Source organism: Providencia sp. 2023EL-00965 (genome assembly GCF_033550225.1).
In the GTDB taxonomy this organism is placed as follows: domain Bacteria; phylum Pseudomonadota; class Gammaproteobacteria; order Enterobacterales; family Enterobacteriaceae; genus Providencia; species Providencia manganoxydans.
This window is the reverse complement of the sequence record NZ_JAWUEH010000017.1, coordinates 1-57,671: the sequence shown is the minus strand read 5'-3', so window position 1 is coordinate 57,671 and position 57,671 is coordinate 1. Positions and strand designations below refer to the sequence as shown.

Here is a 57,671-nt window from a genome sequence, read left to right as displayed (position 1 = left end):
ATGGACATGCTGTAACTCAGTCAACGTGAAGACATCAGGCAAAGCGAAACCAGGAACAATGGAGTACAAGGATTTTTGTTTTAATCGTTCACGCGCTATCTGGTAAAGTTGGTGATGATCAAAAGCGAGTTGCATACTTTCGATTTCTTGAATAGACACCCATCTTACTGAGCTAACGCTATTAATATAGTGTTGGCATGCTTGATAAGCGATGAGAGCGGTATAACAAACGGTGACAGACCAGCCTCGTTTATCGCGATAATTATTGCCGATAGTATTCAATTGCTCGATATAGGGAGGGATCACGCCAGTTTTTTCTTTTAATTTACGTAGTATCGTTTGTTCAAGTGTATTGTCCTGCTGTTCATCAATAAATCCGCCCGGTAGCCCCCACATTCCTTTATCAGGATGGTTAGCTCTTTCTACTAATAACACTTTCAATGTTTCCTCATGATACGTAAACAGCACCGCATCTACGCTTATAAGAGGAGATGGATAGGCTTTTCGATCATATTCAGCCAAATACTGATGTTCATTCATGATGTTAGAACCACCACTTATTGATTAATTGATAAGTGAGATTATACGTTAAAAAATTATTTGTGTCATTAAGACACTTATCGCTTGACACATTGGTGTCTATAAGACAATAATCAGTTATTGTCAAAAAGACACTAATGAGGTTGGCTATGTTAAACATTAATTATTTTAAAGCAGATTCATCAACGTTTATTATCAAGTCCGTTAATGGAAAAGTGATTAAACAGGGGAAAGGGTTAAGCTTTTGGTACAATTCAGCGACCACATCTATTGCTGCATTACCATTGAATGCGTTAGAAGCCCCATTTATTTTTAATTTACAAACAGCAGACTTTCAAAGCCTACGTATTCAGGGGCAAATTTCGTTTCAGATTAGTGCGCCTGAGAAAACAGCTGAAGTGCTGAATTATAGCCTGACAAAAGATGGCAAATCTTATGCTTCTGAGGATCCATTAAAACTCAGTGATAGGGTCGTTCGCAGTGCACAAACACTGATCCAAGCTCAAATACAGTCTAGTTCAATGCGTAATGCACTATTAATGAGCCAAGCATTAGTGGCAAAAGTGACAGAGCAGTTAGCCATACATTCGGCATTACAAACATTAGGAATTGATATCCTTGATGTTTCAATCTCTGCGATTACACCTTCTCCAGAAACATTAAAAGCGCTTGAAGCCGAAGCCAGAGAATCAATATTAAAAGAAGCTGACGATGCCATCTATGCGAGACGAAAATTCTCTGTGGAACAAGAGCGTATGATTAAAGAAGCTGAATTAGAAACCGATTTATCAGTACAAAATAAGCAACAACAAATTGAAGAAGCTCGTTTGGAAAATGAACGCACCCTATTGCGCGAACAGGCTGAAATAGAACAGGAAAGGCTTACGGCTCAAGTTAATGCGGAAGCAAAACGTCATGAACTAGTAACATTAAGCGTTGAAAACCAAAAAACGCAATCAGATGCTGATGCATATGCCATTGAAGCAAAAATGAAAGCTTACCGTGAGTTACCTGTTGAAAACTTAAAAGCGATGGCTTTAGCTAAAATGTCACCGGAGCAGTTAATGGCTATGGCGTTTGAATCACTGTCACAGAATGCAGGCAAAATAGGTGAATTGAATATTTCTCCTGATCTTTTTAGCCAAATGTTCAAAAAAGGGACTAAAGCATGAAAGGGCTAGATGATATTCGCTTTGTATTAATTATGCGTAAAACTCGTTTACAAGAACTGATTGAACGCTTTAATACTTGGCCGCAAGCTAAATTTTATTTGGAACATAATAACGTAGAAGTGAATGATTATCTTCAGGAGCATGATCATTATCAAAAACAGTTAGTACAAGCGGAATCTATTCTTAAATCACTAGGAAGATTTCAATTATTAGAGCGTTTATTATTACCTAGTTATCAATTTTCACAGCGTGATATTGTGATCGTGATTGGACAAGATGGCTTGGTCGCAAATACGTTAAAGTATTTAAATGGGCAACCTGTGATTGCAATTAACCCAGATCCAGCTCGTTGGGACGGTAAGTTACTACCTTTTGAAATTGGGCAGTTACATGATGTCGTATTGAGTACACTTCAAGACAAAATGCCCAGTAAATCCGTGACTTTTGCTCAAGCAACAACGAATGATGGGCAATCATTGTTAGCGGTTAATGATTTATTTATTGGTCCTAAAAGTCATACATCAGCGCGTTATATTATGAAATGGAACGGTGAGCAAGAGTTTCAATCTTCTTCAGGGATCATTGTTTCAACTGGACTAGGCTCTACAGGGTGGTTTCAATCGATTCTAGCAGGGGCTAAAGCAATTATGGGAACGAATGATCATCCATTAACAAAAGGATTTGCGTGGGGAGATAGACTATTACAATTTACCGTTCGTGAACCATTTCCGAGTAACACAACTGGCGTTAAATTAGTTTTTGGGACTATTGATGAACAATTGCCGTTACAACTTGAATCTTTAATGCCTGAAAATGGTGTGATTTTTTCTGATGGTATTGAAGATGATTTTATTCGCTTTAATGCGGGATGTATTGCATCAATAGGAATTGCAAAAACACAAGGACAGCTTATTGGCTAACTTACTTATCAGCTAAATAGCTCCCTAATGTTATAGGGAGCTTAGAATTAGCTAATTTTTTTACGGCGGCCAAAGAATAGCGCTAATAGCCCAAATAGCACAACGGTTCCCCACATTGGCCAATGACTCCAACGTGCATAGGGGGTTAAACCAGTCGTCGGAGTGATAGAGGCTGATAAAGTTGCCGCAGTGAATTGAGGTAATTCAGCTTGAACGGTTCCATCAGCACGAATAATAGCAGTAACGCCATTATTGGTAGCGCGGAGTAGCGGACGTCCGAGCTCTAGCGCCCTCATCCTAGCCATTTGGAAATGCTGCCATGGACCAATAGATTTACCAAACCATGCATCATTAGAAATGGTTAATAAATAATCACTATCAGGTTTGAAATTATCGCGAACCTGAGTGCCTAGAATAATTTCATAGCAAATTGCAGCGGTTAAATGAAGATTGCCAACAGCTAATTGAGCCTGTTGATAGTCACCACGGCTAAATCCTGACATTGGTAAATTAAAGAATGGCGCGATAGGACGTAAGATATCTTCTAGTGGAACGAATTCCCCAAAAGGAACTAAATGGTGCTTGTTATAACGATTTTTTGATGGATAGAGGTACGGTTTATCATCACCTAATACAATGATTGTATTGTAATACGTATAATTGCCATCAATAGGCTTAGCATCGACAATACCTGTAATTAGCTTAGTATTGGATTCTGCTAAGACTGTATCTAACGATTTCAGCCAAGCTTGGTTATCGAGTTCAACAGAAGGTACCGCGGACTCAGGCCAAACAATTAAAGACGCTTTACCAATGTAGGGACTCGATAATTTAATATAGGTATCTTTAATTTGCTGTAAATGGCTAGCTTCCCACTTCATTGATTGAGGGATGTTTCCTTGAACTAAGGCAACTTCTGTGGTTTTAGATCCTAGTGGGGTATACCATTGAAGACTTTTGAGTAATAAAGGTGCAAACAAAAGAATAGCGGCAGTAATAAAGGGTATAACGCTGCGGCGTACAAGCGCTAAAACAATCAATCCACTAATACTGAATAAGATTAGTGTCATCATCTCGACGCCAAAAATTGGCGCTAGACCCTTTAATGGACCATCAATTTGGCTGTAGCCGAATTGCAGCCATGGGAATCCAGTGAGAACCCAACCACGTAAAAACTCAGTAATTTGCCATATCGCAGGTGCAGCAAATACTAAACGCCATATGGTGGCATTAGGGAAAAATTTGCTAAGTAAATAGCCAAATAAGCCTGTGTAAAGAGAGAGATAGGCTGCAAGTAATATGACTAATAACACATTAACGATTTCTGGCATGCCACCAAAATCAGCAATACTCACATAGACCCAATTGACACCACTACCAAACAGGCCAAAGCCCCATGCAAAAGCAATCGAGAAAGACTGCTTTGGTGGGCGCTGTAATGTGAGTAATTGTAGGAATAGAATGGAAAGAAGTGCGGCTGGCCAGAAGTCAAAAGGCGAAAAAGCCAGTGTACCACTGGCTCCAAAAATTAAAGCCAGTAGCAGCCTAAGCCACTGACTTTGATGAAATGACGTTAAGCTCATTAACTTTTTTCTTCGTCTAAGGTTGGTACCGGTGCGTCATCAGGGATTTTTACATGTAGTAAGATAATCCGACGACTATCAGCCATGGCAACTTTGAATTGATAGCCATCAATGGTGATAACCTCGCCCCGTGAAGGTAAGTGACCGAAGGCTTGCATAACAAGGCCGCCAACGGTATCAACTTCTTCATCACTGAAACTAGTGCCAAATGCATCATTGAAGTCTTCAATTTGGGTTAACGCTCTCACTGAGTATGAATGTTGACTAAGTTGACGAATATCAACATCGTCCTCATCGTCGTATTCATCTTCAATTTCACCAACAATAAGCTCTAAAATATCTTCAATGGTAACTAAACCTGAAACACCACCAAATTCATCAATGACGATTGCCATATGATAACGCAGAGAACGGAACTCTTTTAAGAGCCGATCAACGCGCTTACTTTCAGGAACAACAACCGCTTGGCGCAACACCTTATCAATGCTGAATGGTTCTGCATCAGTACGCATAAATGGCAATAAATCTTTTGCCATCAGCAAACCTTCAATATGATCTTTGTCTTCACTGATAACAGGAAAACGAGAGTGTGCAGAATCAATAATAACGTCAAGACACTCATCTAAGGTTTGGTTGCGTTTTAAGGTTACGATCTGAGAACGTGGGATCATGATGTCACGTACTCGCTGATCGGCAATATCCATAACACCTTCAAGCATATCGCGGGTGTCGGGATCGATCAGGTCGTTTTGTTGCGAATCACGGATCAGTTCGACCAAATCATCACGGTTTTTAGGTTCACCGTGAAAGAGGTGGTTTAAGAGTGCAAAGAACCCTTTCTTAGGACCAGGGTTGTCACTACTTGAAGAGTTATCGTCGCTCATGGCGTTTTATTAAAAATTCCTCAAATTATAGGTTAGTTAAGGTTGCGGCTATCGTATGGTGGATTACCAGTATTGGCTTTCATCACCATGCATATTCCAAAAATACACAACCCTTTTATTACTTAGATAATATTTAGCATAAAAATAGACTGTGGGTCATTATTTTTCTGCAAGGTAAGGATCAGCATAGCCCAATTCGGCTAAAATTTCTGTTTCTAATCCTTCCATTTCTTCGGCTTCATCATCTTCAATATGATCATAGCCAAGAAGATGTAGGCAACCATGTACAACCATGTGTGCCCAGTGCTCTTCTGCGGTTTTTTGCTGTTCCAGAGCTTCTTGCTCAACCACTTGACGACAGATTATTAAGTCACCCAGTAGTGGCAATTCAACTTCCGGAGGTGCTTCAAAGGGAAAAGATAACACATTTGTTGGTTTATCTTTTCCTCGATATGTCAGGTTTAAATGGTGGCTTTCTGCTTCATCAACCACACGGATAGTTACCTCGCTTTGTGGTTGAAATTTAGATAGCACCGCTTCTAACCAGCGTTGAAACAGCGCTTCGCTAGGCAAGCCCGCGGTTTCTTCACTCGCAATTTGTAAATCGAGGATCACTTCACTCATTTAATTATGTTCCTGCTTTTCTAACTCTTTTTGTTGCTCGCGTTCTTCCCTGAGTTGCTGACGGCGTTTGTTGTCTTGTTCTTCCCATTTTTCATAGGCAATAACTACTTTAGCCACCACAGGGTGACGGACAACGTCTTCGCTGTGGAAGAAATTAAAGCTGAGGTCATCAACGTCGGAAAGGACTTCAATAGCATGACGTAATCCCGATTTATTACCGCGAGGTAAATCGACCTGTGTAATGTCCCCTGTAACAACGGCTTTTGAGTTAAAGCCTATACGGGTTAGGAACATTTTCATCTGTTCTATAGTGGTGTTTTGGCTTTCATCTAAGATGATAAAAGCATCATTGAGTGTACGACCACGCATATAAGCTAATGGCGCGACTTCAATAACATTACGTTCAATCAGTTTTTCGACTTTTTCAAAACCCAGCATTTCAAACAGTGCGTCATATAATGGGCGCAGATAAGGGTCAACTTTCTGGCTGAGATCACCGGGTAAAAAACCGAGTTTTTCACCTGCTTCAACAGCTGGACGCGTTAACAGAATTCGGCGTACTTCTTGGCGCTCAAGTGCATCAACGGCAGCGGCAACCGCTAAGTAAGTTTTTCCTGTACCTGCTGGGCCGATACCAAACGTAATATCATGATCCAAGATATTCGCAATATATTGTGCCTGATTAGGTGTGCGAGGCTTGATGACACCACGTTTGGTTTTAATATTAACGGCTTTGCCATAATCAGGAATACTGTCCGCCGCTTGTTCCAGCACACGACTTTCTGATATCGCTAAATGAATATGTTCAGGGTCAACATCTGGGATAACGCCACGTATCGGTGCCGTTTCAACATACAGCTGACGTAAAATTTTACTGGCAGCTTGGATATTAAGAGGCTTACCTGAAAGCTTAAAGCGGTTATCACGGCGATTAATTTCAATCGCAAGGCGACGCTCAAGCTGCTTGATATTGTCATCGAATGGCCCGCAAAGGCTCATTAAGCGTTGGTTATCTGCGGGCTCTAGAAAGATCTCTTGTGTTGCGATTTGCAACGGTTTTTTATCGGTCACTGAGTATCCTATCGTTAAGGTTGGTAACGACCAACGCCAAGCTCATCTTCTTTACGTGTACGTGCAATGACGGAAGCTGGTGATTCGTTAACGCGTAAGCCCATTTGGTCTTCGGTGCGGATCACTTTACCGCGTAGAGAGTTGGCATAAACATCAACAATCTCAACGTCGACAAACTTACCAATCATATCTGGTGAACCTTCAAAGTTCACAACACGGTTATTTTCGGTACGTCCAGAAAGCTCCATAACGTTTTTACGTGAAGGGCCTTCAACTAAAATTCGTTGTACTGTACCTAACATAGCACGGCTAAAGCTCATTGCTTGTTGGTTAATGCGTTGCTGTAGCAGATAAAGGCGCTGTTTTTTCTCTTCTTCGCTAACATCATCAGGTAGATCAGCGGCTGGTGTACCTGGGCGAGCGGAATAGACAAAACTAAAGCTCATATCAAAATTAACATCGGCAATTAGCTTCATGGTATTTTCGAAATCTTCATTGGTTTCACCAGGGAAGCCAACGATGAAATCAGAGCTAATTAGAATTTCAGGGCGAGCCTTACGTAATTTACGAATAATCGCCTTGTATTCAAGTGCGGTATGAGCGCGTTTCATCAGTGTTAAAATACGGTCAGAGCCACTCTGTACAGGTAAATGTAAGTAGCTGACTAACTCAGGCGTATCTTCATACACTTCAATAATATCATCAGTAAACTCAATTGGATGACTTGTCGTGAAGCGCACTCTATCGATGCCATCGATAGCAGCGACGAGACGTATCAATTCTGCAAATGAGCAAATGTCGCCATCAAAGGTTGCACCACGGTAGGCATTTACGTTTTGCCCCAGTAGGTTAACTTCACGCACCCCTTGAGCTGCCAATTGGGCAATTTCAAAGAGGATGTCATCGCATGGACGGCTAACTTCTTCACCGCGAGTATAAGGAACAACGCAGAATGTACAGTATTTATTACAGCCTTCCATAATGGAAACGAAAGCGGTTGGGCCTTCAGCTCTTGGCTCTGGCAAGCGGTCAAACTTTTCAATTTCGGGAAAACTGATGTCAATGACTGGACTGCGTGTACCTTTTACCTGATTAATCATTTCAGGTAGACGATGCAAGGTTTGTGGGCCGAAGACAATATCGACACTTGGTGCGCGTTGGCGAATAAAATCGCCTTCTTGAGACGCCACACAGCCACCAACACCGATAATAATATCGGGATTGTTATCTTTGAAAAATTTCCAACGGCCAAGTTGATGGAAAACTTTTTCCTGAGCCTTTTCACGGATTGAACAAGTATTCAGGAGGAGCACGTCAGCTTCTTCTGGAATTTCAGTGATCTGATAGCCATGGGTGCTTTCTAACAATGATGCCATTTTAGATGAGTCATACTCATTCATCTGGCAGCCCCAAGTTTTAATGTATAACTTTTTATTCGTCGACATGTCTATATCCGGTGTTTTCGAAGTGGCTTAGTATAATGGACTTCGAAACGCGTTGTATACTCGTCATACTTCAAATTGCAGCGTCGTTGACTACGTTCATTCGCACCAGTCACATACTGATGTATGCTCCTAGCGACTCATTCACTTGTCGCCTAACTGTACATTGAATTATTTAAAGCATATACCCGCTATAATTCAAACTATTATATTGTGCGTAGCAGCTCGAAGTATGCTGTGCATAAATCCAAAGTCTTATCTTGTTTTGGGAAGGCGCACGCATTTTTGATCACAAACATCACTCTATGATATGAAAAATGTCAAAATAACCTAAATTAGAGATGAATAGGCTATGTGGTACGCGGCCTCAAAGACAGACTATCGCCCATTATTTTAAAGATTAACCTGTATTGTATTCAATTGAAGCATCAGTGACCAGAGTCTCAGGTTGAGATATTCCCTGCTAGCGTAACAATTTTTCGGTACACTACGTAAATCAAACAGTTAATAGTAGCTAATGTAATGAATAAACTAACAGAAAATTATGATGTTGTCGTGGTTGGGGCTGGAATGACTGGCGCAGCGGCAGCATTAGGGTTTGCTCAAGAAGGCATGCGAGTTGCATTGCTAGAAAAAGCAGAACCAACAGCATTTGATGCGAATAGTGCTCCCGATGTTCGTATTTCAGCCATTAGTCGTTCATCTGTAGACCTACTTAAACAATTAGGTGCTTGGCAGCATGTTGAAGCAATGCGCAGTGCGCCTTATCGGCAGCTTGAAACATGGGAAGAGCAGGGAAGTAACGTGCTGTTCGATGCAGATGATTTAGGTTTACCAGAACTCGGTTTTATGGTCGAAAACCGTGTCTTGCAGTTGGCATTATGGCAAGAGTGTCAAAAATACAAAAATCTAGAGCGTATTTGTCCTGCTCAGCTCACTCATCTTTATCAGTCAAATAGTCAAAAAGAGTGGATTGTTTCACTGGATGATGGTCGTGAACTACAAACTAAATTAGTGATAGGTGCCGATGGCGCAAATTCTCAAGTGCGTAAGTTAGCAGGCATTGGGAGCCGTGGTTGGCAATATCGGCAATCTTGTATGTTAATCACTATTCAAACAGATGAACCCCAACAAGATAAAACATGGCAGCAATTTTTTCCGTCAGGGCCTAGAGCATTTTTGCCTCTTTATGATAATTGGGCCTCATTGGTTTGGTATGACAGTCCAGCAAAAATTCGCCGTCTACAATCAATGTCAATGGAACAGTTGACTGAGGCGATTACAGAGGCTTTTCCTGAGCGTTTAGGGGCGGTCAACGCGGTCGCATGTGGTGCTTTTCCTCTGACTCGTCATCATGCTAATCGCTATGTGATTGACGGGCTAGCACTAGTAGGGGATGCGGCGCACACCATCAATCCTTTAGCGGGGCAGGGAGTGAATTTAGGTTATAGAGATGTAGACAGCTTACTTAAAGTCGTTACCCATGCAAAGGAGTATCTAGGAGCTTGGCATTCACTAGAGGTACTTAAACGTTATCAGCGCCGACGTTTGCCTGATAATTTAGTCATGCAGGCGGGTATGGATGTATTTTATATGGCATTTAGTGAACAGTTACCGGGGTTGAAGATGTTAAGAAACTTAGGGTTAATGGCTGCTCAACGTGCTGGTGAAGCGAAGAAATTGGCTCTGAAATATGCTTTAGGGCTTTGATATTGGGTGATGTGATATCAATCAATGTTACGAGCGAACTCAAAATAACAAAAAACCTGATTCCGATTTAGTATCGAAATCAGGCCTTACTAGCCGCTTAACCAAAAGTGTTCAACTATTGGAGCTCACTTTAGATGGTCAGCGGCCTTTTATTAATTATAGCTATTTATCTTTTGCTACATCAGTAATTTCTGCATGATGAGCGGGCAGATCAAAATTTTCTTCAGTGATAATTGCATCTATGCTTTCACCTTTTTCGGCGAATGCTGCTGCGAGTTTTTCGGTATCTAATTCTTTTTCCCAACGAGCAACAACAATACAAGCACATGCGTTACCAACTAAGTTGGTTAAGGCGCGGCATTCAGACATAAAGCGGTCAATACCCAAGATCAGGGCCATACCCGCAACAGGGATACTTGGAACAACCATCAGTGTTGCAGCTAAAGTAATAAAGCCTGCACCAGTAACACCAGCAGCGCCTTTAGAACTGATCATGGCAACTAATAACAGCGATATTTGTTCCCAAATGGTTAGCTCAATATTCGTTGCCTGTGCAATAAACAGCGCAGCCATGGTCATATAAATATTGGTGCCATCGAGGTTAAATGAGTAACCCGTTGGGATAACTAGCCCTACGACAGATTTTTCACATCCAGCATGCTCCATTTTTCTCATTAAGCTAGGTAATGCAGCTTCTGATGACGATGTTCCGAGCACTAACCACAGTTCATCTTTAATGTATTTGATAAGTTGAATAATTGAGAAGCCATTATATTTAGCTACGGCGCCTAACACGAGTAAAACGAAAAGAAGGGCTGTGATATAGAATGTCAGTATCAGCATCATCAAGTTGCCGATTGATGAGATACCGTATTTACCAATAGTAAATGCCATTGCTCCGAATGCACCGATAGGGGCAAGTTTCATTAGCATTGCAACCATTTTAAATACAGGTTCAGAGAAATTTTGCAGTAGTTTGACGATAGGCTCGCCATGTTTGCCTGTTGCAGCTAATGCAAGGCCAAAAATAACCGCTATAAATAGCACCTGAAGGATATTACCGTTAACAAGAGGGCTAATTACTGTGTCAGGGATAATGTTCATTAGGAAGCCAACGATGGATGATTCGTGAGCTTTTGCGACATAACCTGCAACCTTACTGCTATCTAGAGTTGCAGGATCAATATTTAAACCATCTCCTGGACGAATCACATTGGCGACGATAAGACCAATAATCAGTGCAACCGTTGAGAACGTAATAAAGTAGAGCATTGCTTTTCCTGCAACACTGCCTACTGCCTTCATATTGCTCATACCTGAGATACCCGTTACAACAGTTAAGAAAATAACGGGGGCAATAATCATTTTGACGATTTTGATGAATGCATCACCTAGTGGTTTTAATGATTCACCTATATCAGGAAAAAAGTGGCCAAGTGCGATACCAAGCACGATAGCAACGATAACCTGTACGTATAGGATCTTATAAAGTGGTTGTTTAATTATGTTTTGCATAAGTTTTCTCTGTAAGAACATTGCATCACTGCAATTTATAATTATTAGGTTTGAGAACTTTTTTATTAGAGATGATGGGTTGGATAATGTTTGATTCATGGCGGAAGGCAGATGATCCCTGAAAGCCATGATCGGATATAACCAAAATCTAGGCGAAGATTACCACTATTGATCGTTATTAAAAAATGACTAAAGTCACATAATTGATACAGAAAATACTTAAAAGTAAAAATATTGTTCGACTTGTTTGTTTTTAACACTTAAGTGTTTGTAAAATCCTGTTTAGTCAAGGTATTAGCTATCACAATGATAGGTAAAAATGATCCTAATCTAGGCATTATTTGATAGTTAGCTGATGAAAATTACAGAGGAACTTAATTATTAAAGTGAAATAAAGAAAAGTGCTGTTTTGGCTTGATTTTTCATTGAATCATAAACAAAAAAACCACCCTTTTTGAAGGATGGTTTTTTTGTTTATGGCTGTTATTGAAACAGGCATATAAGAAGATGGCTGGGGTACCAGGATTCGAACCTGGGAATGCCAGGATCAAAACCTGGTGCCTTACCGCTTGGCGATACCCCAATTGACAAATTTTTCTACCCAGAAGGATAAATGGTGCGGGAGACAAGACTTGAACTTGCACACCTTGCGGCGCCAGAACCTAAATCTGGTGCGTCTACCAATTTCGCCACTCCCGCAAATACTATGGTGGCTATGACGGGATTCGAACCTGTGACCCCAACATTATGAGTGTTGTGCTCTAACCAGCTGAGCTACATAGCCTTATACAGTAAAACTGCTTTCTTGAAAATCACTGTATGGGATTTTTTTCGACAACCCTAGGAGAGGAAAGATGGCTGGGGTACCAGGATTCGAACCTGGGAATGCCAGGATCAAAACCTGGTGCCTTACCGCTTGGCGATACCCCATCCGAGGGTGTCTCTAAATTTGTTTAATTTAAGATGGCTGGGGTACCAGGATTCGAACCTGGGAATGCCAGGATCAAAACCTGGTGCCTTACCGCTTGGCGATACCCCAATCTTAAATTCTTAACCGAGAAGGAAAATGGTGCGGGAGACAAGACTTGAACTTGCACACCTTGCGGCGCCAGAACCTAAATCTGGTGCGTCTACCAATTTCGCCACTCCCGCAAATATGGTGGCTATGACGGGATTCGAACCTGTGACCCCAACATTATGAGTGTTGTGCTCTAACCAGCTGAGCTACATAGCCATCTTTTTGCATTACCTTCGTCGGCGTTGCGGGGCGCATTATGCTAATTACCGCTGAGACAGTCAACAGCTTTTTTCACTATTTTTGTGAAAATGCGTCCGTTTGTTTGATGAATAATCATTTTGTCGATAAAGTCAGCAAAAAACAAGTCGCTAATCCAAAAAACTGTGAGCTATTACCGCAGATTGATTGTTTTTATTGCTTGAAATGGTGATTTAGATTCGCGAAATAACAGCAAAAAACCGAGCTGAATAACTCGGTTTTTAAGCTCAAATTGGATTAATTATCGAACAATTTTTGTAATAACTCACCGTTAAGCATCGCTCGTTTTGTGAGCGCAAAAGCACCAATTGCTGAATTATGTACCAGCTGAGATGTCACTACGGGGAGATTTTCACGAAAGCCTTTCAATGCTTGGGTATCAATGCAGCTTTGAATGGCAGGGAGAAGTATTTGCGCTGCTTCTGTAATATCCCCTGCAATCACGACTTTTTCTGGATTAAATAAGTTGATGGAAATAGCGATTGCTTTACCAATTTGGCGACCCACATGCTGGATCACTTCAGTCGCGAGCGGGTCATTTTTATTGGCCGCTTGGCAAATATGTTGGATAGAACATTGTTCAAGGGTCAGTGAGCTACTAAAGCCTTGCTCTAAGCGTTGTTTAACGCGGTTTTCAATAGCTTGATTTGATGCAATGGTTTCTAGGCAACCGAAGTTACCACAATGGCATAAATCCCCAAGAGGATCGACTTGAATATGGCCAATTTCACCAAGATTACCTCGATGGTTTAATAGGATTTCATTATTGATAACTAATCCAGCCCCTGTCCCTCTGTGAATTCGCACTAGTAGTGAGTCTTCGCAATCCTTTGTCGCGCCAAAGTAGCTCTCTGCGAGTGCTAAACTGCGAATATCATGCCCTACATAACAGGTAATTTTAAAATGGGCTTGTAGATTATCGATAAGGTGCCAATTATCCACTTTAATATGTGGCATATAGTGAACGATACCATTATGTGGATTGACTAGACCCGGTAAAATCACAGAAATGGCGATAAGTTCTTTTATGCGGCGCTGATTAAGGGCGATAAAATCTTCAATGGCTTCGATCAGCTTTTGTTCGACAGCTTGCTGGGATGGTTCTGAGATAGGATAGTGGGCATCAATGAGTTGTTTGCCACTGAGGTCATACAGTGCAACGGTGGCATCATAACGTCCTAAACGAACACCTATGGTATGAAAGTTTTTATGTTCTGAAACAATCGATATTGCACGCCGGCCTCCAGTGGAGGCCTGCTGATCAACTTCTTTGATTAAGCCACGTTCGAGTAGCTGACGAGTTATTTTAGTCACACTTGCAGGCGCAAGTTGGCTCTGTTCTGCTATCTGAATACGAGATATTGGGCCTTGTTGGTCAATTAGGCTATATACCACCGCACTGTTGAGTTGTTTTACCAGATCAATATTACCAATTTGCTTTAATGAATGACTATGGTTCATCAGCTATATACTCATTTTTTGTAGACTTCCTCGCCGTTGACGTAAGTTGAGAGGATTTGGAAGTCGTGGTTAAACGCAGTCAAGTTTGCAACTTTACCCGGTGCGATCGAACCCAACTGAGATTCAACGCCGATTGCCCTTGCCGGATATAACGTCGCCATCCTTAATGTTTCATCTAGAGCGATACCGACATGCTCTACCGTATTTTTAACTGCTTCAATCATTGTTAGTGATGATCCGCTGAGCGTTCCGTTCTCATCAACACACAATCCATCACGGTAGTATATGGTTTTGCCTGCAAAGATAAAATGATCCATTTCACCAGTTTGAGGATCAATTCCAGCAGGCGCTGTAGCGTCCGTAACTAAAACTAATTTATCACCTTTCAAGTGTTTACTGTTACGAATATTTGCCCATTGCACATGAAGTCCGTCTGCGATGATACCGGCATACACTTCTGGAGTATCGTAAATAGCACCAACCAACCCAGGACCTCTGCCAGAGATATAAGGCATGGCATTAAATAAATGGGTAGAGAAGCGAATGCCTGCTTTAAAGCCAAGGCGTGCTTCTTCATAAGTGGAATTCGAGTGGCCAGCTGAAACCACAATACCTGCATTTGTTAACTGGCGGATATAGGATTCATCGACCATTTCTGGTGCTAATGTCACTTTAGTGATGGCATCCGCATGGGCAGCTAAATAATCGATCATTTCAGCTGAAGGTTTACGGATAAATTCAGGGTTATGAGTCCCTTTTTTAATGATGTTGATATAAGGGCCTTCTAAATGTAGGCCAAGTGCTTGGTTACGATGAGTTTTTAGATATTCACTCATCACTTCAACACCATGCTTCATTAATTCATCTGAGCAGGTAATCAGTGTTGGTAGATAGCTAGTACAGCCAGTACGTTCGTTGGCTTTTTGCATTATCTCCAGATGTTCCAATGTCACGTTTTCTTTGTTGTCATTGAATTGGACGCCACCACAGCCATTGACTTGCAGATCAATAAAGCCGGGAGAAAGGATAGCCCCTTGTAAATCGTGCTGTTCGATATCAGCAGGAAGGTCTGCTAAAGGGCAGATATCTTTAATTAGTGTACCGTCAATAATGATTGCATGGTTATCTAATCTTTCATGGCCTGTATAAATAATACAATGAGTTAATGCATACATAGTCTTTGGCTCCTGACTTCTGGAGAGGTAAAACATTGGGTCACCGACTTGCTCTCACAAGTCGGGTGATCGAATGATTACTGGTTAAATTTTTCGATAATGTCAGATTCTAACTGAGTGAAATATTTAAGTGTTTTTACTTTTAATTCAAGTGTTGCAGGCTCATCACAGACAATCAGTGCTTTTTGGTGCATCTGTACACAACTTATCGTCCATAAATGGTTAACAGAGCCTTCAACTGCGGCTTGAACTGCATTTGATTTATTTGCGCCAGTGGCTAATACCATTAACTCTTCAGCGTCCATCAAGGTGGCAACGCCAACCGTCAGTGCAAACTTAGGCACTTGATTAACATCGTTATTGAAAAAGCGTGAGTTAGCGATACGAGTTTCTGGTGTTAGGGTTTTAATTCGAGTACGTGAACTTAATGATGAACCCGGTTCGTTAAACGCAATGTGTCCATCGTTGCCTACGCCACCCATGAACAGATTGATCTTGCCGTAAGACTTGATTTTGTCTTCATAGCGCTGGCATTCTGCATCAACATCTGGCGCGTTACCATTTAGTAGGTTGATGTTTTCTTTTTGAATATCCACATGATTGAAGAAATTATCATGCATAAAAGTGTGGTAGCTTTGCGGATGGTCTTCTGGGATGCCTACATATTCATCCATATTAAAAGTGACAACGTGTTTAAAGCTGACTTTACCTGCTTGATACAATGCAATCAGTGCTTTATAGGTTGCCAGCGGTGTGCCGCCTGTTGGTAAGCCTAAAACGAAAGGGCGTTCTGCTGTAGGGTTGAACGCATTGATTTTGTCTGCAATGTATTGAGCAGACCAGATCCCAACGTCTTGAGCATTTTTTAGCGGGAGGAGCCTCATGATACTTTACCTCTAGTGAAAGTCTGTTAATTCTGTGAAATATAAAATTTTTCTTCACTCAGCTAGCAAAGGTGACATGGCTTTATTACAAACAAGTGATCTTAGCCTGTGACTTTACTATTTCGAGAATGGCCCATGTTTCCTAATATTTTTCATTAACTATAGGTTATTTTAGGGCGTACCGATTCTCCATTAGTGGTACATCGAAATCCAGTAGATAAGTTATTTTTAATCATAAAATAAGTTTTCAATAATAGCCACTAATTTAGCCTCCTTACTAAAGTTATCATTGACATTTATCACAAATCACACCTATTTATTTTGTATCGCGAAAAAATTAATCTAGACTATGAAATTGCTATGCTCAATCACCTAAATTATTATTATGGTGTATGAACTATAAGATCCCGTAAATGGGGCAATAACTGGGCTATAAAGGGGGAGTTTGTGAATATTCTTAGCTACTTACAGCGGATCGGTAGGGCACTGATGGTGCCTGTGGCAGTACTGCCTGCCGCCGCAATCCTTATGGGGATTGGTTATTGGATAGATCCAGATGGTTGGGGCGCCAATAGTGCAATCGCGGCTTTACTGATCAAATCAGGTGCAGCAATTATTGATAATATGTCTGTGCTGTTTGCTATCGGTGTTGCCTATGGAATGTCAAAAGATAAAGATGGTGCTGCTGCGCTGACCGGTTTTGTCGGTTTTCTTGTTGTCACAACACTGTGTTCACCAGCGTCTTATTCGATGATCATGAATGTCCCGCTAGAAAGTGTTCCTGCGGCATTTAACAAAATTAATAACCAGTTTGTGGGTATCCTTGTTGGTGTACTCTCTGCTGAACTGTATAACCGTTATAGTGGTGTTGAACTACCTAAAGCACTGTCCTTTTTCAGTGGTCGTCGACTTGTGCCGATCCTAACCTCTTTCCTAATGATTTTCCTTGCATTCATCCTGATGTATGTATGGCCATTAGTTTATAATGGATTAGTTTCATTTGGTGAAAGTATTAAAGATTTAGGTTCAGTAGGGGCAGGTATTTATGCCTTCTTTAACCGTTTATTAATTCCTGTTGGTCTGCACCACGCTCTGAACTCTGTGTTCTGGTTTGACGTTGCAGGTATTAACGATATTCCTAACTTCCTTGGTGGTGCTAAATCAATTGAAGAAGGTTTGGCAATTCCTGGTATTACAGGTCGTTACCAAGCAGGCTTCTTCCCAATTATGATGTTTGGTTTACCGGGCGCGGCGTTAGCTATTTACCACTGTGCACGTCCTGAAAATAAAGCAAAAGTTGCAGGTATTATGCTTGCTGGTGCTTTCGCTGCATTCTTTACAGGTATTACTGAACCGCTCGAATTCTCATTCATGTTTGTGGCTCCTGTACTGTATGTTATGCATGCTCTGTTAACGGGTATTTCAGTATTTATTGCAGCGTCAATGGAATGGATTTCGGGCTTCGGCTTCAGTGCTGGTTTAGTCGATATGCTGTTGCAATCACGTAACCCACTGGCATTAAATTGGTGGATGCTGATTGTTCAAGGTTTAGTCTTCTTCTGTATTTACTACGTCATCTTCCGTTTCATGATCCGTAAATTCAACCTGTTAACCCCAGGCCGTGAAGTGAGTGCGGGCGATGAAACCATCGATGGCTATGATGAAAACTTGAGCCCTGTAGATAGCACAGACAGCGAAATTCAAAAAGAGGCTCGCCAATATGTTGCTGCGGTAGGTGGTAGCGATAATATTACTGGTATCGACGCATGTATCACTCGTTTACGCTTAGGTGTAAAAGATGCGGCGATTGTCAACGATGCGATGGCAAAACGCCTTGGTGCGTCAGGAGTGATTCGCCTGAACAAGCAAAGTGTCCAAGTTATTGTGGGGACACGTGCTGAACTAGTTGCAGCGGCAATGAAAGATGTTATTGCTAAAGGCCCTATTGCAGGCTCAGCACCAACAGCTGCACCTGAAACAGCGAAAGCGAGTGAATCTGCGAAAGCAAAAGGTGAAACGGTTCTATCGTTAGTTGCACCAGTTAGTGGTGAAGTTTTCTCGCTTGATGATGTGCCTGATGAAGCATTCTCCAGCCGTATTGTTGGTGATGGTATTGCTATCAAGCCAACCAGTGATGAGGTATTAGCACCTGCATCAGGTACGGTAGTGAAAATTTTCGAAACTAACCATGCATTTTGTTTAGAAACAGACAATGGCATTGAGCTAATTGTGCACATGGGTATTGACACTGTTGCATTGAAAGGTGAAGGCTGCGCACGTTTAGTGGAAGAAGGTAGCGAAGTGAAAGCGGGTACACCTATTCTGAAACTGGATCTGGCTTTCTTAGAAGCCAATGCAAAATCTATGATCAGCCCAGTTATTATCAGTAATATTGATGATTTTGCAGGGGTTGAAATTTTAGCTGAAGGTAATGTGACTGGCGGTGAAACGGTCATTTACAATGTGCTGAAATAGTCAATAGACTTATTATATTATTGACAGAGCGAAGGGAGGCGATTTATGCCTCCCTTTTTTTGATCTTAAGAAAAGTTGGCGAAATTTCAAAGTAACTTGTCAGGAATGCGTAAGTCAGCCGTTATTCTCCTCGGTAAGATAACATTACAATAACAAATGGAGATATACCTGTGACTGTATTACTGTGCCTTTTTGGTTTTCTATCTGGGATCACAACGGCTTTATTTGGTTTTGGTGGCGGTTTTATTACGGTTCCCTTGTTGTATGCCTTAATTAGCTTGGTGTGGGGGCCGCAAAGTGAGGCTAATGATGTTGCAATGCAAATCGCTGTTGCGACATCAACTTGTGTGATGATTTTTTCGGCATCGGTATCTAGCCAAGCTCACTACCGCAAAGGAAACTTAAATTGGTCAATCATTCGTCCTTTTATTATTCCAATTTCATTAGGTGGGATTGTTGGTGCATTTGTTGCACTGTCAGTGGAAAGTGAATGGATCCGCTGGGTGTTTATTGTTTACTTGATTATCACTATCTTGGATTGTTTCATTCGCCCAGGTTTTATGAAAACCGATTCGAATGGCATCCAACCTTCTAAAGGTGGCATTTTTGCGGATACACCTATTGGAGTAGTGATTGGCGCGGTTGCTGCGTTTCTTGGTGTGGGGGGAAGTGTGATGACAGTTCCTTTAATGCGTCGACGTGGTGCGAGTATGATCCAAGCGGCGGCGTTTGCGAATCCGTTAACATTACCGATGGCGATTACGGGGACGCTAACTTACCTCTACTTTGCATTGACGAAAGATATTGAATTGGGTAGTGGTTTTATTGGCATGATTTATATTAAAGGCGCATTAATTTTAATTGCGACCTCATGGTTAGGGATCCGTTTTGCTGGTTTATTGATGCCTTATTTAAGTGATAAACGTCATGCACAAAGCTATCCAATTTTATTGTTTGTCGTGTTATGTGTGATATTAGCTGCGTAATATAACGATTGTATACTCTAAATAATTCGTGTTACAGCTAGGCGGCCAGTGAAGATAGTCGAGGAGCATAGATAACTATGTGACTCGGCTAGCTAAACGCAGCCAACAACGCTGTGGCGCGAAGAATGAAGAGTATATGAGATCAAACGGTTGTTTCCTGACAGATTATGGTAGACTATAGCTTGCTATTACGCGCTTTTGGCATTGAGGAATGATGACAATGAATGAGGCAGAAACTCGCCCAACAAATTTTATCCGTCAGATCATTGATGAAGATCTGGCGAGTGGGAAACACACTTCGGTACAAACTCGTTTTCCACCTGAACCAAATGGCTATTTGCACATTGGCCATGCAAAATCAATTTGCTTGAATTTTGGGATCGCACAGGACTATCAAGGCAAGTGTAACTTACGTTTTGATGATACTAACCCTGTTAAAGAAGACGTTGAGTACGTTAATTCGATTCAAGAAGATGTGCAGTGGCTCGGGTTCCAATGGAGCGGTAAAGTTCATTACTCTTCTGATTATTTCGATACTTTGTATCAATATGCCATTGAGTTGATCAATAAAGGATTGGCTTATGTTGATGAGCTGAGCGCAGAACAGATCCGTGAATACCGCGGTACCTTGAAAGAGCCAGGTAAAAACAGCCCATATCGCGACCGTAGTATTGAAGAAAACTTAGCACTGTTTGAAAAAATGCGTGCTGGTGGCTTTGAAGAAGGTAAAGCTTGTTTACGTGCAAAAATTGATATGGCGTCACCTTTTATTGTGATGCGTGATCCGGTTTTATATCGTATTAAATTTGCCGAGCACCATCAGTCTGGTAATAAATGGTGTATTTACCCAATGTATGATTTCACGCATTGTATTTCTGATGCGTTAGAAGGTATTACACATTCATTGTGTACATTGGAGTTCCAAGATAACCGTCGTTTATATGACTGGGTTCTTGATAATATCACCATTGATTGCCACCCTCGCCAGTACGAATTTTCACGCTTAAACCTTGAATATACCGTGATGTCTAAGCGTAAGCTGAACCAATTGGTTACTGATAAATTGGTTGAAGGTTGGGATGATCCGCGTATGCCTACTATTTCAGGTTTACGTCGTCGTGGTTATACCGCGGCATCTATCCGTGAATTCTGCCTACGTATTGGCGTGACTAAGCAAGATAACAACGTTGAAATGGCATCGTTAGAGTCTTGCATCCGTGACGACTTAAACGAAAATGCCCCTCGTGCAATGGCGGTTATTGATCCTGTTCGTTTAGTGATTGAAAACATGCCTGCTGGCGAAGAGATTTTAACTGCGCCAAATCACCCGAACAAGCCAGAGATGGGCACACGCAAAGTCCCATTCAGCAATGAATTATATATTGATCGTGCTGATTTCCGTGAAGAAGCTAACCGTCAATATAAGCGCTTGGTATTAGGTAAAGAAGTTCGCTTGCGTAATGCATACATTATTAAAGCAGAACGTGTGGAAAAAGATGCAGAAGGTAACATTACAACGATTTACTGCACCTATGACCCACAAACACTGAATAAAGACCCAGCAGACGGACGTAAAGTCAAAGGGGTTATTCATTGGGTTAGTGCTGCACATGCTCTACCTGCTGAAATCCGTCTTTACGATCGCTTGTTTACGGTAGCAAACCCAGCTGCGGAAGAGGATTTTGTCTCCGTTATCAACCCTGAGTCATTAGTTATTCGCCATGGTTTTGTTGAGCCAAGCTTACGTGAAGCTGCAACAGATAAACCCTATCAGTTTGAGCGTGAAGGCTATTTCTGTGCCGATAATCGTTTAAGCCGTGCTGATAAGTTGGTGTTTAACCGTACCGTAGGGTTGCGCGATACATGGGCTAAGATCGAAGCGCAATAATTTCCTCGTCATACTTCGCACCACATCGTTGTTGGCTGCGCTCAGCTAGTCGGGTCACATAGTTATCTATGCTCCCCGACTATCTTTGCTGGCCGCCTAGATGTGGTACGAATTATTTAGAGGAAATACTGTGATGGCTAATGGCTTCAAGGCGACAGATAAAATCTTAGGATCTTAGTGATGCTAAGATTTTTTTATGTCTGCTAATTTAATCGCGTTATCTATGCTCCTCGACTATCTTCACTGGCCGCCTAAATGTGGTACGAATTATTCAGAGGAAATGCTGTGATGGCTAATGGCTTCAAGGAGTCAGCTAAAATCTTAGTGTCTTAGTTGATGCTAATATTTTTTTATGTCTGCTAATTTAATCGCGTTATCTATGCTTCTCGACTATCTTTGCTGGCCGCCTAAATGTGGTACGAGTTATTTAGAGGAAATACTGTGATGGCTAATAGCTTCAAGGCGACAGATAAAATCTTAGTGTCTTAGTTGATGCTAAGATTTTTTTATGTCTGCTAATTTAATCGCGTTATCTATGCTTCTCGACTATCTTTGCTGGCCGCCTAGATGTGGTACGAATTATTTAGAGGAAATGCTGTGATAGCTAATAGCTTCAAGGCGACAGATAAAATCTTAGTGTCTTAGTTGATGCTAAGATTTTTTTATGTCTGCTAATTTAATCGCGTTATCTATGCTTCTCGACTATCTTTGCTGGCCGCCTAAATGTGGTACGAGTTATTTAGAGGAAATACTGTGATGGCTAATGGCTTCAAGGCGACAGATAAAATCTTAGTGTCTTAGTTGATGCTAAGATTTTTTTATGTCTGCTAATTTAATCGCGTTATCTATGCTTCTCGACTATCTTTGCTGGTCGCCTAGATGTGGTACGAATTATTTAGAGGAAATGCTGTGATGGCTAATGGCTTCAAGGCGACAGATAAAATCTTAGTGCCTTAGTTGATGCTAAGATTTTTTTATGGCTATAAGATAATTGAGCTGCTTATGAAATAGCTTTTAAGCATTGTGTAAATATTCACTAGGGCATAAAGCGATAGCCAATCCCAGTTTCGGTGAGTAAATGGATAGGGCGGGCAGGATCATTTTCCAGCTTTTGCCGTAAATGGCCCATATAGATGCGTAGGTAATGATTATGCTCAACATAACTGGGCCCCCAAACTTGTAGTAGCAGGTGGCGTTGAGTGAGCACTTTGCCACTGTTGGCGACTAGCTCACTGAGTAAGCGAAACTCGATTGGTGTTAGGTGCAGTTCTTCATTTTGTTTGCTGACGATCCGATTAATAAAATCAATACTGATATCACCAAATTGAAATACTGAGCTTTCTTGAGTGACTTTACCAAAGCGCCGTAAGGCTACACGGACTCTAGCCAGTAATTCACTAATGCCAAAAGGTTTGGTCAGGTAGTCATCAGCTCCCGCATCTAATGCTGCAACTTTTTGTGATTCTTCTTCACGTGCGGATAATACGATAATTGGAATGCTGCTCCATTGGCGTAAATCACGGATCAGATCTAACCCATCACCGTCAGGTAAACCCAGATCCAGTATTAATAGATCAGGCTGACGAGTCCCTGCTTCAATGAGGCCTCGATGACAAGTTTCAGCCTCAAAAACTTTCAAGCCTTCCCCCTCCAATGCTAATCGGACAAAACGACGAATTTCTTTTTCATCTTCAATGATCAGTATTTGATGGGGGTTCACAATAGTTAGTTATCTCTTCAATATCAGGTAATGATTTAAAAGGTAAAACAAAGTGGAAGCTGGCTCCACCTTTTTTATTATTTTCAGCCCAAATTTGCCCATCATGTAATTGAATAATAGCTCGACAGATGGCTAAGCCAAGGCCAACACCGGGGATGGCGGACTCTTTTTGTGCCCGTGAAAATTTATCAAAAATAATGTTTTCTTGTCCATCGGGGATCGCATTACTCGCATCCCAAACCTCAATATGTACTTGATTATCTTCTATTTTAGCACTAATTCCCATTGGCGTGTCAGTATCACTGTATTTGACTGCGTTCTCAAGTAGATTAATCAGTACTCTCTCAATTAAATTGCCATCACAGTAAAGTAATAGATCCGCAGGGATCTCAATAGACAAAGGGTGGCTATATAATGTGTAATCAAGTGTCCTTACTGCACTACCGGTAATTTCTTGTAATGACTGCCATTCAAAATTAGGTTGAATACTTCCTGATTGTAAGCGTGCCATATCCAATAAGTTATTCACTAAACGTGAAGTACTGAGTATTTGCTGACGCATTTGGTTAACTTGTTCAGTATAAGGCGAATTTTCAGCGCTAAGGTTTAAAGTTAAAATTTCAGCTTGGCCAAATAGTACAGTAAGTGGCGTTTTTAAATCATGGGATAGTGCAGCGAGTAATGAATTACGTAATTGCTCGCGTTCGATATCGAGTTTTGCCAATTCCGCCTGTTTTGCCAATTTTAAACGTACAAGTGCATTCGCGATTAACCCAGTGAAGGTTTGTAACATTCGTTGCTGCTCAGGGATCAGCAACTGACGTAAATTACTAGGTTCAATAGCCAGTACAGCAAGTGTCTGATCAGCTGTAGTAATTGGCTGTAATTGATAAGGAACACTTGGCAGTGTATCTGTACCTGCGCCAGCAGGTTGGCGTTTCTCGAAGCTCCATTTAGCTATGGCTTGGTCAATTTGCATGGGGCTGTAGCCTTCACAAGATAATGGTGCTAAATGGTTATCTTCATCTGGCAATAATAAGCAGGTTTTTGCTTGAAAGGCATTATTAATGAAATGATACCCTGTTTTGCCAATATCTTGTTCAGTAAGCGCTTGACCTAATTCTTTTGTCATTTCATATAAATGGCGTGTACGTTGTTCTCGATAGCGTGCTATCCGAGCCTGATAGCGCATGCCCGCAGTTAAATTACCCACGACAACACCGACAATTAGCATCACAGTAAATGTCACTAAGTACTGCATATCCATGATGGCTAGAGAAAAGTGAGGTTGAACAAAAAATAAGTCAAAACTAATCACGTTAACTAGGGCTGCAAAAACAGATGGGCGGCGGCCATAAAAGAGTGCGATTAAAACGACGCCAAGTAAATAAAGCGTAACTAGGTTGGCTTTATCGAAAGCGAGTAAAAAAGTTCGTGAGAAAAGGGTAATTGCGGCGCACATCGCAATCGCCATTAAAAAGCCGTTAACATCAGTGCGCCATTTTTCCGTAAAAGGTTTACGCTCAGGATCTTTTAGCCAATCATGTTTTTCTTCGAGTGCCACAATCACTAAATCAATATCAGGTCCTAATGCACCTAACCGTTCGGCAAAACTTCTACGAGTCGTGAAATCAAACCACTTACGGCGCTTAATACGCCGACCGATTAAAATTTTACCCAGATTATGCTCTCGGGCGTAACGTAACACGGCTTTTTCTTCGGATGGATCAGATAGGGTTGCTGTTTCAGCACCGAGATCTTGTGCTAAGCGCAATGCTTTAAGAATGGCTCTACGATGACCTTCAGGTAACTGATGTAAGGTGGGTGTTTCAACATAAACAGCATGCCAAACAGAGCCTAATTTGGCGGCCAGTCTTGCTGCTGCACGAACGAGTTTTTCATTACCACTGTTGTGACCGATGCAAAGCAGTAAGCCATCGCGAGTATGCCAAACAGGCGCTTGCCCTTTACCATCACGAAACTCACGCATTTGCCCATCAACGCGATCAGCGGTACGTCGTAAAGCAAGCTCGCGTAGTGCAATTAAATTACCTTTACGAAAAAAATGCTCAATAGCGCGTTCAGCTTGCCCTGGGATATAGACTTTGCCTTCTTTTAAGCGCTGACGCAGATCATCAGGCGGTAGATCCACTAAGACAATTTCATCAGCAGCATCGAAAATATGATCAGGGACGGTTTCACGAACGCGGATCCCCGTAATACTTCCCACTACATCATTCAAACTCTCAATATGTTGCACATTAATGGTGGTTAGAACATCAATACCCGCATCGAGTAACTCTTCGACATCTTGCCATCGCTTAGGGTGACGGCTTCCCATTGGATTACTGAAGGCGAGTTCATCCATTAAAATAATCGCAGGGTGCCTTGCTATTGCAGCATCAATATCGAAGCTGTTCATACGGCGTCCGCGATGATTTAAGCGGCGCGGTGGCAGCAGAGATAGCCCTTCGAGTAGTGCGGCAGTTTCTTCTCTTTCATGTGTTTCCACGACCCCAACCAGTACATCTAACCCTTGTGCGCGTAATCGTTGCGCTTCTTGTAGCATGGCGTAGGTTTTTCCGACGCCTGCACAGGCGCCGAAAAATATTTTAAGTTTGCCACGCCCACTTTCATTCGCTTTTATCAGTAGTTCGTCTGGGTTTGGGCGAATTGGGTCTTGATTATCCATAGCTAGCCTCAGTGAGCCGGTAGGTTAAGCTGTTGTTTTAGCTCATCCAGAGCCATATTGAGTTGCAATACATTGACGACAGGTTCGCCGATAAAACCAAATAATGGTTTTTGGGTTTGTATGGCAATCAATGATTCTACGTCTTTTAGTGGCAGCTGTCTGTTTTTCGCAATACGTGGTGCTTGGTAGAGCGCTGCGGAGACTGAAATATCAGGATCTAAACCACTCGCTGAGCTAGTTAATAGATCCACAGGTAATATCGATGTTGCATCTGGGTTTTGCGCTCTTAATTGTTGACTACGTTGAGAAAAAGCTTCATTTAGTTCAGGGTTACTGACCGCAAGGTTACTCGCACCGGATGCGAGAGCATTATAAGGGTGATCAGCGGTCGCGGAGGGGCGCCCTAAAAAGTAATTCTCAGATTGGTAGTTTTGACCAATTAAAACCGAGCCAACTACACGGTTATCTTGTTCGATTAAAGAGCCTTTAGCCTGCCAAGGGAATAGGACATTGGCGATCCCCGTGACAAATAAAGGATAGGCAACCCCAGTAATTATCGCCAGTAACGCTAATACTACGATAGATGAACGGAGCATATTCATAATTGATCCCTTATAAACCAAATAGACTGATGATCATGTCAATCAGTTTGATACCAACAAATGGCACGATCAGACCACCTAAACCGTAAATACCTAAGTTTCTTTGTAACAATGACTGTGAGCTCATTGGGCGATAGTTAACCCCTTTTAAGGCTAATGGGATCAAAAATACAATGATCAACGCATTAAAAATCACAGCAGATAACAAAGCGGACGCTGGTGAGTGTAGATGCATAATGTTTAGCGCATTCAGTTGCGGCCAAGTGACAGCAAAAGCAGCTGGAATGATGGCAAAATATTTAGCGATATCATTAGCGATACTAAAAGTGGTCAGTGAACCACGTGTCATTAGCATCTGCTTACCGATATGAACGACTTCAATCAGTTTGGTTGGATTCGAATCTAAATCAACCATGTTACCTGCTTCTTTTGCTGCTTGGGTGCCTGAGTTCATCGCAACAGCAACATCTGCTTGAGCAAGGGCTGGGGCATCGTTTGTTCCATCACCGGTCATAGCAACGAGACGTCCTTCGGATTGATATTGGCGGATCAGCGCTAACTTGGCTTCTGGGGTTGCTTCAGCTAAAAAATCATCAACACCTGCCTCGGCAGCAATCGCCGCAGCTGTAAGATGGTTATCACCTGTGATCATTACGGTTTTGATCCCCATACTGCGCATTTGTGCAAAACGTTCTTTGATACCACCTTTCACAATATCTTTTAGCGCAACGACACCAAGTACGGTTTGGTTATCAACCACTACCAATGGTGTTCCACCTTGATGGGCAACTTGTTCCACTAATTTGTCCGCTTCGAGAGGGAATTTACTATGATTTGCTTCAACATACCGGCGTATCGCATCCGCTGAGCCTTTACGGATCATGCGTTCGCCGACGTTGACACCACTCATTCGTGTCATTGCTGAAAATGGTACAAAAGTGGCATTTAGAGCATGTATATCTCTTTCACGTAAATTAAATTTTTGCTTAGCCAGTACAACGATGCTACGACCTTCAGGAGTTTCATCGGCTAAAGAAGAAAGTTGTGCAGCATCCGCAAGTTGTTGCTCTGTTACCCCTGCAAGCGGTAAGAAGGCGGAGGCTTGGCGATTACCTAAGGTAATGGTGCCTGTTTTATCCAGCAATAACACATCAACGTCACCGGCAGCTTCGACTGCTCGACCGCTAGTCGCGATGACATTGGCGCCTAACATGCGGCTCATCCCAGCAACACCGATAGAGGAAAGTAGGCCGCCAATGGTGGTTGGAATTAAACAAATCAGTAAAGCAATTAGCACTAAAATCGAAACAGCGCTGCCTGCGCCCGCATATTCTGCGGAGAAGAGGGTGAATGGGTACAAGGTTGCACAAGCTAATAAAAAAATAATGGTCAGTGCAGTTAATAAAATAGTGAGTGCAATTTCATTGGGTGTTTTACGACGTTGTGCACCCTCGACCATTGAAATCATACGATCAAGGAATGTTTCACCTGGATTTACAGTACATTCAACAATTAACCAGTCTGAAAGTACGCGTGTTCCGCCTGTAACAGATGAAAAGTCGCCCCCTGATTCACGAATGACTGGGGCAGATTCGCCAGTAATCGAACTTTCATCAACGGATGCGCCACCTTCAATGACTTCGCCATCACAAGGGATAGTTTCACCAGCGCGGATCAGCACAATATCCCCTTTGCGCAGTTGATCTGAATTGACGGTTTCCTGTGCAGCATCTAAAGAAGCAGCGGCAAGACGTATTGCACTACTGAGCTTTTTAACGCCTTTAAGGCTAGCGGCTTGCGCTTTACTGCGCCCTTCAGCAAGGGCTTCAGCAAAATTGGCAAATAGCACAGTAAACCATAACCAGAGGGTGATCATGCCACTAAACCAAGCGTTACCTTCACTATGACCCGTTAACATTGCCAGCCAAAGTAGCGTCGTGATGATGCTGCCAATATACACGACAAACATCACTGGGTTACGCCATTGCGCTTGTGGGGTGCATTTTTTTATGGCATCGATTATAGATTGACGAACTAAAGCACTATCAAACAGTTGAGTTTTTTTCATTTTATTTCCCTCACTATGCCGCTAACCAAATTTGCACATGTTCTGCGATCGGACCTAGCGCAAGCGCAGGAACGAAAGTTAGAGCACCGATGAGTAAAACGGTTAAGATTAATAAACCAATAAACACAGGGCCATGTGTTGGTAAGCTTGCCATCGTGGCGACTTGAGGTTTTTTCATTGCCAGTGAGCCTGCAATTGCCAGCACCGGAAGGATCACACCAAAGCGACCTAGCAACATAGCAATAGCCAGCGCGATATTATAGAAAGGTGTATTGGTACTTAATCCAGCAAAAGCACTACCATTATTATTGGCAGCAGAAGAGAAGGCATAGAGGACTTCACTAAAACCATGTGCGCCTGGGTTAAAAATAGCAGCGCGTCCAGCTTCAGTCATCAATGCGAGAGTGGTACCACAAAGTACTAAGGTTGGGGTAACTAAAATGGCAATGGCGACCATTTTCATTTCACGAACCTCAATTTTTTTACCTAAATATTCAGGTGTACGGCCAATCATTAAACCTGCGATAAATACGGCTAGTAAAACAAATAACAACATGCCATATAAACCTGAGCCAACCCCACCAAAGACCACTTCACCAATTTGCATCAACCACATTGGTACCATGCCACCTAAAGCAGTAAAGGAATCATGCATCGCATTGACTGCGCCACAAGAGGCTGCGGTTGTGACGACCGCATACAGTGCTGAACTGAGAATACCAAAGCGGCTCTCTTTTCCTTCCATGTTGGCTGTACTATTGGCAGAAAAATCATTTAAGAATGGATTACCAATATATTCAGCATAGATAACGGTTGCTGCGGCAATGACAAAAATGATTGCCATAGTCCACAGCAGCGCATTGCCTTGTTTGTTATCGCCAACAGTACGTCCAAAAGCAAAGCACAGTGCTGTTGGGATTAAGAAAATAGCTAACATCTGCACAAAATTGCTTAAGGCAGTTGGGTTTTCAAAAGGGTGAGACGAGTTAGCGCCAAAGAATCCACCGCCGTTGGTACCTAATAACTTAATGGCTTCTTGGGAAGCAACTGGACCCATTGGGAGTAGTTGAGCTGAGCTATTTAAGTTATCACTTAAGATATAAGCGGAAAAATTTTGGATAACGCCTTGGCTAACGAAAAATAACGCAAATACGATCGCTAAGGGCAGTAATAGGTAAAGCGTAATGCGAGTTAGGTCTATCCATGCATTACCCAGTGTTTTGCTACTGTGGCGAGAAAAAGCACGGATTAAGGCAAAAACGACGGCAATACCTGTGGCAGCAGATAAAAAATTTTGTACCGTTAAACCGGTCATTTGGCTTAAATAGCTGAGGTTGCTTTCACCACTATAGGACTGCCAGTTAGTATTGGTAACAAAGCTGATGGCAGTATTAAACGCCAGATCCCAATTCATTCCTGAAAACTTTTGTGGGTTGAGCGGTAAGCTATCTTGAAAAACTAATAAGACAAATAACAGAATAAAACCTAAAAAATTGAATAATAAGATAGCTAATGCATAGCGTAACCAGTTCATTTCAGCCATTTCGCGGCCTGGCTGTTTTAAGCCACTACAACGCCAAATTACCGCTTCAGCTCTTAGCATAAAACGTGGCATATCACCTTCAATTAAGCTGGCAATGAATAGGCCTAATGGTTTAGCCAGTACCAGCAGAACTAATAGGAAGCTGGCAATAAGTAAAAATGCATTTGTGGTCATCTTAAAAATCCTCCGCGTTTAGCAAGGCGTAGATCAGATAAACCAGCAGTAAAACAACAAACACTGCCCCAACAATGGAAAGTAGCGACACAGTAGTTTCTCCTTAATATTTCCATGGAGGTAGGATAGGGATTGCGTTGTAAAGAAGCTGATAAAAATAGAGATGGGCGCGTAAAAAAAGTATAAAAATGGTGATAAAACAGTCAGCCACTGTCACTGTAGGGTTATAATCAAATGTTACTTTAATGTGTTAATTTTGTTTCTTTTATTCATTTGGATGTTAATTATTGTAGGAAAACTACAAATTGTGCGATTTTTTGGCTCTTTTTTAAGGAGTAAGTGGTCAGATCAGTAGTAAAGTTACCAATAAGGGCGTATCATTAAGTCAGTTAATTATCTTCATACTATCTGTGCGATTTTGGTCTCTCTTAAATGGGTGTTATGTGTGAGTTGAAGGGGCAAACTAAAATCGGCAAATAATGTGGCTACTGACAGGAGGATATCGATGTCCACATATCGCGAATATTCCCGTAATCAGGTTATTTTACGCCGCGCTGCTGCGATGTCTGCTGGCATACTTGCGTTTCCGGTTATGGTTTTTCATCCACAACGAGCAAAATTTTATAGTTACCTTTATAAGGTCTGGGCTAAAACAAGCGATAAACCTGTTTGGCTTGAGCGCTCAGAAATGACAATGGATACACATCATTAATCACGATTGTATTCATTAATAGATCCCCATAATAACCGTGTTATGGGGGTTGATTCCCTTCTTAAATATTTATCATTTCCATTCGAACTCATTTCTTCGTCCAATTATTATTGGTAGCAATAAATAAGCCAAAATTAGCCATTTCTTTTTATGCTCTGGGCTTATAAGCTAGAGAGATAATATCGATCATTATTACCTCTATGCGTCGATAAGTGATGCAGTAAAAAGGATAGATTATGCGTAATTTAGCGTTGGAAGAACTTATCAATAATGAGTTGAAAATCAGTGAATACCAAGACTATGCGCCTAACGGCTTACAAGTTGAAGGCCGTTCTCATGTACAAAAAATTGTCACTGGTGTAACCGCTTGCCAAGCGCTTTTAGATAAAGCGGTAGAGATGGAAGCTGATGCTATTATTGTTCACCATGGCTATTTTTGGAAAAATGAGCCATCAGTGATTAAGGGGATGAAAAGAAAGCGTCTAAAAACCTTACTGGAAAATGACATCAACCTTTATGGTTATCATTTACCGTTAGATGCACATCATCAGCTGGGTAACAATACTCAGTTAGCCCATTTGATGGGGGTTAAAATTGATGGTCATATCGACCCATTGATGCCATTTGGGTATTTTGATCAGCCGATAACACCAGCTGAATTAAATGAGCGTTTAGAAAGCCGCCTTGGCCGCAAGCCATTACATTGTGGTGATACAGGTAAACAAGAGATACGCCAAATTGCATGGTGTACTGGGGGTGGGCAGGGCTTTATATTACAAGCCGCTGAATTTGGTGTGGATGCGTTTGTTACTGGTGAAGTGTCTGAGCAAACTATTCATATTGCAAGGGAAATGGGGATCCATTTTTATTCAGCAGGCCATCATGCAACAGAACGCTATGGCATTAAAGCTCTGACAAAATGGCTAGTGGATCATCATAATTTAGACGCAACATTCGTTGATATTGATAATCCAGCTTAATACCGTTAGTTAAAAAATAGAAAGGAGCAGCGTGTGCGACTACACTGCTCCTTATCATTATTGAGTGCGATAACGGAGGGCGAACAGAAATAATACAGCTCCTGACACCACTAAAACACCACCTAAGTGCTGGCTCCAACCCGCAATCATTAGGCCGACTGCCAATCCAATATAGTAAAGTAATCCTAAAATCGCGCCTGCGGTTCCTTTTCTATCTGCATAACGGTTTAGAGCGTGAGCAAGGACATTTGGAATGGCAATTCCGTAGCCGATCACAATCCCCATAACGGGCAAAATAAACCAAGCAGAGTGGATCAGTATATAAACCATACAGCCACTAACTAGAGAAATGACACTTGATAGTTTTACGAGCCTCTCTGGTGTCCATTTTTTAGCCAGTAAATAACGATTTAAGATTGAACCCACACCAACACCAATGGCTAATAAAACTCCAGTTAGGCCAAATTGTTGCTGAGAGAGCATTAATTGCTCAAAATGAAAGGGTGCCAGTTGGTAATAACTGAATAAATTAATGTTAAAAAATGCTATTAAGATCACATTTTTGAGAATTTCTTTATCCCTAATCATGGCCAATAAAGTGCTCAAAAATGGGTGATGTATCACATTTTCGGGTCGAGTTTCGGGTAACCGGTAACATGACCATAACAATAATACGATAGCTAAAATCGCTAAGCCCATGAACACGGCTTGATATCCACCATAACCGACTAATATTGCACCAGCTACCATCCCTAAAGCAGGGCTAATGGCGAGAGCGATCCCCATAATGGAGAAAACTTTTGCTAATTCATGGCCTTGGTAACTATCACGCATAGCAGTTTGAGTGCCAATAGAGCCTACTGCGGCACCAAAAGCAGATAGCATGCGTATTAATAACAGCAGATAAAAATGCGTAATAAATAATGCGCCAACAGAAGCAGCTGCATAGATCAGCAAGCCTGCAAGTATTGTTGGGCGTCGACCGATGATGTCACACATTCTTCCCCAAAATACGACACCTAATGCAAATGCAAAGAAATAGAGCGAAAGCGTTTGAGAAGCTTGTTCTGCATTGACGCTGAATGCACTCGCAATATCGGTTAATGCTGGGCTGTATATGGTTTCAACAATTTGTGGAAACATCATTAGGGCTACAGCCAACCATAATGAAAGTGAATGTTTCATTGTGTATTTTCCTACTCTGGTAATGAATGGCGAGTAGTTTAGTTGCAATTTTGCTGTCTTATTACAATAATAAAGACAATAAATATCAAAAAACGGACATGATATGGCATGGCTTAATCAGCAAGATAAGTTTGAAACCCATTGGTATAGTGCCCCTATACTGGGTATTGCCGCTGAAATGGGTCAACACGATTCCGGTTTACATGCGCATGATATGGGGCAGTTATTGTTTACCCAGCAAGGCTGCATTCTCATTTCACTGGAAAATCGTTTGTCGCTATTGCCCCCAGGGCGTGTAGCATGGATCCCGCCGCATGTGATCCATAGAGCGCAAATGCGCTCTTCGGTTGGTTATCGGTCAGTGTATCTTAGCGCTCAATATGCCAATCAAATTGGCCATGAGGTGATGATTTTATCAGTGACGCCTTTACTCAGAGAGGTGCTGGAGCGTATTGCCATCGCACCTTTTGATAGTCAATGGCAACATGGACGATTGGCTAATTTATTACCTGTGTTTATTGATGAATTAAAATCAGCCAGTAAAGAACCTACATTATTAGCCATTCCACAAGATCGTCGCATGAAAGGTCTCAATATGGAGCAATTACCTCCAACCTTGATAGAACTGGCAAAAACAATAGGTGCTAGTGAAAAGACGATCACGCGTATTTTCTTACGTGAAACAGGAGTTAGTTATCAAACTTGGCGCCAACAATGGCGATTTATCAAGGCAATAGAGTTGTTAGCGCAAGGGAAACCCTACCATTTTATTACTCAAGAATTGGGGCTGACGAGTGATAGCGCATTGATTAGTTTCTTTCGAAAAATGAGTGGGGTTACACCAAGGGAATATCAACATTCTTATGAGACATAATGCAGAAAAGCCCCATTTTAGGGGCTTTGATAGTGTAGGGGATAGATTTAGTTAGAATATTATTTTTTTGATAAATTAGTATTAAATTCACGTTTGCCATAGCCAGTATAGAGCTGGCGAGGACGAGCAATTTTTAAACCATCATCATGCATTTCGTTCCAATGTGCGATCCAACCGATAGTACGGGCAATTGCAAAGATCACAGTGAACATAGATGAAGGAATACCCATAGCTTTCAGAATGATACCTGAGTAGAAGTCAACGTTCGGGTACAGTTTCTTCTCAATGAAGTACGGGTCGTTTAGGGCAATACGTTCTAGCTCCATTGCCACTTCTAATAGGCTGTCATTCAGGCCGAGTTCATTGAGAACTTCATGGCAGGTTTCACGCATTACAGTTGCACGTGGGTCATGGTTTTTATAAACGCGGTGACCGAAGCCCATCAGGCGGAAAGAGTCATTTTTGTCTTTCGCACGTTCGATAAAGGCTGGGATGTGTTCAACGGTTTGGATCTCTTCCAACATACGTAGGCAAGCTTCGTTAGCACCACCATGAGCAGGTCCCCATAGCGATGCAATACCCGCTGCAATACAAGCAAATGGGTTAGCACCGGAAGAACCAGCAGTACGTACGGTTGAGGTTGATGCGTTTTGTTCGTGATCAGCATGGAGGATTAAGATGCGATCCATAGCGCGTTCAAGTACCGGGTTAACTTTGTACTCTTCACAAGGTGTTGAGAACATCATGTACAAGAAGTTGCCTGCATAGGACAGATCATTACGTGGATAAACAAACGGTTGGCCGATTGAATATTTATAACACATTGCAGCGACTGTTGGCATTTTAGACAGCAGACGATAAGCGGTAATTTCGCGATGGCGTGGGTTATTAACATCCAGTGCATCGTGATAGAAAGCCGCTAGTGCACCTGTTACACCACATAGAACAGCCATTGGGTGTGAGTCACGGCGGAAACCATTAAGCATGCGAGTGATCTGCTCATGGATCATGGTATGGCGAGTTACTGTATTTTTGAATGTTTCATATTGTTCTTGAGTAGGTGCTTCGCCGTACAGCAGGATATAGCAGACTTCAAGGTAAGAGGCTTCGGTTGCCAACTGGTCAATTGGATAGCCGCGGTGTAGCAAAATGCCTTTATCGCCATCAATATATGTGATTTTTGATTCACATGAGGCAGTAGAGGTAAATCCAGGATCGTATGTATAAAACCCTTTTGAACCTAAAGTTCGGACATCGATAACGTCTTGACCGAGTGTAGGGGATAGAATGTCTAGTTCAATTGTACTTGCACTCTCAGTCGTTAGCTTAGCTTTGTTATCAGCCATTTACGGTCTCCTTAGCGCTTGATAATCAACACCCAACAACCAGTGCACAGCGTTATACTCGTTATCCTTCAAGTTGCAGCGTTGTTGATTACGCTCGCTGGCGCGAGTCACATAATTTCTTATGTTTCTCGTACCTTATTCACTTTTCGCCTAACCGCAACTCGAGTGATTTAGAGTATATACTGTGTCTTTATGCATTGTTCTACCGGTGTGTTGTGGAAATCAGCTAGCAATCACATTAAATTCTGAAACCGGACGACCAATGACAATGTTTTTTAGGTTGTTTACAAGTGTGTAGATGTTATGTTCTTTTTGTCGTTTTCCCTACAATATCATTATTTTTAGTAAGGGAAACAACTTTCATAACTTTTGTTTTTTCTTTCACGCCGTTTGAGATATTGGCGACGTTCAGATAATTCTACCAGCCATATATGTAAGATAAATGTTGAATCATTGTCAAATAAGATAAGCACATTTATGCAAAATGTTTAAATCGTGATCCCTCTCACTGTTCGGGCTAAATGTCTCCAAACATTTTGTGTGGGAATTGTAATAGCTATGTGAAGACTTTATACTTGGCGGCAGGTCTCCGGATTACCCTGATGTAGGAGTTCCAGCGTAATCAGTATGCAACTCTATTTGAACATGATGGATTAACGTTTAGCTTAAGTTGCATTTTCTACCCCTGTCGCTGTCTGTTTCCGCCCCAGGTCCGGAGGAAGGAAAATAATAAAGAGCTGTGTGGGCAAAATTGTGAAAAAACAAAGACCTGTCAACCTTGATTTGCAGACGATCCACTTCCCGATCACTGCGATCTCTTCGATCTTGCACCGTGTCTCTGGCGTCATTACTTTCATCGCAGTCGGTATCCTGCTTTGGTTGTTAGGGACATCTCTCTCCTCTCCAGAAGGCTTTCAATACGCATCTGAAATAATGACTGGCTTTTTTGCTAAGTTCATTCTTTGGGGGATCCTCACTGCATTGGCATATCACATCTGTGGTGGTATTCGTCATATGCTAATGGATTTCGGCTGTATTGATGAAACGCTAGCAGCGGGTAATTCATCTGCAAAAATCACGTTTGTTATTACAATCGTTCTGGCGATCCTGGCGGGGGTATTAGTATGGTAAGTAATGCATCAGCTTTAGGCCGTACTGGTATTCAGGACTGGCTGTTAATCCGTGGCTCTGCGATCGTTATCGTACTCTACGTGTTGTACCTTGTTGGTTTTGTTGCCATCAATGATATTACCTATGAAACATGGCGTGGTTTCTTCGCATCCTCCGTGACCAAAGTCTTCACCATCCTGACGTTGTTCTCGATTTTAGTACATGCTTGGATTGGTTTATGGCAAGTACTAACAGACTATGTTAAGCCACTCGCACTACGTTTAGTGCTGCAACTGGTGATTGTTGTTGCACTGCTGGCTTACTTAATTTACGGAACAATTGTGGTGTGGGGTGCATAAATGAATCTGCCAATAAGAGAATTTGACGCTATTGTTATCGGTGCGGGTGGCGCAGGTATGCGTGCTGCACTGCAAATTTCACAACTTGGTTTATCTTGTGCCTTGTTGTCAAAAGTTTTCCCAACGCGTTCTCATACAGTATCAGCGCAAGGTGGTATCACTGTTGCACTTGGTAACACACACCCAGATAACTGGGAGTGGCACATGTATGACACCGTAAAAGGATCTGACTATATCGGTGACCAAGACGCTATCGAGTACATGTGTAAAACGGGTCCAGAAGCTATCCTTGAATTAGAACACATGGGACTGCCATTCTCTCGTTTGGATAATGGCACGATCTATCAGCGTCCATTTGGTGGCCAATCGAAAAATTTTGGTGGTGAGCAAGCTGCACGTACAGCGGCGGCGGCTGACCGTACGGGTCATGCACTGTTACATACCTTGTATCAGCAAAACCTAAAAAACCATACTACCATTTTCTCTGAGTGGTATGCCCTTGATTTAGTGAAGAACCAAGATGGCGATATCGTAGGTTGTACTGCGATTTGCATGGAAACTGGCGAGCTCGTTTACTTCAAAGCTAAAGCAACTATTTTAGCGACAGGTGGTGCAGGCCGTATTTATCAATCAACCACAAACGCACACATCAACACCGGTGATGGTGTTGGTATGGCAGTACGTGCTGGTGTTCCATTGCAAGATATGGAAATGTGGCAATTCCACCCAACGGGTATTGCAGGCGCAGGTGTTCTGGTTACAGAAGGCTGTCGTGGTGAAGGTGGTTATTTATTGAACAAAGATGGCGAGCGTTTCATGGAACGTTATGCGCCTAACGCGAAAGACCTTGCTGGTCGTGACGTGGTGGCTCGTTCAATTATGATCGAAATTCGTGAAGGTCGTGGTTGTGATGGTCCATGGGGCCCACATGCTAAGCTGAAACTGGATCACTTAGGTAAAGAAGTTCTTGAGTCTCGTTTACCGGGTATTCTTGAATTATCTCGTACCTTCGCACACGTTGACCCAGTTAAAGAGCCGATCCCAGTCATCCCAACTTGTCACTACATGATGGGCGGGATCCCGACTAAGGTAACAGGCCAAGCGATTCGCTATAACGAAAAAGGCGAAGACGAGGTGATCCCAGGTCTATTTGCTGTTGGTGAGATTGCTTGTGTATCTGTGCATGGTGCTAACCGCCTTGGTGGTAACTCACTGCTTGACCTTGTGGTATTCGGCCGTTCTGCTGGTCTCCATCTGAAAGAATCTCTAATGGAACAAGGTTCAATGCGCGATGCTTCTGAATCTGACATCGATGCTGCTATGACTCGCTTTAATCGCTGGGAAAATGCACGCACTGGTGAAGATCCTGTTGAAATTCGTAAAGCGCTGCAAAGCTGTATGCAACACAACTTCTCTGTATTCCGTGAAGGTGATGCGATGGCGAAAGGCTTGGAAGAGTTGAAAGTGATCCGTGAGCGTTTGAAAAATGCTCGTCTTGATGACACTTCTACTGAGTTCAACACACAACGTATTGAATGTTTAGAACTGGATAACTTGATGGAAACCGCTTATGCGACAGCACAAGCAGCGAACTTCCGTACAGAAAGCCGCGGTGCGCATAGCCGTTTCGACTATCCAGATCGTGACGATGCTAACTGGCTGTGTCACTCATTATATTTACCGCAATCTGAAACGATGACTCGTCGTGAAGTTAACATGCAGCCTAAGTTGCGTGAGCCCTTCCCGCCGAAAGTACGTACTTATTAATGCGTGGTGTTAATCCAGTTGCGGAGAAATAAACTATGAAACTTGAATTTTCGATTTATCGCTATAATCCGGATGTTGATAACGCACCGCGTATGCAGGATTACACGCTTGAAGTGCCTGAAGGGCGCGACATGATGCTGCTTGATGCGTTAATTCAATTGAAAGAGAAAGATCCTACGTTGTCATTCCGCCGTTCATGCCGTGAAGGTGTGTGTGGTTCTGATGGCGTTAATATGAATGGTAAAAACGGATTGGCGTGTATCACGCCACTGTCGGCTTTAACTCGTAGTGGGAAGAAAATTGTTATTCGTCCATTACCTGGTTTGCCGGTTGTGCGTGACCTGATCATTGATATGACTCAGTTCTACACCCAGTACGAAAAAATTCGTCCGTATCTTATTAATGATAATAAGAATCCACCTGCGCGTGAGAATTTACAGTCGCCGGCACAACGTGAAAAACTTGATGGTCTATATGAGTGTATTCTGTGTGCTTGTTGCTCAACGTCTTGCCCATCTTTCTGGTGGAATCCGGATAAATTTATTGGTCCGGCAGGTCTGTTAGCTGCATACCGATTCTTAATTGATAGTAGAGATACTGAAACAGACGCTCGATTAGATGATCTGAACGACGCTTTTAGTGTTTTCCGCTGTCATAGCATCATGAATTGTGTCAATGTATGCCCTAAAGGACTAAATCCAACGAAAGCTATCGGTCATATTAAATCTATGTTGCTAAAACATAGCGCGTAGAACCGGTTTTTACCTGCGGTACTTATGTGCCGCAGGCTGTTGAAAAGTAATAAATCCAAAAGTAAAAAAGTGAAAGTAAAAGCCAAACTGCAAAAAAAGATGAAGACGCGAGCTGACTCAAGGGACCTTTAAAAACCGCAGCCAGTTTTTAAAGGTTCCTTAGAAGGGGAGCCCGGAGTGATAAAGGGAAACCCAAAGTGAGAACATGCATAAAGCACGTCCAGAAGAACCTTTATCGAGGCCGCTTAAACGCGGCAATTAGTTAACCACGGCGAAAACTAAAGCTGTAAAAGCTTAAGGGATCACAATGCAGAACGGCGTAATGAAGGACTGGCTGGATTCGAGCTTTCTGGCAGGCGCGAACCAGACTTACATAGAACAGCTCTATGAAGATTATCTAACTGACCCCAATTCTGTTGATGCTGGCTGGAGAGAAATCTTTCAGCAACTGCCTGGTGCAGGCACCAACTCTGAGCAATTTCACTCGCAAGCACGCGATTATTTCCGTCGCTTAGCGAAAGACTCTACTCGTTATCATACCTCTGTTAGCGACCCAGCTATCGATGCAAAACAAGTGAAAGTTTTGCAATTGATTAACGCATTCCGCTTCCGCGGACATCAAAACGCAAATCTTGATCCATTAGGTTTATGGAAACGTGAATCTGTTCCAGATTTAGATCCAGCGTTCCATAACTTAACGAAAGAAGATTTCGACGAGACATTCAACGTGGGTTCTTTTGCTATCGGCAAAGAAACCATGAAACTTAGCGACCTATACGATGCCCTGAAGCGCATTTATTGCGGTTCAATTGGTGCTGAATATATGCATATCACGAATACAGAGGAAAAACGTTGGATCCAACAACGCCTTGAATCAGTGAATGTTGCTGAGCAATTTTCGAAAGAAGAAAAACGTCGCTTCTTAGCTGAATTAACCGCAGCAGAAGGGCTTGAGCGTTATTTAGGCGCAAAATTCCCGGGGGCAAAACGTTTCTCATTGGAAGGTGGTGACTCACTTATTCCAATGCTGAAAGATCTGATCCACCATGCGGGCAAACAAGATACACGTGAAGTCGTACTGGGTATGGCTCACCGTGGTCGTCTTAACGTTTTAATTAACATCTTAGGTAAAAAACCTGCTGAATTATTTGATGAGTTCGCAGGCAAACACAAAGACCACTCAAGTGCAGGTGACGTTAAATATCACCAAGGTTTCTCTTCGGATTTCGAAACCGCAGGTTCGCGTGTTCACTTAGCATTAGCATTTAACCCATCTCACCTTGAGATTGTCAGCCCAGTAGTTATTGGTTCAGTACGTGCTCGCCGCGATCGCCTTGATGAAGGTCGCAGCAACATGGTTCTACCAATCACTATTCACGGTGACTCAGCAGTAACGGGTCAAGGTGTTGTTCAAGAAACATTGAACATGTCTCAAGCTCGTGGTTATGAAGTTGGCGGCACCATGCGTATCGTCATTAACAACCAAATTGGTTTTACGACTTCAAACCCGAAAGATACACGTTCAACTGAGTACTGCACCGACATCGTGAAAATGGTTCAAGCACCTATTTTCCACGTCAATGCAGATGATCCAGAAGCCGTTGCTTTTGTAACTCGCTTAGCACTTGATTTCCGTAATACGTTTAAACGCGATGTGATGATTGACCTCGTGTGCTACCGTCGTCATGGTCATAACGAAGCTGATGAGCCAAATGCAACTCAGCCAATTATGTATCAAAAAATCAAAAAACATCCGACACCACGTAAAATCTATGCGGATCGTTTAATTGAAGCAGGCGTTGTTACAGCGGATGAAGTGACTGAAATGGTTAACTTGTACCGTGACGCGTTAGACCGAGGTGATTGCGTCGTTGAAGAATGGCGTGAAATGGGTCTGCATTCCTATACATGGGAACCGTACCTAAATCATGATTGGAACGAAGAGTATAAATCCACCTTCGATCCAAAGCGTCTGCAAGAGCTAGCAGTTAAAACCAGTACTATCCCTGCTGAAGTCGTCACTCAGTCTCGTGTTGAGAAAATTTACTCAGACCGTGCTGAAATGGCGAAAGGTGAAAAACTACTGGATTGGGGCGCAGCAGAAACATTGGCGTACGCAACACTAGTTGATGAAGGTATTCCTGTTCGTCTATCTGGTGAAGATGCTGGCCGTGGTACTTTCTTCCATCGCCATGCGGTTGTACATAACCAAACCAATGGTTCCGTTTATGTTCCTCTGCAAAATATCCATAACGGTCAAGGCGTATTTAATGTTTGGGACTCTGTTCTGACTGAAAACGCGGTATTGGCATTTGAATATGGCTATGCAACCACAGAGCCACGTGCACTGACGATTTGGGAAGCTCAATTCGGTGACTTCGCAAACTGTGCACAAGTCGTTATCGACCAATTCATTAGCTCTGGTGAGCAAAAATGGGGTCGTATGTGTGGTCTAGTGATGCTGTTGCCACACGGTTATGAAGGACAAGGTCCAGAGCACTCCTCTGCACGTTTAGAGCGTTACCTACAACTGTGCGCAGATCAAAACATGCAAGTGTGTGTGCCATCCACGCCAGCTCAGGTTTACCATATGCTGCGCCGTCAGGCTCTGCGTGGTATGCGTCGTCCTCTGATTGTAATGTCACCTAAATCATTACTGCGTCATCCATTAGCGGTCTCAAGTATGGATGAACTGGCAAATGGTAAGTTCCAGACAGTAATCAGTGAAATAGATGAAATCAATCCGAAAGATGTGAAACGCGTCATTATGTGTTCCGGTAAAGTTTATTACGATCTGTTAGAACAACGTCGTAAGAACGGACAAACTGATGTCGCTATCGTACGTATTGAGCAGCTATATCCGTTCCCACATGAAGATATTCAGCAAGCGTTCTTACCATATGCGCACGTTAAAGATTTCGTATGGTGTCAAGAAGAGCCATTGAATCAAGGCGCTTGGTATTGCAGCCAACACAACTTCCGTGAAGCGATCCCTACAGGAGCAACTTTACGTTATGCAGGTCGTGCTGCTTCTTCATCTCCAGCAGTTGGATACACGTCCGTTCACCAAGAGCAACAACAAGCTCTGGTAAATGACGCTTTGAACATTGAATAATTAAAGGATAGAAAATGAGTAGCGTAGAAATTCTTGTTCCCGATCTTCCTGAATCCGTTGCAGATGCTACGGTTGCCACATGGCATAAAAAACCAGGTGATAGCGTTGAACGTGACGAAGTGCTGGTTGAAATTGAAACAGATAAAGTCGTTTTAGAAGTGCCTGCAAGTGAAGCGGGTGTGTTAGAAGCTATCGTTGAAGATGAAGGTGCAACTGTGCTTTCTAAACAACTGCTTGGCCGCATTCGTTTAGGTGATAGCACGGGTATTCCTGTGGAAGTTAAAGCTTCACAAGAAGCAACTCCAGCGCAGCGCCAAACAGCCAGCTTGGAAGAAGAGAGCAATGATGCTCTGTCTCCAGCAATCCGCCGTTTAGTTGCTGAGCACGACTTGAACCCAGCTGACATCAAAGGAACGGGTGTTGGTGGTCGTTTGACTCGCGAAGATGTTGAAAAACATTTAGCTGCTGGCAAAGCCGCTCCTGCGGCGAAAGCTGCAACACCTGCTGCTGAGCCACAAGCACCATTGGCACACCGCAGTGAAAAACGCGTACCAATGACGCGCTTACGTAAACGTATTGCTGAGCGTCTGCTGGAAGCGAAAAACAGCACTGCGATGTTAACCACATTTAATGAAGTTAACATGCAGCCAATTAAAGATCTGCGTAAGCAATACGGCGAAGTGTTTGAAAAACGCCATGGTGTACGTTTAGGCTTTATGTCTTTCTATGTAAAAGCTGCGGTTGAAGCGCTAAAACGTTACCCAGAAGTTAACGCATCAATTGATGGTACTGATGTTGTTTACCATAACTATTTCGACATCAGCATTGCAGTATCGACACCTCGTGGTCTGGTAACGCCAGTTCTGCGTGATGTTGATGCAATGAGCATGGCTGATATTGAGAAGAAAATTAAAGAACTGGCAGTCAAAGGTCGTGACGGTAAATTAACCGTTGAAGACTTAAGTGGCGGTAACTTCACTATCACTAACGGTGGTGTGTTCGGTTCTCTAATGTCTACCCCTATCATTAACCCACCACAAAGCGCAATCTTAGGTATGCATGCTATCAAAGATCGCCCAATGGCGGTTAACGGTAAGGTTGAAATTCTTCCAATGATGTACCTTGCATTATCTTATGACCACCGCCTGATCGATGGTAGTGAGTCAGTTGGCTTCTTAGTTGCCATTAAAGATATGCTGGAAGATCCAACTCGTTTACTGCTGGACGTATAGCTACATAACAGGGTAGGGGAACACCTACCCGGTCTGAAGTAACCGATGCAGTCGGTTTTGCCGGCTGCTAAATCAGTAACAATTGCAGGAGGCGAATAATCGCCTCTTCAGACTCAATTATGGATAGAACATCATGAATTTACACGAGTATCAGGCAAAACAGCTTTTTACACGCTATGGTTTGCCAGCACCAACGGGTTATGCCTGTACATCAGCAGCAGAAGCTGTAGAAGCAGCGAAAAAAATCGGTAACGGCCCATGGGTTGTTAAGTGCCAAGTTCACGCAGGTGGACGTGGTAAAGCTGGCGGCGTAAAAGTGACAAATGATATCAATGATATCAAAGCATTCGCAGAGAAATGGTTAGGCCACAACTTAGTGACTTACCAAACAGATGCGAATGGTCAGCCAGTCAACCAAATCTTAGTTGAAAATGCGACCGATATTGCTAAAGAACTGTATTTAGGCGCGGTTGTTGACCGTGGTACACGTCGTGTTGTATTTATGGCGTCAACAGAAGGTGGTGTTGAGATCGAGAAAGTTGCTGAGGAAACGCCAGAACTGATCCACAAAGCGGTTATCGATCCACTGACTGGCCCTATGCCTTATCAAGGCCGTGAGTTAGCGTTCAAATTAGGTCTATCAGGTAAACAAGTTAGCCAATTCGCGAAAATCTTTATGGGCTTAGCGACTATGTTCTTAGAGCGCGACCTTGCTCTGATCGAAGTTAACCCATTAGTGATCAATACTGAAGGCGACCTAGTGTGTTTAGATGGTAAATTAGGTGTTGATAGCAACGCTCTATACCGTCAAGCAGAAATGCGTGAAATGCATGATCCATCTCAAGAAGATGCGCGTGAAGCACAAGCTGCACAATGGGAACTGAACTATGTTGCACTTGATGGCAACATCGGTTGTATGGTTAACGGTGCGGGTCTGGCAATGGGAACCATGGACATTGTTAAACTGCATGGTGGTGCTCCAGCTAACTTCCTTGACGTAGGTGGCGGTGCAACTAAAGAGCGTGTAACTGAAGCATTTAAAATTATCCTGTCCGATAAGAGTGTTAAAGCCGTTTTTGTTAACATTTTTGGTGGTATCGTTCGCTGTGACCTGATTGCAGACGGCATCATTGGTGCAGTAGAAGAAGTAGGCGTAAATGTACCAGTAGTGGTTCGTTTAGAAGGTAACAATGCAGAGTTAGGTGCGAAAAAACTGGCAGATAGCGGCTTGAATATTATCGCGGCAAATAGCCTGACAGATGCAGCTAAGAAAGCAGTAGCAGCGGCGGAGGCTAAATAATGTCTATTTTAATCGATAAAAACACTAAAGTAATTTGCCAAGGTTTCACTGGTGGTCAAGGTACTTTCCACTCTGAACAAGCGATCGCGTATGGTACAAAAATGGTTGGTGGTGTGACACCGGGTAAAGGTGGTACAACTCACTTAGGTCTGCCAGTATTTAACACTGTTCGTGAAGCCGTAGAAGCGACTGGTGCAACAGCATCGGTTATCTATGTACCCGCGCCATTCTGTAAAGATTCGATTCTGGAAGCGATTGATGCAGGTATCAAGCTGATCATTACTATCACTGAAGGCATCCCAACACTGGATATGCTGACGGTTAAAGTTAAATTAGATGAAGCTGGCGTTCGCATGATCGGTCCAAACTGCCCGGGTGTTATCACTCCAGGCGAGTGCAAAATCGGTATCCAACCAGGCCATATCCATATGCCGGGTAAAGTTGGTATCGTTTCACGTTCAGGTACATTGACGTATGAAGCGGTAAAACAAACTACGGATGCAGGCCTTGGCCAATCAACCTGTGTTGGTATTGGTGGTGACCCAATCCCAGGATCAAACTTCATTGATATCCTGAAAATGTTCCAAGAAGATCCACAGACTGAAGCGATTGTTATGATCGGTGAAATCGGTGGTAATGCGGAAGAAGAAGCCGCAGCATATATCAAAGAACATGTGACTAAGCCTGTTGTTGGTTACATTGCGGGTGTTACTGCACCTAAAGGTAAGCGCATGGGGCACGCAGGTGCAATTATCGCGGGTGGTAAAGGTACCGCGGATGAGAAATTCGCTGCTTTAGAAGCTGCTGGTGTGAAAACAGTACGTAGCTTAGCAGACATCGGTGATGCGGTTAAATCACTGTTAGCTAAATAATTTTAGTCATTTAAATTATTTTGTTATTGGGCTCGCAAACTAATTGGTTTGCGAGCCTTTTTAATGCTCATTTTTTATTAAGGGCTAGTGAGATAATCGTTCTTCAAGACAAATGACGAAGCCATTAGCGGGGGATTTTGATAGTTAGTCATCTGTATGTATTCAATTTCTCAGCTCGTTCGGCGGTAGGCAGTCACAGTGTTATTATCAATTACGGGGCGGTAAACCGCTTACTGATGTGTATCTATTAACAAATGCGCTGGTGAAATGTTTTATTTTCAGGTTGATAAATAAAGCATTCAATATCAATAGCTAAAGGCATTAAGGCTGCGCATGCATTAGTGACATAAGCTCGTCTAGAGCCGCTGGTGACGGTGTTACGACTCTCCTTAAATCAAGGTCGATATTATCCATTGAAGAGAAGCAGCAATCTGTGTCTTTTATTGCTATCTATTTAGATTTAAATGGTGATTTTTTAACCATATAAATGACATTATGCTAGCCAATGTCTATTATCTAATAATAAGTTTGTTAGTTCTCATCAATTAATCATATATAACCACGTGTTGTAGCTTAATTGGAAAATTAATAAAATTCATAATAAAAATCAAATAGGCTAATATTAGAAATAAAATTATCTTTTTCTGAGTCTAAAAATCAAAAGTTAATTTTTTTAGGTAGTCGTTTAGAAAAATAAGAATATATGTACTATTATCAATAACAGCCATTTAACAATTAAATAACTATTAATTGATGATAAAGATAATCGCTTAACAATAGTCAAAAAATTGACTTAAATCAATTCATTAGTACTAGCATTATTTTTCTAAATTGCTTAAATTGGTGCCCGATCAAATACTCATTTTTCTATTATGAGGTATAATTATTGATATATATTCAGAATTCAAATCTGAATCACGCAAAAGAAGTTTATTGTATGTGAAGATAAGCGTACTATTATTATAGTGTCGTTAGAGTTTTTGATTTTGTTAATTATTTGTTGTTTTGAGGCATTTTTTGCTGGTAGTTAAGAGGCTTTCTTTAATTTTACTGGAAGCTGGGTTGCCGCAAGTCGGTGTCTTCCTGCTAGGAGCAAGGAGTCAAGATGTTTGATATTGTCGAACTGTCACGATTACAGTTTGCCTTAACTGCGATGTATCACTTCCTATTCGTACCATTAACGCTAGGTATGGCGTTTTTGCTTGCGATCATGGAAACGGTATATGTGCTGTCTGGTAAGCAAATTTATAAAGATATGACTAAGTTCTGGGGCAAGTTATTTGGTATTAACTTTGCTCTGGGTGTTGCTACAGGTTTGACCATGGAGTTCCAATTCGGTACTAACTGGTCTTACTATGCCCACTACGTTGGGGATATCTTCGGTGCGCCTCTTGCAATCGAAGGTCTGATGGCATTCTTCCTCGAATCTACCTTTGTTGGTTTATTCTTCTTTGGTTGGGATCGTTTAAGCAAAACTCAGCACCTTGCGGTGACTTGGTTAGTGGCTTTAGGTTCTAACTTCTCTGCGTTGTGGATCCTCGTAGCAAACGGCTGGATGCAGAACCCAATTGCAGCAGATTTTAACTTTGAAACTATGCGTATGGAAATGGTTAGCTTCTCTGAGCTAGTCCTGAACCCAGTTGCACAAGTTAAATTCGTTCATACCGTTGCTGCGGGCTACTGTACTGGTGCAATGTTTGTATTGGGTATCAGTTCTTACTATATGCTTAAAGGTCGTGACCTTGCATTTGCTAAGCGCTCATTCGCGATCGCTGCAAGCTTTGGTATTGCCGCTGTACTGTCTGTTATCGTTCTTGGTGATGAATCAGGTTACGAAATGGGTGACGTGCAGAAAACTAAACTGGCTGCGGTAGAAGCTGAGTGGGAAACGCATGCACCACCTGCGGCGTTTAACTTGATTGCTTGGCCTGATACGGAAAAACAAGAAAATAAATTTGCGATTTCGATTCCGTGGGCAATGGGTATCATTGCAACACGTTCAGTCGATACACCTGTTCTTGGTTTGAAAGACCTGATGAAGCAACATGAAGTACGTATCCGTAATGGTATGATTGCTTACGGTGAGCTACAAGAGCTTCTGGCAGGTAATAAAGATCCTGAACTGCGTAAATCTTTTGAAATTAACAAAAAAGACTTGGGTTATGGCTTACTGCTGAAACAATATGCACCAAATGTTGTTGATGCAACAGAAGCACAAATCCAAAAAGCAGTTAAAGACAGTATCCCGAACGTGGGTCCATTGTTCTGGGCATTCCGTATCATGGTCGGTGTTGGTTTCTTACTGCTGCTGATTATTGGTCTATCCTTCCTGTCTGTTGTGCGTAATCGTATCGGTCAAAACAAATGGTTACTGCGTACTGCACTGTTTGGTATTCCATTACCATGGATTGCTATTGAATCAGGTTGGTTTGTTGCAGAATATGGTCGTCAGCCATGGGCAATCGGTGAGGTTCTCCCTGTCTCCGTTGCACACTCAAACTTGACAACCCATGATCTGATTTTCTCTTTAGTCTTGATCTGTGGTCTGTATACGCTGTTCTTAATTGCTGAATTGTTCTTGATGTTCAAATTTGCGCGCAAAGGGCCTAGTAGCCTGAAAACTGGCCGCTACCACTTTGAACAGAAAAACAGCTCTGCACAAGACGTTCAGTAAACAGGAGTCCACTTATGTTTGATTATGAAGTTCTTCGATTTGTGTGGTGGATCCTAATTGGCGTACTGCTGATTGGTTTTGCTGTCACAGATGGTTTTGACATGGGCGTCGGCTTCTTATTGCCTATCTTAGGTAAAACAGATACTGATCGCCGTATCATGATTAACGCAGTTGCACCGCACTGGGATGGTAACCAAGTTTGGTTGATCACCGCAGGTGGTGCGATGTTTGCAGCATGGCCGCAAGTCTATGCCGCAGCTTTCTCAGGTTTCTATGTTGCAATGATTTTAGTGCTTGCAGCACTGTTCTTCCGCCCAGTCGGTTTTGACTACCGTTCTAAGCTGGAGAATCCAAAATGGCGTAACATGTGGGACTGGGGTTTGTTTATTGGTGGCTTCGTACCACCGCTAGTTATCGGTGTTGCGTTTGGTAACCTATTATTAGGCGTTCCATTCCAAATTGATAACCAACAATATCTGACTTATACAGGTAACCTGTTTGGTCTGCTAAACCCATACGGCTTATTAGCGGGTGTGGTTAGCTTGATGATGATTGTGACCCAAGGTGCAACTTACTTGCAAATGCGTACGACTGGTGAGCTACATCTGCGTGTCCGTAAAGCAACCTATGTTACGGCATTGCTGACGTTGATTGCATTCGCAGGGGCTGGTGCATGGTTAGTTATGGGCATTGATGGCTACGTTGTGACTTCAACTATCGATACATTAAGCGTATCAAATCCGTTGAACAAAACAGTCGAAATGGCTTCTGGTGCATGGTTAACTAACTTTAATAACTACCCTGCGTTGTGGGCTCTACCAGCTCTGGGTGTAGTTTTACCTCTGCTGACTATGCTATTTAGCAAGGCTGATAAAAATGCGCTGGCATTCGTTAGTTCATCGCTGACTATTGCTTGTATCATTTTAACTTGTGGTGTTGCAATGTTCCCATTCATCATGCCTTCAAGCATCATGCCAAACGCAAGTTTGACTATGTGGGATGCAACATCTAGCCTGTTTACTCTGCAAGTTATGACTGTTGTTGCTATCATTTTTGTTCCAATCGTACTGGCTTACACCGCGTGGTGTTACTACAAAATGTTCGGCCGTTTGGACAAAAACTTCATTGAAGGCAACAAGCATTCACTGTATTAAGGAGCATAACATATGTGGTATTTTGCCTGGATCCTCGGCACGCTGTTAGCTTGTAGTTTTGCAGTGATTGCAGCTCTTGCGTTAGAACATGCGGAAGATAAAGCCGCTGCGAAAGATGGCGAGTAATAAGTAATGCTGGTGGATAAATGCTATCAGCTATTGGATAAGGGACCGATTCGGTTCCTTATCCTTATATTAGCTTTGGTGATTGCAGGGAGCGTGATGTGGGATCCAACCCAATTCGCTGCAAAAACCAGTTCTTTCCTAATCTGGCAAGGGTTATTGCTGATTTGGGCGACGTGTAGTGCAATGATTTTTGGGGTCGGTTTTCGTCCTAATAAATTGATTTGGCGCACAGTTTTCCACCCATTACCCGCAGCCATCATTCTTATCTGGGGACTGGTAAAAGTCTTCAGTTAATCCAAAATGTCGATTATGGATCTACGGATCCATAATTTTTTTTTGATAACTTTACCCCCAAGTCATTCCAAAGCGGCATCGTCTTGAGTATAGTGGCATGGTTAATTAATTTAACCTAGGATTGGGGTGGTTGTTATGTTATTTCGTTGGCCTGTTCGCGTCTATTATGAAGATACTGATGCGGGCGGAGTGGTTTATCATGCACGTTATTTGGCATTTTTTGAACGAGCTAGGACCGAAATGCTACGGGATAAAGGTATCAATCAACAAAGCTTACTGGCTGAGAATATCGGATTTGTTGTACGAAGTATGACAACTGATTTTGTGAGAGCGGCTCGGCTGGATGATTTATTGGAAATTGAGACACAAATCGTTGATATGAAACGTGCCTCTTTAACCTTTCAACAAAGGTTGGTTGATTCACAAGGTAACCTGCTTTGTGGGGCTACGGCCCTGATAGCTTGTGTGGACACATCAAAAATGAAGCCAACAGCGCTTCCTAAGTCTATTGTCGCGGAGTTTAAACAGTGACTGACATGAATATCCTGGATTTATTCCTAAAAGCGAGCCTATTGGTTCAGATCATTATGTTCGTTTTGATCGGCTTTTCTATTGCTTCATGGGCCATCATTATTCAAAGAACCAAAATTCTCAATGCAGCCACTCGAGAAGCAGAAGCCTTTGAAGATAAGTTTTGGTCGGGTATTGAATTATCGCGTTTATATAAAGAGAGCCAAGCTCGCCGTGATTCATTAACGGGGGCTGAGCAAATTTTTCATTCAGGATTTAAAGAGTTTGTTCGTCTACATCAGGCTAATATTCATGCACCCGATGCAGTCGTAACTGGTGCAGCTCGTGCGATGCGTATTTCAATGAATCGTGAGTTAGAATCCGCTGAAGCACATATCCCATTTTTAGGTACAGTAGGGTCTATTAGCCCATATATTGGTTTGTTTGGTACTGTATGGGGGATTATGCATGCTTTTATCGCGTTAGGTGCGGTTAAGCAAGCAACATTGCAAATGGTGGCTCCTGGTATCGCTGAAGCATTGATTGCAACAGCGATTGGTTTGTTTGCAGCGATCCCTGCTGTTATGGCTTATAACCGCTTGAATTTGCGTGTTAACAAATTAGAGCAGAGCTATGACAACTTTATGGAAGAGTTTTTGGCTATTTTACATCGCCAAGCATTCTCAGCTGACAAGAAATAATACGGGGAGATAAGCGAATGGCGCGCAATAGTCGCAGACGTGAGCTGAAATCCGAAATCAATATCGTCCCATTGCTGGATGTGTTGCTGGTATTGTTGCTTATTTTTATGGCGACAGCACCGATTATCTCGCAAAGTGTGGAAGTTGATCTACCGGATGCCACCGATACACAAACAGTATCATCCAGCGATAATCCACCGATTATTTTAGAAGTTGCGGGTGTCGGCCAATACAATATGTTAATTGATGGCGAGCGTTTAGACTTGCTGCCACCAGAACAAATTGCTGCGGAGGCCAAATCCCAACTAGAGAAAAATCCTAAAGCAATTTTTCTCATCGGTGGTGCAAAAGAAGTTCCTTATGATGAAGTCATTAAGGCACTGAATATTTTGCATCAAGCAGGGATAAAATCTGTCGGCTTAATGACTCAACCCATGTAGTTTGAGTAAGTAACGATTCTTTTTTTGGAAACCAGTTGTGGGAAAGACAAAAGAGAAAAAAGATAATTTAAGGCGCTCTTTATTAACGTCAGTTGCACTGCACGTTTTATTGATTGGCCTAATTATAATTGGTTCCTTAGTATCCGTTGTCAAACTTGGCGGCGGAGGGGAAGAGGGGACTGTCATCGATGCGGTGATGGTCGACCCCGGTGCGGTTGTTGAGCAATATAACCAAATGCAACAACAAGAAACCAGCGCTAAACAAGCAGCTAAAGAACGTAAAGAGAAAGAACAAAAGCAGGAAGCTGAGTTAAGGGAAAAACAAGAGCAGGAACAAAAACGGCTGCAACAACTTGAGCAAGAGCGTATCCAAAGCGAACGCGATGCTCAAGAGCAACAAAAGCAAGCTGAACAGCAACAAAAACAAGCAGCAGAAGCCGCTAAGAAAGCCAAAGAAGAGCAAAAAATAGCGGAAGAAGCGGCTGCGAAAGCAAAAGCGGAAAAAGAAAAACTGATTAAAGAACAAGCAGCTGCAAAAGAAAAAGCAGAAGCAGAAGCGAAAAAACAAGCTGAGGCAGTAAAGGCTAAAGCAGCGGCTGAGGCAAAGGCGAAAGCTGAAGCAGATGCGAAAGCGAAAGCGGAAAAAGAAGCTAAAGAAAAAGCCGATAAAGCAGCCAAAGCGAAGGCTGAAAAAGAAGCTAAAGCAAAAGCGGAAAAAGAAGCAAAAGCCAAAGCAGCTAAAGAAAAAGCAGAAGCGGCGAAGAGTGCCTCCTCTGTTGATGATTTACTTGGCGATTTAACCGCATCAGGACCTAGCAAACAAGGTGGCGCCGCTGCCGCTGGTCAAGGTGGTGGTAAGAAGTCAGGTGCCTCGAATGCGGATGTGGATAACTATGCTGGAAAAGTGAAAGCAGCTGTCGAAAGTCGGTTTTATGATTCAAGTACATACCGCGGAAGAACGTGCGAACTACAGTTCAAAATCGCATCAGATGGTTTCTTAATCAGTATTACACCTAATGGTAATCCGGCAAATGACCCTGCGCTCTGTGATGCAGCAATCCGCGCAGCTAAATTGTCTAAATTACCAAAGCCACCAGCTGATGTGTATGAAGCGTTTAAAAAACAAGGCAGTACGATTATATTTAACCCTAAATAGGATAAGTCAGAGCTGTCTGTATTGAAATTATGGCGGCTATAGCATAAATAGTTTCTGAGATATCTAGTTTTGTTAGTATACCTTTGTTAAAATTCAGCGAATTATTGTGGTGGTGAATACCACAGTAAGGGAGATCAGGATGAAGCAGGCTTTTAAAGTAGTTCTCGGGTTCCTAATGCTATGGGCAACTGTTGCTCAGGCTGAAATCCGTATTGAAATCACGGAAGGTGTGAATAGTGCTCAACCAATAGGCGTGGTGCCTTTTAAATGGTCTGGCTCTGGTACGCCTCCACAAGAAATCGGGCAGATTGTTGGTGCTGACTTACGCAATAGCGGTAAATTTAACCCTATTGAGCCAAGTCGTATGCCACAACAACCGGGTACCGCTTCTGAAGTCACTCCTGAAGCTTGGACTGCTCTCGGTATTAATGCCGTTGTTGTCGGTCAGGTTCAACCCGCAGCCGATGGTAGCTATATTGTTAGTTATCAATTGGTTGATGTTGCCGGTAGCCCAGGTACTGTTTTATCTCAAAACCAATTTAAAGTGACTAAAGAGTGGTTACGTTACGCTGCACATACTGCCAGTGATGAAGTTTTTGAGAAGCTGACGGGTATTCGTGGCGCATTCCGTACACGTATCGCCTATGTTGTAACAAATAAAGGTGGTCAGTACCCTTATGAATTACGTGTCTCTGATTATGACGGTTATAACCAATTTACGGTTCACCGCTCACCAGAGCCTTTAATGTCGCCAACTTGGTCACCTGATGGTGAGCGCTTGGCGTATGTTACGTTTGAAAGTGGCAGTTCAGCACTGGTGATCCAGACTCTATCAAGTGGAGCTGTTCGTCAGGTGGCATCATTCCCTCGTCACAATGGTGCTCCCGCGTTTTCTCCAGATGGCACTAAGCTTGCCTTTGCTCTGTCAAAAACAGGTAGTTTAAACCTCTATGTTATGGACTTAGCAAGTGGTCAAATCCGTCAAGTGACGGATGGCCGTAGCAATAATACAGAGCCTAGCTGGATGCCAGATAGTCAAACTTTGGTCTATACTTCGGACCAAGCGGGTCGCCCGCAAATTTATAAAATTAATATTAATGGTGGTAGCCCTGAACGTGTGACTTGGGAAGGCACACAAAATCAGGACGCTGATGTTAGCCCGGATGGATCTTTCATTGTAATGGTCAGCTCCGGTGGCGGTCAGCAGCATGTCGCCAAACAGGATCTGGCAACGGGTAACGTTGAATATTTAACGAAAACGTTTCTAGATGAAACGCCGAGTATCGCACCTAACGGCACTATGGTAATTTATAGCTCCTCTCAAGGCTTGGGGACTATATTGCAGCTAGTTTCGACCGACGGGCGTTTCAAAGCGCGTCTTCCGGCGACCGATGGACAGGTTAAATTTCCTGCATGGTCTCCGTATCTGTGATGCATAATAATAATGTGTGGCAAACTATTAAGGATCAAAACGATGCAACTGAATAAAGTGCTTAAAGGGCTGATGATCGCATTACCAATCATGGCTGTCGCAGCTTGTAGCTCTAACAAAAACAATGACCAAGATGGTACGGATTCTTCTATGAACCAAACTAACACAGGTCTGTCTGCGGAAGAGCTGGCACGTCAGCAAATGCAAGAACTGCAAAATAACAATATCGTATACTTCGGTTTCGATAAATACAGCGTTTCTCCAGAATACGCTGATATGTTAGATGCACACGCAGCGTTCCTGCGCAACAACCCATCTGTTAAAGTTGTTGTTGAAGGTCACGCGGATGAGCGCGGTACTCCAGAATACAACATCGCGCTGGGCGAGCGTCGTGCTAACGCAGTTAAAATGTATCTGCAAAGCAAAGGTGTAGCAGGTGATCAAGTTTCTCTGGTTTCTTACGGTAAAGAAAAACCAGCTGTGTTAGGTCACACAGAAGCTGATTACGCGAAAAACCGTCGTGCAGTCATTGCATACTAATAGATAAGCGAAATTATCTCTTATGAACAGTAACTTCAGACATCTACTTGTAGGTCTGTCGTTATTGGTTGGCGTAGCGGCTCCTTGGGCCGCTATTGCCCAAGCGCCAATCATTAATGTCGGATCCGGTTCATCCGGTGATCGCCTAAGTCAGCTTGAGACAGCGGTTAATTCTCAAGGCCAGATCTTATATCAAATCCAACAGCAGCTCGCAGATAACCAGCGTGATATTGATACATTACGTGGACAAATTCAGGAAAGTGAATACAAACTGAATCAAGTGGTTGAGCGTCAAAAAGATTTGTATATGCAGTTAGATCAGGTAAGTGGCGGTTCTACAGCATCACCAGACTCAGCATCTGCGTCTAATTCATCCTCTTCATCAGATACTCCAACAGCCCCAGCTGCTTCTGGCGGCGGTGAAAAGGAAGATTATAATGCAGCAGTTGCGCTTGCGATGAATAGTAAGTCGAAAGCGCAAATCGATGAGGCTATCGGTGCATTGCAAAGCTTTATTAAAAGCTATCCAAAATCCAGCTATCAATCCAATGCTAACTATTGGTTAGGGCAGCTTAACTACAACAAAGGTAGCAAAGACGATGCAGCATTCTACTTTGCGACAGTAGTTAAAGAGTATCCTAAATCCCAAAAAAGCAGTGAGGCTTTATATAAAGTTGGCCTTATCATGCAAGATAAAGGGCAAAAGGATAAAGCGAAAGCGGTCTACCAACAGGTATTGAAGCAATACCCTAATAGTTCAGGTGCAAAACTGGCTGAGAAAAAGCTAAGCTCACTTTAATTGTTAACCCCGAAGAAGTTATTGCCGGATATTTCGGGGTTAACCGTATGATTAGTGTGCATTCAGTCGTTTTTTTCAAAAAAATCATTGCACCATCGTCAGAAATCAGTAATATAAGCCGCCGTTGACGCGTGAATTGAATGTTTTATTTATCGTGTAAATAAATTAAGAAGTAAGTTTTAATTTTAAGACGTGTTGTTAGCTCAATCGGTAGATTGTTGAGTTTTACAAGATGGTTGCAGGTTCGACCCGTAAGGGTAAGTCCGAAGGACTTAAATCCTGCATGTACACCAAGCCGTTTTTAGCTTTAAAATTTTAAGATGGGTCGTTAGCTCAGTCGGTAGATTATTGAGTTTTACAAGATGGTTGCAGGTTCGACCCGTAAGGGTAAGTCCGAAGGACTTAAATCCTGCACATGCAGCAAGCTGTTTTTAGCTTTAAAATTTTAGGATGGGTCGTTAGCTCAGTCGGTAGAGCAGTTGACTTTTAATCAATTGGTCGCAGGTTCGAATCCTGCACGACCCACCATCTAAAACACAAAATCAGTTATATCAGATGGGGCGTTAGCTCAATCGATAGATTATTGAGTTTTACAAGATGGTTGCAGGTTCGACCCGTAAGGGTAAGTCCGAAGGGCTTAAATCCTGCATGTACACCAAGCCGTTTTTAGCTTTAAAATTTTAAGATGGGTCGTTAGCTCAGTCGGTAGAGCAGTTGACTTTTAATCAATTGGTCGCAGGTTCGAATCCTGCACGACCCACCATCTAAAACACAAAATCAGTTATATCAGATGGGGTGTTAGCTCAATCGGTAGATTATTGAGTTTTATAAGATGGTTGCAGGTTCGACCCGTAAGGGTAAGTCCGAAAGGCTTAAATCCTGCATGTACGCCAAGCTGTTTTTTAGTATTACCATTCTAAGATGGGTCGTTAGCTCAGTCGGTAGAGCAGTTGACTTTTAATCAATTGGTCGCAGGTTCGAATCCTGCACGACCCACCATCTAAAGTAATTCACTTCCCTTAATTCCAAAAAAGATCCTTGCATATCGCACATGGAGTGCGGGTGAGAAGCTGCGTTCAGGTTCGAGCCGAGTGGAGCGAGACAGTGTTGCGCTTGCGCAACAACCCGAAGGGCGAGGCCGTAGGCCGAGTCATCCTGCACGACCCATCATCTAAAGTAATTCACTTCTCTTAACTCCAAAAAAGATCCTTGCATATCGCACATGGAGTGCGGGTGAGAAGCTGCGTTCAGGTTCGAGCCGAGTGGAGCGAGACAGCGTTGCGCTTGCGCAACGACCCGAAGGGCGAGGCCGTAGGCCGAGTCATCCTGCACGACCCATCATCTAAAGTAATTCGCTTCTCTTAACTCCAAAAAAGATCCTTGCATAGCGCACATAGAGTGCGGGTGAGAAGCTGCGTTCAGGTTCGAGCCGAGCGGAGCGAGATAGCGTTGCGCTTGCGCAACGACCCGTGTGCACGAATGATGTTTTTAATCCAACCCTAATCCTTCTTTTATACTAATTAATCACTATTCACCGCATCCCTTTAGCCACTCAAAAACCGTTTTATAAACGGATAATTCACGTATTTCCCCCTTGTTTTTGAGAGCTGACTCAAGGAATTGAATACTTATTTAGACTAGTCTAAATAAAACATTAATAACCGATCACATTGTAAAATATAAGTTATTTTATTCTGCGGTAAAAATAACATGTCACTGATCATGTAAAACTGATCCACTAACGATCATAGAAAACTGAGCCACTTGGTATTATCCGTACATTTTTGTACGGGGAATTTATGATTACCAAGGAGATATTTGTGGATATTCATGTTC

Annotated in this window: 46 protein-coding genes, 10 tRNA genes and 3 other RNA genes (1 of these 59 running past the window's edge); 34 read left to right on the top strand and 25 right to left on the bottom strand. The window is 42.5% G+C overall.

Annotation, left to right across the window (positions count from 1 at the left end; all coding sequences use genetic code 11):
• Positions 1-540, bottom strand: the 5' portion of a protein-coding gene (locus tag SC428_RS18550) for an NUDIX hydrolase (RefSeq protein WP_070925057.1). The gene continues 174 nt to the left of window position 1, outside the view; only the first 540 of its 714 coding nucleotides appear in the window; its start codon is at positions 538-540; its stop codon lies off the left edge, out of view.
• A 149-nt stretch (positions 541-689) separates the two neighbouring features.
• Between SC428_RS18550 and SC428_RS18545 the strand changes: the two genes are divergently transcribed.
• Together SC428_RS18545 and SC428_RS18540 are read left to right on the top strand one after the other, a co-directional pair.
• A complete protein-coding gene (locus SC428_RS18545) occupies positions 690-1,712 on the top strand; it encodes an SPFH domain-containing protein (protein ID WP_318709533.1) in 1,023 nt (340 codons plus the stop codon).
• A complete protein-coding gene (locus SC428_RS18540; RefSeq protein WP_318709531.1) occupies positions 1,709-2,632 on the top strand; it encodes a sugar kinase in 924 nt (307 codons plus the stop codon). The genes SC428_RS18545 and SC428_RS18540 overlap by 4 nt, the downstream gene beginning before the upstream one ends.
• 47 nt (positions 2,633-2,679) lie before the next feature.
• On the opposite strand, the gene lnt is transcribed toward SC428_RS18540, so the two are convergent.
• From lnt to miaB, 5 genes are all read right to left on the bottom strand, one after another.
• Positions 2,680-4,215 carry an apolipoprotein N-acyltransferase gene (gene lnt, locus SC428_RS18535; RefSeq protein WP_318709529.1) on the bottom strand — a complete coding sequence of 512 codons (1,536 nt, stop codon included), beginning with the start codon at positions 4,213-4,215 and terminating at the stop codon, positions 2,680-2,682.
• Complete coding sequence (gene corC, locus SC428_RS18530) at positions 4,215-5,099, bottom strand: CNNM family magnesium/cobalt transport protein CorC (RefSeq protein WP_070925053.1); 885 nt, start codon at positions 5,097-5,099, stop codon at positions 4,215-4,217. Before corC ends, lnt begins: the two co-directional genes overlap by 1 nt.
• Before the next feature lie 159 nt (positions 5,100-5,258).
• Positions 5,259-5,723: an rRNA maturation RNase YbeY gene (gene ybeY / locus SC428_RS18525; protein ID WP_318709526.1), complete on the bottom strand. Its 465-nt coding sequence runs from the start codon at positions 5,721-5,723 to the stop codon at positions 5,259-5,261.
• Complete coding sequence (locus SC428_RS18520; protein ID WP_272581317.1) at positions 5,724-6,722, bottom strand: PhoH family protein; 999 nt, start codon at positions 6,720-6,722, stop codon at positions 5,724-5,726.
• A gap of 86 nt (positions 6,723-6,808) precedes the next feature.
• Complete coding sequence (gene miaB / locus SC428_RS18515) at positions 6,809-8,239, bottom strand: tRNA (N6-isopentenyl adenosine(37)-C2)-methylthiotransferase MiaB (RefSeq protein WP_140182786.1); 1,431 nt, start codon at positions 8,237-8,239, stop codon at positions 6,809-6,811.
• 519 nt (positions 8,240-8,758) lie between these two features.
• Here miaB and ubiF point away from each other — a divergent pair.
• Positions 8,759-9,946: a 3-demethoxyubiquinol 3-hydroxylase gene (gene ubiF, locus SC428_RS18510; RefSeq protein WP_070925052.1), complete on the top strand. Its 1,188-nt coding sequence runs from the start codon at positions 8,759-8,761 to the stop codon at positions 9,944-9,946.
• Between the two features lie 162 nt (positions 9,947-10,108).
• On the opposite strand, the gene SC428_RS18505 is transcribed toward ubiF, so the two are convergent.
• From SC428_RS18505 to nagB, 11 genes are all read right to left on the bottom strand, one after another.
• Positions 10,109-11,449, bottom strand: a complete 1,341-nt coding sequence (locus tag SC428_RS18505) for a dicarboxylate/amino acid:cation symporter (protein WP_233445796.1) — start codon at positions 11,447-11,449, stop codon at positions 10,109-10,111.
• A gap of 520 nt (positions 11,450-11,969) precedes the next feature.
• Positions 11,970-12,044 (bottom strand) — tRNA-Gln (locus tag SC428_RS18500).
• A gap of 31 nt (positions 12,045-12,075) precedes the next feature.
• Positions 12,076-12,160: transfer RNA gene (locus SC428_RS18495), tRNA-Leu, on the bottom strand.
• An 8-nt stretch (positions 12,161-12,168) separates the two neighbouring features.
• Positions 12,169-12,245: transfer RNA gene (locus tag SC428_RS18490), tRNA-Met, on the bottom strand.
• A 71-nt stretch (positions 12,246-12,316) separates the two neighbouring features.
• Positions 12,317-12,391, bottom strand: a tRNA-Gln gene (locus SC428_RS18485).
• 34 nt (positions 12,392-12,425) lie between these two features.
• A tRNA-Gln gene (locus SC428_RS18480) sits at positions 12,426-12,500 on the bottom strand.
• Positions 12,501-12,528: 28 nt separating this feature from the next.
• Positions 12,529-12,613 (bottom strand) — tRNA-Leu (locus tag SC428_RS18475).
• A 5-nt stretch (positions 12,614-12,618) separates the two neighbouring features.
• A tRNA-Met gene (locus SC428_RS18470) sits at positions 12,619-12,695 on the bottom strand.
• A gap of 279 nt (positions 12,696-12,974) precedes the next feature.
• Complete coding sequence (gene nagC, locus SC428_RS18465) at positions 12,975-14,198, bottom strand: DNA-binding transcriptional regulator NagC (RefSeq protein WP_070925050.1); 1,224 nt, start codon at positions 14,196-14,198, stop codon at positions 12,975-12,977.
• Positions 14,199-14,209: 11 nt separating this feature from the next.
• Positions 14,210-15,373: an N-acetylglucosamine-6-phosphate deacetylase gene (gene nagA, locus SC428_RS18460; RefSeq protein WP_070925049.1), complete on the bottom strand. Its 1,164-nt coding sequence runs from the start codon at positions 15,371-15,373 to the stop codon at positions 14,210-14,212.
• 77 nt (positions 15,374-15,450) lie between these two features.
• On the bottom strand, positions 15,451-16,257 hold the full coding sequence (gene nagB / locus SC428_RS18455; RefSeq protein ID WP_070925048.1) for a glucosamine-6-phosphate deaminase: 807 nt from the start codon (positions 16,255-16,257) through the stop codon (positions 15,451-15,453).
• Positions 16,258-16,704: 447 nt separating this feature from the next.
• On the opposite strand from nagB, the gene nagE reads away from it, so the two are divergent.
• The 3 genes from nagE to glnS all read left to right on the top strand — a co-directional run bounded on the left by nagE (position 16,705) and on the right by glnS (position 21,606).
• On the top strand, positions 16,705-18,732 hold the full coding sequence (gene nagE, locus SC428_RS18450) for an N-acetylglucosamine-specific PTS transporter subunit IIBC (protein ID WP_070925047.1): 2,028 nt from the start codon (positions 16,705-16,707) through the stop codon (positions 18,730-18,732).
• Between the two features lie 170 nt (positions 18,733-18,902).
• Positions 18,903-19,718, top strand: a complete 816-nt coding sequence (locus tag SC428_RS18445) for a sulfite exporter TauE/SafE family protein (RefSeq protein ID WP_070925046.1) — start codon at positions 18,903-18,905, stop codon at positions 19,716-19,718.
• 220 nt (positions 19,719-19,938) lie between these two features.
• Positions 19,939-21,606 carry a glutamine--tRNA ligase gene (glnS, locus tag SC428_RS18440; protein ID WP_070925045.1) on the top strand — a complete coding sequence of 556 codons (1,668 nt, stop codon included), beginning with the start codon at positions 19,939-19,941 and terminating at the stop codon, positions 21,604-21,606.
• A 1,036-nt stretch (positions 21,607-22,642) separates the two neighbouring features.
• Here the strand turns inward: glnS and kdpE are convergent.
• The 6 genes from kdpE to kdpF are packed head-to-tail and all read right to left on the bottom strand — an operon-like array spanning position 22,643 to position 30,469.
• Positions 22,643-23,326, bottom strand: a complete 684-nt coding sequence (gene kdpE, locus SC428_RS18435; RefSeq protein ID WP_070925044.1) for a two-component system response regulator KdpE — start codon at positions 23,324-23,326, stop codon at positions 22,643-22,645.
• On the bottom strand, positions 23,298-26,018 hold the full coding sequence (kdpD, locus tag SC428_RS18430; RefSeq protein ID WP_140187564.1) for a two-component system sensor histidine kinase KdpD: 2,721 nt from the start codon (positions 26,016-26,018) through the stop codon (positions 23,298-23,300). Before kdpD ends, kdpE begins: the two co-directional genes overlap by 29 nt.
• Before the next feature lie 8 nt (positions 26,019-26,026).
• Positions 26,027-26,620, bottom strand: a complete 594-nt coding sequence (gene kdpC, locus SC428_RS18425; RefSeq protein WP_070925043.1) for a potassium-transporting ATPase subunit KdpC — start codon at positions 26,618-26,620, stop codon at positions 26,027-26,029.
• A 10-nt stretch (positions 26,621-26,630) separates the two neighbouring features.
• Positions 26,631-28,688: a potassium-transporting ATPase subunit KdpB gene (gene kdpB, locus SC428_RS18420; RefSeq protein ID WP_318709513.1), complete on the bottom strand. Its 2,058-nt coding sequence runs from the start codon at positions 28,686-28,688 to the stop codon at positions 26,631-26,633.
• Between the two features lie 13 nt (positions 28,689-28,701).
• Positions 28,702-30,405, bottom strand: a complete 1,704-nt coding sequence (gene kdpA / locus SC428_RS18415) for a potassium-transporting ATPase subunit KdpA (protein WP_318709511.1) — start codon at positions 30,403-30,405, stop codon at positions 28,702-28,704.
• Position 30,406: 1 nt separating this feature from the next.
• Positions 30,407-30,469 carry a K(+)-transporting ATPase subunit F gene (gene kdpF / locus SC428_RS22210; protein WP_369113979.1) on the bottom strand — a complete coding sequence of 21 codons (63 nt, stop codon included), beginning with the start codon at positions 30,467-30,469 and terminating at the stop codon, positions 30,407-30,409.
• 441 nt (positions 30,470-30,910) lie between these two features.
• Between kdpF and SC428_RS18410 the strand changes: the two genes are divergently transcribed.
• The gene (locus SC428_RS18410; RefSeq protein WP_070925041.1) at positions 30,911-31,117 is read left to right on the top strand and encodes a YbfA family protein; all 207 of its coding nucleotides are present in this window, start codon (positions 30,911-30,913) and stop codon (positions 31,115-31,117) included.
• 236 nt (positions 31,118-31,353) lie between these two features.
• Positions 31,354-32,097: a type 2 GTP cyclohydrolase I gene (locus SC428_RS18405; protein WP_070925040.1), complete on the top strand. Its 744-nt coding sequence runs from the start codon at positions 31,354-31,356 to the stop codon at positions 32,095-32,097.
• Between the two features lie 57 nt (positions 32,098-32,154).
• Here the strand turns inward: SC428_RS18405 and SC428_RS18400 are convergent, their stop codons facing one another.
• Positions 32,155-33,282: a multidrug effflux MFS transporter gene (locus SC428_RS18400; RefSeq protein ID WP_140187562.1), complete on the bottom strand. Its 1,128-nt coding sequence runs from the start codon at positions 33,280-33,282 to the stop codon at positions 32,155-32,157.
• Positions 33,283-33,385: 103 nt separating this feature from the next.
• Between SC428_RS18400 and SC428_RS18395 the strand changes: the two genes are divergently transcribed.
• The gene (locus SC428_RS18395) at positions 33,386-34,156 is read left to right on the top strand and encodes an AraC family transcriptional regulator (RefSeq protein ID WP_140182900.1); all 771 of its coding nucleotides are present in this window, start codon (positions 33,386-33,388) and stop codon (positions 34,154-34,156) included.
• 59 nt (positions 34,157-34,215) lie between these two features.
• Here SC428_RS18395 and SC428_RS18390 read toward each other — a convergent pair whose 3' ends face one another.
• Entirely contained in the window at positions 34,216-35,502 is a 1,287-nt protein-coding gene (locus SC428_RS18390) for a citrate synthase (RefSeq protein WP_070925038.1), read from the bottom strand.
• A gap of 741 nt (positions 35,503-36,243) precedes the next feature.
• On the opposite strand from SC428_RS18390, the gene sdhC reads away from it, so the two are divergent.
• The 25 genes from sdhC (at position 36,244) to SC428_RS18265 (ending at position 57,344) form a co-directional block, all read left to right on the top strand.
• Entirely contained in the window at positions 36,244-36,633 is a 390-nt protein-coding gene (gene sdhC / locus SC428_RS18385; RefSeq protein ID WP_140182901.1) for a succinate dehydrogenase cytochrome b556 subunit, read from the top strand.
• Positions 36,627-36,971 carry a succinate dehydrogenase membrane anchor subunit gene (gene sdhD / locus SC428_RS18380; protein ID WP_070925036.1) on the top strand — a complete coding sequence of 115 codons (345 nt, stop codon included), beginning with the start codon at positions 36,627-36,629 and terminating at the stop codon, positions 36,969-36,971. The genes sdhC and sdhD overlap by 7 nt, the downstream gene beginning before the upstream one ends.
• Positions 36,972-38,738, top strand: a complete 1,767-nt coding sequence (gene sdhA, locus SC428_RS18375) for a succinate dehydrogenase flavoprotein subunit (RefSeq protein WP_140182902.1) — start codon at positions 36,972-36,974, stop codon at positions 38,736-38,738. It begins immediately after the preceding gene.
• Between the two features lie 35 nt (positions 38,739-38,773).
• Positions 38,774-39,490 (top strand): succinate dehydrogenase iron-sulfur subunit, encoded by a 717-nt coding sequence (locus SC428_RS18370; RefSeq protein ID WP_070925035.1) that lies wholly within the window; start codon positions 38,774-38,776, stop codon positions 39,488-39,490.
• Between the two features lie 307 nt (positions 39,491-39,797).
• Positions 39,798-42,605, top strand: coding sequence for a 2-oxoglutarate dehydrogenase E1 component (sucA, locus tag SC428_RS18365; RefSeq protein ID WP_140182903.1), 2,808 nt, complete (start codon positions 39,798-39,800; stop codon positions 42,603-42,605).
• A 14-nt stretch (positions 42,606-42,619) separates the two neighbouring features.
• On the top strand, positions 42,620-43,837 hold the full coding sequence (gene odhB / locus SC428_RS18360) for a 2-oxoglutarate dehydrogenase complex dihydrolipoyllysine-residue succinyltransferase (RefSeq protein WP_070925034.1): 1,218 nt from the start codon (positions 42,620-42,622) through the stop codon (positions 43,835-43,837).
• Positions 43,838-43,970: 133 nt separating this feature from the next.
• Positions 43,971-45,137, top strand: coding sequence for an ADP-forming succinate--CoA ligase subunit beta (sucC, locus tag SC428_RS18355; RefSeq protein WP_070925033.1), 1,167 nt, complete (start codon positions 43,971-43,973; stop codon positions 45,135-45,137).
• Entirely contained in the window at positions 45,137-46,009 is an 873-nt protein-coding gene (gene sucD, locus SC428_RS18350) for a succinate--CoA ligase subunit alpha (protein ID WP_070925032.1), read from the top strand. Before sucC ends, sucD begins: the two co-directional genes overlap by 1 nt.
• Positions 46,010-47,114: 1,105 nt before the next feature.
• The gene (gene cydA, locus SC428_RS18345; protein ID WP_070925031.1) at positions 47,115-48,683 is read left to right on the top strand and encodes a cytochrome ubiquinol oxidase subunit I; all 1,569 of its coding nucleotides are present in this window, start codon (positions 47,115-47,117) and stop codon (positions 48,681-48,683) included.
• Positions 48,684-48,697: 14 nt separating this feature from the next.
• Complete coding sequence (gene cydB, locus SC428_RS18340) at positions 48,698-49,837, top strand: cytochrome d ubiquinol oxidase subunit II (RefSeq protein WP_070925030.1); 1,140 nt, start codon at positions 48,698-48,700, stop codon at positions 49,835-49,837.
• A gap of 12 nt (positions 49,838-49,849) precedes the next feature.
• Positions 49,850-49,963 carry a cytochrome bd-I oxidase subunit CydX gene (cydX, locus tag SC428_RS18335; protein ID WP_008912071.1) on the top strand — a complete coding sequence of 38 codons (114 nt, stop codon included), beginning with the start codon at positions 49,850-49,852 and terminating at the stop codon, positions 49,961-49,963.
• Between the two features lie 6 nt (positions 49,964-49,969).
• The gene (gene ybgE / locus SC428_RS18330; RefSeq protein WP_070925029.1) at positions 49,970-50,257 is read left to right on the top strand and encodes a cyd operon protein YbgE; all 288 of its coding nucleotides are present in this window, start codon (positions 49,970-49,972) and stop codon (positions 50,255-50,257) included.
• 135 nt (positions 50,258-50,392) lie between these two features.
• A complete protein-coding gene (gene ybgC, locus SC428_RS18325; RefSeq protein WP_070925028.1) occupies positions 50,393-50,788 on the top strand; it encodes a tol-pal system-associated acyl-CoA thioesterase in 396 nt (131 codons plus the stop codon).
• Positions 50,785-51,468, top strand: a complete 684-nt coding sequence (gene tolQ, locus SC428_RS18320; RefSeq protein ID WP_070925027.1) for a Tol-Pal system protein TolQ — start codon at positions 50,785-50,787, stop codon at positions 51,466-51,468. Before ybgC ends, tolQ begins: the two co-directional genes overlap by 4 nt.
• Before the next feature lie 17 nt (positions 51,469-51,485).
• On the top strand, positions 51,486-51,908 hold the full coding sequence (gene tolR, locus SC428_RS18315; protein ID WP_070925026.1) for a colicin uptake protein TolR: 423 nt from the start codon (positions 51,486-51,488) through the stop codon (positions 51,906-51,908).
• 37 nt (positions 51,909-51,945) lie between these two features.
• Complete coding sequence (tolA, locus tag SC428_RS18310) at positions 51,946-53,064, top strand: cell envelope integrity protein TolA (protein WP_140187558.1); 1,119 nt, start codon at positions 51,946-51,948, stop codon at positions 53,062-53,064.
• A 139-nt stretch (positions 53,065-53,203) separates the two neighbouring features.
• Positions 53,204-54,496, top strand: coding sequence for a Tol-Pal system beta propeller repeat protein TolB (gene tolB, locus SC428_RS18305; protein WP_070925024.1), 1,293 nt, complete (start codon positions 53,204-53,206; stop codon positions 54,494-54,496).
• A 42-nt stretch (positions 54,497-54,538) separates the two neighbouring features.
• Complete coding sequence (gene pal / locus SC428_RS18300) at positions 54,539-55,036, top strand: peptidoglycan-associated lipoprotein Pal (RefSeq protein ID WP_070925023.1); 498 nt, start codon at positions 54,539-54,541, stop codon at positions 55,034-55,036.
• A gap of 22 nt (positions 55,037-55,058) precedes the next feature.
• Entirely contained in the window at positions 55,059-55,835 is a 777-nt protein-coding gene (gene cpoB / locus SC428_RS18295) for a cell division protein CpoB (RefSeq protein WP_140187557.1), read from the top strand.
• Between the two features lie 452 nt (positions 55,836-56,287).
• Positions 56,288-56,363: transfer RNA gene (locus SC428_RS18290), tRNA-Lys, on the top strand.
• Between the two features lie 159 nt (positions 56,364-56,522).
• Positions 56,523-56,598, top strand: a tRNA-Lys gene (locus SC428_RS18285).
• Positions 56,599-56,758: 160 nt separating this feature from the next.
• Positions 56,759-56,834 (top strand) — tRNA-Lys (locus SC428_RS18280).
• A gap of 43 nt (positions 56,835-56,877) precedes the next feature.
• Positions 56,878-57,005, top strand: a non-coding RNA gene (locus SC428_RS18275) — RtT sRNA.
• A 43-nt stretch (positions 57,006-57,048) separates the two neighbouring features.
• A non-coding RNA gene (locus tag SC428_RS18270) (RtT sRNA) lies at positions 57,049-57,176 on the top strand.
• Positions 57,177-57,219: 43 nt separating this feature from the next.
• A non-coding RNA gene (locus SC428_RS18265) (RtT sRNA) lies at positions 57,220-57,344 on the top strand.
• Positions 57,345-57,671: the final 327 nt, after the last annotated feature.

Bases quoted from the DNA above. Each gene is read 5' to 3' on its own strand.
- SC428_RS18545 (WP_318709533.1), top strand. From the start codon at position 690: ATGTTAAACATTAATTATTTTAAAGCAGATTCATCAACGTTTATTATC.
- SC428_RS18540 (WP_318709531.1), top strand. From the start codon at position 1,709: ATGAAAGGGCTAGATGATATTCGCTTTGTATTAATTATGCGTAAAACT.
- lnt (WP_318709529.1), bottom strand. From the start codon at position 4,215: ATGAGCTTAACGTCATTTCATCAAAGTCAGTGGCTTAGGCTGCTACTG.
- corC (WP_070925053.1), bottom strand. From the start codon at position 5,099: ATGAGCGACGATAACTCTTCAAGTAGTGACAACCCTGGTCCTAAGAAA.
- ybeY (WP_318709526.1), bottom strand. From the start codon at position 5,723: ATGAGTGAAGTGATCCTCGATTTACAAATTGCGAGTGAAGAAACCGCG.
- SC428_RS18520 (WP_272581317.1), bottom strand. From the start codon at position 6,722: ATGAGCCTTTGCGGGCCATTCGATGACAATATCAAGCAGCTTGAGCGT.
- miaB (WP_140182786.1), bottom strand. From the start codon at position 8,239: ATGTCGACGAATAAAAAGTTATACATTAAAACTTGGGGCTGCCAGATG.
- ubiF (WP_070925052.1), top strand. From the start codon at position 8,759: ATGAATAAACTAACAGAAAATTATGATGTTGTCGTGGTTGGGGCTGGA.
- nagC (WP_070925050.1), bottom strand. From the start codon at position 14,198: ATGAACCATAGTCATTCATTAAAGCAAATTGGTAATATTGATCTGGTA.
- nagA (WP_070925049.1), bottom strand. From the start codon at position 15,373: ATGTATGCATTAACTCATTGTATTATTTATACAGGCCATGAAAGATTA.
- nagB (WP_070925048.1), bottom strand. From the start codon at position 16,257: ATGAGGCTCCTCCCGCTAAAAAATGCTCAAGACGTTGGGATCTGGTCT.
- glnS (WP_070925045.1), top strand. From the start codon at position 19,939: ATGAATGAGGCAGAAACTCGCCCAACAAATTTTATCCGTCAGATCATT.
- kdpD (WP_140187564.1), bottom strand. From the start codon at position 26,018: ATGGATAATCAAGACCCAATTCGCCCAAACCCAGACGAACTACTGATA.
- kdpC (WP_070925043.1), bottom strand. From the start codon at position 26,620: ATGAATATGCTCCGTTCATCTATCGTAGTATTAGCGTTACTGGCGATA.
- kdpB (WP_318709513.1), bottom strand. From the start codon at position 28,688: ATGAAAAAAACTCAACTGTTTGATAGTGCTTTAGTTCGTCAATCTATA.
- kdpA (WP_318709511.1), bottom strand. From the start codon at position 30,405: ATGACCACAAATGCATTTTTACTTATTGCCAGCTTCCTATTAGTTCTG.
- SC428_RS18410 (WP_070925041.1), top strand. From the start codon at position 30,911: ATGTCCACATATCGCGAATATTCCCGTAATCAGGTTATTTTACGCCGC.
- SC428_RS18405 (WP_070925040.1), top strand. From the start codon at position 31,354: ATGCGTAATTTAGCGTTGGAAGAACTTATCAATAATGAGTTGAAAATC.
- SC428_RS18400 (WP_140187562.1), bottom strand. From the start codon at position 33,282: ATGAAACATTCACTTTCATTATGGTTGGCTGTAGCCCTAATGATGTTT.
- SC428_RS18395 (WP_140182900.1), top strand. From the start codon at position 33,386: ATGGCATGGCTTAATCAGCAAGATAAGTTTGAAACCCATTGGTATAGT.
- SC428_RS18390 (WP_070925038.1), bottom strand. From the start codon at position 35,502: ATGGCTGATAACAAAGCTAAGCTAACGACTGAGAGTGCAAGTACAATT.
- sdhD (WP_070925036.1), top strand. From the start codon at position 36,627: ATGGTAAGTAATGCATCAGCTTTAGGCCGTACTGGTATTCAGGACTGG.
- sdhA (WP_140182902.1), top strand. From the start codon at position 36,972: ATGAATCTGCCAATAAGAGAATTTGACGCTATTGTTATCGGTGCGGGT.
- SC428_RS18370 (WP_070925035.1), top strand. From the start codon at position 38,774: ATGAAACTTGAATTTTCGATTTATCGCTATAATCCGGATGTTGATAAC.
- sucA (WP_140182903.1), top strand. From the start codon at position 39,798: ATGCAGAACGGCGTAATGAAGGACTGGCTGGATTCGAGCTTTCTGGCA.
- odhB (WP_070925034.1), top strand. From the start codon at position 42,620: ATGAGTAGCGTAGAAATTCTTGTTCCCGATCTTCCTGAATCCGTTGCA.
- sucC (WP_070925033.1), top strand. From the start codon at position 43,971: ATGAATTTACACGAGTATCAGGCAAAACAGCTTTTTACACGCTATGGT.
- sucD (WP_070925032.1), top strand. From the start codon at position 45,137: ATGTCTATTTTAATCGATAAAAACACTAAAGTAATTTGCCAAGGTTTC.
- cydA (WP_070925031.1), top strand. From the start codon at position 47,115: ATGTTTGATATTGTCGAACTGTCACGATTACAGTTTGCCTTAACTGCG.
- cydB (WP_070925030.1), top strand. From the start codon at position 48,698: ATGTTTGATTATGAAGTTCTTCGATTTGTGTGGTGGATCCTAATTGGC.
- cydX (WP_008912071.1), top strand. From the start codon at position 49,850: ATGTGGTATTTTGCCTGGATCCTCGGCACGCTGTTAGCTTGTAGTTTT.
- ybgE (WP_070925029.1), top strand. From the start codon at position 49,970: ATGCTGGTGGATAAATGCTATCAGCTATTGGATAAGGGACCGATTCGG.
- ybgC (WP_070925028.1), top strand. From the start codon at position 50,393: ATGTTATTTCGTTGGCCTGTTCGCGTCTATTATGAAGATACTGATGCG.
- tolR (WP_070925026.1), top strand. From the start codon at position 51,486: ATGGCGCGCAATAGTCGCAGACGTGAGCTGAAATCCGAAATCAATATC.
- tolB (WP_070925024.1), top strand. From the start codon at position 53,204: ATGAAGCAGGCTTTTAAAGTAGTTCTCGGGTTCCTAATGCTATGGGCA.
- pal (WP_070925023.1), top strand. From the start codon at position 54,539: ATGCAACTGAATAAAGTGCTTAAAGGGCTGATGATCGCATTACCAATC.
- cpoB (WP_140187557.1), top strand. From the start codon at position 55,059: ATGAACAGTAACTTCAGACATCTACTTGTAGGTCTGTCGTTATTGGTT.